The 43271-nt window shown below is 33.5% G+C and carries 65 protein-coding genes; 59 read left to right on the top strand and 6 right to left on the bottom strand.

Features of this window, described 5'->3' with window-relative positions; translation table 11 throughout:
• The first annotated feature begins 184 nt into the window (after nt 1-184).
• From OREMA_RS0116475 to OREMA_RS0116220, 50 genes are all read left to right on the top strand, one after another.
• Nucleotides 185-409, top strand: coding sequence for a hypothetical protein (locus tag OREMA_RS0116475; RefSeq protein ID WP_018250349.1), 225 nt, complete (start codon nt 185-187; stop codon nt 407-409).
• Nucleotides 399-536 carry a hypothetical protein gene (locus OREMA_RS18985; RefSeq protein WP_018250348.1) on the top strand — a complete coding sequence of 46 codons (138 nt, stop codon included), beginning with the start codon at nt 399-401 and terminating at the stop codon, nt 534-536. Before OREMA_RS0116475 ends, OREMA_RS18985 begins: the two co-directional genes overlap by 11 nt.
• A gap of 6 nt (nt 537-542) precedes the next feature.
• On the top strand, nt 543-683 hold the full coding sequence (locus OREMA_RS18980) for a hypothetical protein (RefSeq protein WP_018250347.1): 141 nt from the start codon (nt 543-545) through the stop codon (nt 681-683).
• A 3-nt stretch (nt 684-686) separates the two neighbouring features.
• The gene (locus OREMA_RS0116460; RefSeq protein ID WP_018250346.1) at nt 687-1211 is read left to right on the top strand and encodes a host-nuclease inhibitor Gam family protein; all 525 of its coding nucleotides are present in this window, start codon (nt 687-689) and stop codon (nt 1209-1211) included.
• A 209-nt stretch (nt 1212-1420) separates the two neighbouring features.
• Nucleotides 1421-1894 (top strand): nucleoside triphosphate pyrophosphohydrolase family protein, encoded by a 474-nt coding sequence (locus tag OREMA_RS0116455; protein WP_018250345.1) that lies wholly within the window; start codon nt 1421-1423, stop codon nt 1892-1894.
• The gene (locus OREMA_RS0116450; RefSeq protein ID WP_018250344.1) at nt 1878-2147 is read left to right on the top strand and encodes a hypothetical protein; all 270 of its coding nucleotides are present in this window, start codon (nt 1878-1880) and stop codon (nt 2145-2147) included. The genes OREMA_RS0116455 and OREMA_RS0116450 overlap by 17 nt, the downstream gene beginning before the upstream one ends.
• 110 nt (nt 2148-2257) lie before the next feature.
• Nucleotides 2258-2473 (top strand): hypothetical protein, encoded by a 216-nt coding sequence (locus OREMA_RS0116440; protein WP_018250342.1) that lies wholly within the window; start codon nt 2258-2260, stop codon nt 2471-2473.
• Nucleotide 2474: 1 nt separating this feature from the next.
• Entirely contained in the window at nt 2475-2723 is a 249-nt protein-coding gene (locus OREMA_RS0116435) for a hypothetical protein (protein WP_018250341.1), read from the top strand.
• Entirely contained in the window at nt 2720-3586 is an 867-nt protein-coding gene (locus tag OREMA_RS18560; RefSeq protein ID WP_018250340.1) for a putative HNHc nuclease, read from the top strand. The genes OREMA_RS0116435 and OREMA_RS18560 overlap by 4 nt, the downstream gene beginning before the upstream one ends.
• A 72-nt stretch (nt 3587-3658) precedes the next feature.
• A complete protein-coding gene (locus OREMA_RS0116420; protein ID WP_018250339.1) occupies nt 3659-3913 on the top strand; it encodes a hypothetical protein in 255 nt (84 codons plus the stop codon).
• The gene (locus tag OREMA_RS0116415) at nt 3910-4347 is read left to right on the top strand and encodes a hypothetical protein (protein ID WP_018250338.1); all 438 of its coding nucleotides are present in this window, start codon (nt 3910-3912) and stop codon (nt 4345-4347) included. Before OREMA_RS0116420 ends, OREMA_RS0116415 begins: the two co-directional genes overlap by 4 nt.
• A 419-nt stretch (nt 4348-4766) precedes the next feature.
• Complete coding sequence (locus tag OREMA_RS0116410; protein WP_018250337.1) at nt 4767-5345, top strand: putative metallopeptidase; 579 nt, start codon at nt 4767-4769, stop codon at nt 5343-5345.
• Nucleotides 5346-5759: a phBC6A51 family helix-turn-helix protein gene (locus OREMA_RS0116405; protein ID WP_018250336.1), complete on the top strand. Its 414-nt coding sequence runs from the start codon at nt 5346-5348 to the stop codon at nt 5757-5759.
• A complete protein-coding gene (gene terL, locus OREMA_RS0116400; protein WP_018250335.1) occupies nt 5740-7275 on the top strand; it encodes a phage terminase large subunit in 1536 nt (511 codons plus the stop codon). The genes OREMA_RS0116405 and terL overlap by 20 nt, the downstream gene beginning before the upstream one ends.
• Before the next feature lie 134 nt (nt 7276-7409).
• Nucleotides 7410-8060 carry a tyrosine-type recombinase/integrase gene (locus OREMA_RS0116395; protein WP_018250334.1) on the top strand — a complete coding sequence of 217 codons (651 nt, stop codon included), beginning with the start codon at nt 7410-7412 and terminating at the stop codon, nt 8058-8060.
• Nucleotides 8061-8109: 49 nt separating this feature from the next.
• Entirely contained in the window at nt 8110-8295 is a 186-nt protein-coding gene (locus OREMA_RS0116390; RefSeq protein ID WP_018250333.1) for a hypothetical protein, read from the top strand.
• Nucleotides 8276-8488 (top strand): hypothetical protein, encoded by a 213-nt coding sequence (locus OREMA_RS0116385; protein ID WP_157280105.1) that lies wholly within the window; start codon nt 8276-8278, stop codon nt 8486-8488. The genes OREMA_RS0116390 and OREMA_RS0116385 overlap by 20 nt, the downstream gene beginning before the upstream one ends.
• A 19-nt stretch (nt 8489-8507) precedes the next feature.
• Entirely contained in the window at nt 8508-9887 is a 1380-nt protein-coding gene (locus tag OREMA_RS18035; protein ID WP_018250331.1) for a phage portal protein, read from the top strand.
• Between the two features lie 4 nt (nt 9888-9891).
• Nucleotides 9892-10740: a phage head morphogenesis protein gene (locus OREMA_RS18555; RefSeq protein WP_018250330.1), complete on the top strand. Its 849-nt coding sequence runs from the start codon at nt 9892-9894 to the stop codon at nt 10738-10740.
• Nucleotides 10741-10751: 11 nt separating this feature from the next.
• Complete coding sequence (locus tag OREMA_RS18975; protein WP_018250329.1) at nt 10752-10889, top strand: hypothetical protein; 138 nt, start codon at nt 10752-10754, stop codon at nt 10887-10889.
• A 43-nt stretch (nt 10890-10932) separates the two neighbouring features.
• Nucleotides 10933-11199, top strand: coding sequence for a hypothetical protein (locus OREMA_RS0116365; RefSeq protein WP_018250328.1), 267 nt, complete (start codon nt 10933-10935; stop codon nt 11197-11199).
• Between the two features lie 33 nt (nt 11200-11232).
• Nucleotides 11233-12345: a DUF2213 domain-containing protein gene (locus OREMA_RS0116360; protein ID WP_018250327.1), complete on the top strand. Its 1113-nt coding sequence runs from the start codon at nt 11233-11235 to the stop codon at nt 12343-12345.
• Nucleotides 12346-12368: 23 nt separating this feature from the next.
• Entirely contained in the window at nt 12369-12845 is a 477-nt protein-coding gene (locus OREMA_RS0116355) for a structural cement protein Gp24 (RefSeq protein WP_018250326.1), read from the top strand.
• A 17-nt stretch (nt 12846-12862) separates the two neighbouring features.
• On the top strand, nt 12863-13783 hold the full coding sequence (locus tag OREMA_RS0116350; protein WP_018250325.1) for a DUF2184 domain-containing protein: 921 nt from the start codon (nt 12863-12865) through the stop codon (nt 13781-13783).
• Entirely contained in the window at nt 13783-14121 is a 339-nt protein-coding gene (locus OREMA_RS0116345; protein ID WP_018250324.1) for a hypothetical protein, read from the top strand. Before OREMA_RS0116350 ends, OREMA_RS0116345 begins: the two co-directional genes overlap by 1 nt.
• Before the next feature lie 2 nt (nt 14122-14123).
• Nucleotides 14124-14456, top strand: a complete 333-nt coding sequence (locus OREMA_RS18550) for a DUF4054 domain-containing protein (protein WP_018250323.1) — start codon at nt 14124-14126, stop codon at nt 14454-14456.
• A complete protein-coding gene (locus OREMA_RS0116335; RefSeq protein WP_018250322.1) occupies nt 14453-14974 on the top strand; it encodes a hypothetical protein in 522 nt (173 codons plus the stop codon). Before OREMA_RS18550 ends, OREMA_RS0116335 begins: the two co-directional genes overlap by 4 nt.
• A 2-nt stretch (nt 14975-14976) precedes the next feature.
• Nucleotides 14977-15357: a hypothetical protein gene (locus OREMA_RS0116330; RefSeq protein WP_018250321.1), complete on the top strand. Its 381-nt coding sequence runs from the start codon at nt 14977-14979 to the stop codon at nt 15355-15357.
• Nucleotides 15350-15898, top strand: coding sequence for a phage neck terminator protein (locus tag OREMA_RS0116325; RefSeq protein ID WP_018250320.1), 549 nt, complete (start codon nt 15350-15352; stop codon nt 15896-15898). The genes OREMA_RS0116330 and OREMA_RS0116325 overlap by 8 nt, the downstream gene beginning before the upstream one ends.
• Before the next feature lie 35 nt (nt 15899-15933).
• Nucleotides 15934-16962, top strand: a complete 1029-nt coding sequence (locus OREMA_RS0116320) for a DUF3383 family protein (protein ID WP_018250319.1) — start codon at nt 15934-15936, stop codon at nt 16960-16962.
• A gap of 13 nt (nt 16963-16975) precedes the next feature.
• Nucleotides 16976-17386, top strand: a complete 411-nt coding sequence (locus OREMA_RS0116315) for a phage structural protein (protein WP_018250318.1) — start codon at nt 16976-16978, stop codon at nt 17384-17386.
• 55 nt (nt 17387-17441) lie between these two features.
• Nucleotides 17442-17723 (top strand): hypothetical protein, encoded by a 282-nt coding sequence (locus OREMA_RS18545; protein WP_018250317.1) that lies wholly within the window; start codon nt 17442-17444, stop codon nt 17721-17723.
• A gap of 85 nt (nt 17724-17808) precedes the next feature.
• A complete protein-coding gene (locus OREMA_RS18970) occupies nt 17809-17949 on the top strand; it encodes a hypothetical protein (RefSeq protein WP_018250316.1) in 141 nt (46 codons plus the stop codon).
• Nucleotides 17950-20550: a phage tail tape measure protein gene (locus OREMA_RS18540; protein WP_018250315.1), complete on the top strand. Its 2601-nt coding sequence runs from the start codon at nt 17950-17952 to the stop codon at nt 20548-20550.
• 1 nt (nt 20551) lies between these two features.
• Complete coding sequence (locus OREMA_RS0116295; protein WP_018250314.1) at nt 20552-21070, top strand: phage baseplate protein; 519 nt, start codon at nt 20552-20554, stop codon at nt 21068-21070.
• Entirely contained in the window at nt 21060-21389 is a 330-nt protein-coding gene (locus OREMA_RS0116290) for a phage baseplate plug family protein (RefSeq protein WP_018250313.1), read from the top strand. The genes OREMA_RS0116295 and OREMA_RS0116290 overlap by 11 nt, the downstream gene beginning before the upstream one ends.
• Nucleotides 21382-22149 carry a phage protein gene (locus tag OREMA_RS0116285; protein WP_018250312.1) on the top strand — a complete coding sequence of 256 codons (768 nt, stop codon included), beginning with the start codon at nt 21382-21384 and terminating at the stop codon, nt 22147-22149. Before OREMA_RS0116290 ends, OREMA_RS0116285 begins: the two co-directional genes overlap by 8 nt.
• Nucleotides 22146-22826: a Gp138 family membrane-puncturing spike protein gene (locus OREMA_RS0116280; protein ID WP_018250311.1), complete on the top strand. Its 681-nt coding sequence runs from the start codon at nt 22146-22148 to the stop codon at nt 22824-22826. The genes OREMA_RS0116285 and OREMA_RS0116280 overlap by 4 nt, the downstream gene beginning before the upstream one ends.
• Nucleotides 22823-23179, top strand: coding sequence for a hypothetical protein (locus OREMA_RS0116275; protein ID WP_018250310.1), 357 nt, complete (start codon nt 22823-22825; stop codon nt 23177-23179). Before OREMA_RS0116280 ends, OREMA_RS0116275 begins: the two co-directional genes overlap by 4 nt.
• On the top strand, nt 23180-24376 hold the full coding sequence (locus OREMA_RS0116270) for a baseplate J/gp47 family protein (protein ID WP_018250309.1): 1197 nt from the start codon (nt 23180-23182) through the stop codon (nt 24374-24376).
• Nucleotides 24373-24999: a hypothetical protein gene (locus OREMA_RS0116265; protein ID WP_018250308.1), complete on the top strand. Its 627-nt coding sequence runs from the start codon at nt 24373-24375 to the stop codon at nt 24997-24999. The genes OREMA_RS0116270 and OREMA_RS0116265 overlap by 4 nt, the downstream gene beginning before the upstream one ends.
• Before the next feature lie 24 nt (nt 25000-25023).
• Nucleotides 25024-25269: a hypothetical protein gene (locus OREMA_RS0116260; RefSeq protein WP_018250307.1), complete on the top strand. Its 246-nt coding sequence runs from the start codon at nt 25024-25026 to the stop codon at nt 25267-25269.
• Between the two features lie 16 nt (nt 25270-25285).
• Nucleotides 25286-27460: a gp53-like domain-containing protein gene (locus OREMA_RS0116255; protein ID WP_018250306.1), complete on the top strand. Its 2175-nt coding sequence runs from the start codon at nt 25286-25288 to the stop codon at nt 27458-27460.
• An 11-nt stretch (nt 27461-27471) separates the two neighbouring features.
• The gene (locus OREMA_RS0116250; protein WP_018250305.1) at nt 27472-28002 is read left to right on the top strand and encodes a hypothetical protein; all 531 of its coding nucleotides are present in this window, start codon (nt 27472-27474) and stop codon (nt 28000-28002) included.
• 29 nt (nt 28003-28031) lie between these two features.
• Nucleotides 28032-28667 (top strand): hypothetical protein, encoded by a 636-nt coding sequence (locus tag OREMA_RS0116245; RefSeq protein WP_018250304.1) that lies wholly within the window; start codon nt 28032-28034, stop codon nt 28665-28667.
• Between the two features lie 12 nt (nt 28668-28679).
• A complete protein-coding gene (locus OREMA_RS0116240; RefSeq protein WP_018250303.1) occupies nt 28680-29198 on the top strand; it encodes an N-acetylmuramoyl-L-alanine amidase family protein in 519 nt (172 codons plus the stop codon).
• Nucleotide 29199: 1 nt separating this feature from the next.
• The gene (locus tag OREMA_RS0116235; protein WP_018250302.1) at nt 29200-29430 is read left to right on the top strand and encodes a hypothetical protein; all 231 of its coding nucleotides are present in this window, start codon (nt 29200-29202) and stop codon (nt 29428-29430) included.
• Nucleotides 29431-29661, top strand: coding sequence for a hypothetical protein (locus OREMA_RS0116230; protein ID WP_018250301.1), 231 nt, complete (start codon nt 29431-29433; stop codon nt 29659-29661).
• Nucleotides 29662-29666: 5 nt separating this feature from the next.
• Complete coding sequence (locus OREMA_RS0116225; RefSeq protein WP_026189046.1) at nt 29667-30032, top strand: hypothetical protein; 366 nt, start codon at nt 29667-29669, stop codon at nt 30030-30032.
• Entirely contained in the window at nt 29959-30336 is a 378-nt protein-coding gene (locus tag OREMA_RS0116220) for an alanine--tRNA ligase (RefSeq protein ID WP_169331541.1), read from the top strand. Before OREMA_RS0116225 ends, OREMA_RS0116220 begins: the two co-directional genes overlap by 74 nt.
• A 273-nt stretch (nt 30337-30609) precedes the next feature.
• On the opposite strand, the gene OREMA_RS0116210 is transcribed toward OREMA_RS0116220, so the two are convergent.
• Together OREMA_RS0116210 and OREMA_RS0116205 are read right to left on the bottom strand one after the other, a co-directional pair.
• Nucleotides 30610-31041: a hypothetical protein gene (locus OREMA_RS0116210; RefSeq protein ID WP_018250299.1), complete on the bottom strand. Its 432-nt coding sequence runs from the start codon at nt 31039-31041 to the stop codon at nt 30610-30612.
• Between the two features lie 12 nt (nt 31042-31053).
• Nucleotides 31054-32040, bottom strand: a complete 987-nt coding sequence (locus OREMA_RS0116205; RefSeq protein ID WP_018250298.1) for a ParM/StbA family protein — start codon at nt 32038-32040, stop codon at nt 31054-31056.
• 800 nt (nt 32041-32840) lie between these two features.
• Here OREMA_RS0116205 and OREMA_RS0116195 point away from each other — a divergent pair.
• The gene (locus OREMA_RS0116195) at nt 32841-33086 is read left to right on the top strand and encodes a helix-turn-helix domain-containing protein (protein WP_018250296.1); all 246 of its coding nucleotides are present in this window, start codon (nt 32841-32843) and stop codon (nt 33084-33086) included.
• A 532-nt stretch (nt 33087-33618) separates the two neighbouring features.
• A complete protein-coding gene (locus OREMA_RS0116185) occupies nt 33619-34683 on the top strand; it encodes a hypothetical protein (RefSeq protein ID WP_018250294.1) in 1065 nt (354 codons plus the stop codon).
• Nucleotides 34684-35648: 965 nt separating this feature from the next.
• Here OREMA_RS0116185 and OREMA_RS0116175 read toward each other — a convergent pair.
• From OREMA_RS0116175 to OREMA_RS18535, 4 genes are all read right to left on the bottom strand, one after another.
• Complete coding sequence (locus tag OREMA_RS0116175; RefSeq protein WP_018250292.1) at nt 35649-35939, bottom strand: hypothetical protein; 291 nt, start codon at nt 35937-35939, stop codon at nt 35649-35651.
• Nucleotides 35940-35987: 48 nt separating this feature from the next.
• Nucleotides 35988-37106, bottom strand: a complete 1119-nt coding sequence (locus OREMA_RS0116170; protein WP_018250291.1) for a zinc ribbon domain-containing protein — start codon at nt 37104-37106, stop codon at nt 35988-35990.
• Between the two features lies 1 nt (nt 37107).
• Nucleotides 37108-37431, bottom strand: a complete 324-nt coding sequence (locus OREMA_RS0116165; RefSeq protein WP_018250290.1) for a hypothetical protein — start codon at nt 37429-37431, stop codon at nt 37108-37110.
• A 215-nt stretch (nt 37432-37646) separates the two neighbouring features.
• On the bottom strand, nt 37647-38324 hold the full coding sequence (locus OREMA_RS18535; RefSeq protein ID WP_018250289.1) for a LexA family protein: 678 nt from the start codon (nt 38322-38324) through the stop codon (nt 37647-37649).
• A gap of 177 nt (nt 38325-38501) precedes the next feature.
• Here OREMA_RS18535 and OREMA_RS18005 point away from each other — a divergent pair, with 177 nt between their 5' ends.
• The 7 genes from OREMA_RS18005 to OREMA_RS18000 all read left to right on the top strand — a co-directional run bounded on the left by OREMA_RS18005 (nt 38502) and on the right by OREMA_RS18000 (nt 43143).
• Nucleotides 38502-38714 (top strand): helix-turn-helix domain-containing protein, encoded by a 213-nt coding sequence (locus OREMA_RS18005; RefSeq protein WP_018250288.1) that lies wholly within the window; start codon nt 38502-38504, stop codon nt 38712-38714.
• 109 nt (nt 38715-38823) lie between these two features.
• Entirely contained in the window at nt 38824-39420 is a 597-nt protein-coding gene (locus OREMA_RS0116150; protein WP_018250287.1) for a helix-turn-helix domain-containing protein, read from the top strand.
• A gap of 31 nt (nt 39421-39451) precedes the next feature.
• On the top strand, nt 39452-39607 hold the full coding sequence (locus tag OREMA_RS18965) for a hypothetical protein (RefSeq protein WP_018250286.1): 156 nt from the start codon (nt 39452-39454) through the stop codon (nt 39605-39607).
• Between the two features lie 18 nt (nt 39608-39625).
• Nucleotides 39626-40003, top strand: a complete 378-nt coding sequence (locus OREMA_RS0116140) for a hypothetical protein (RefSeq protein WP_018250285.1) — start codon at nt 39626-39628, stop codon at nt 40001-40003.
• Between the two features lie 132 nt (nt 40004-40135).
• Complete coding sequence (locus tag OREMA_RS0116130; protein ID WP_018250283.1) at nt 40136-41224, top strand: recombination directionality factor; 1089 nt, start codon at nt 40136-40138, stop codon at nt 41222-41224.
• Between the two features lie 166 nt (nt 41225-41390).
• A complete protein-coding gene (locus OREMA_RS0116120) occupies nt 41391-42404 on the top strand; it encodes a hypothetical protein (protein WP_018250281.1) in 1014 nt (337 codons plus the stop codon).
• Nucleotides 42322-43143 (top strand): ATP-binding protein, encoded by an 822-nt coding sequence (locus OREMA_RS18000; RefSeq protein WP_018250280.1) that lies wholly within the window; start codon nt 42322-42324, stop codon nt 43141-43143. Before OREMA_RS0116120 ends, OREMA_RS18000 begins: the two co-directional genes overlap by 83 nt.
• Nucleotides 43144-43271: the final 128 nt, after the last annotated feature.

Raw genomic sequence — 43271 nt, 5'->3', positions numbered from 1 at the left:
GGGGGGGGGTACAAGCTAGATTGTTCGAGTACAAGTCAGAAAGGGAGCAGAGAAGCTTTGAGGAATTAAAAAGATTGCTAGAAAAAAAGAAATATAACGAGCTAGATTATATAGATGTCATATTTTTAAAAAGACAGTTAATAAAAACTTAGTCTATTATGACTATAAAGAAAGGATGATATAAATGAGTGAAGAGAAACGATATGAAGCTACTTGTTGTGTATGTGGGAATGAGTTCTTTGCTAATAAATCTATAATGCAACATTCAGGAATAAATGAAGCTGGCCATGGAAGATGCCCAGAGTGTGAAACGTTTTTAAATTTAACTTTTGACCCAGAACAGGAAATAATGCTAACTAAGAAATGGGATGACTTTTTAGCAGAAAGGAGAGCCAATAGTGGAAGATAAGAAAGAGTGTGTAAATTGTGGTAGAGAGTATAAGTTAGGCTACCCAAGATATCAAGGAGGTAAATGGGCTTGTTGTTGTAGTTTAGATTGCTGGGTTCAATTTACCGAAGGAGACAAGGGGGAATAAGAAATAATGAGAGCATATTTGATTGAAAAGCATTTAAGTAATATTGATTCTAAAGAAATAATTGAGGTATTAAAGAATAGAGAAGATGTTGAAGTTATTGATTGTGGAGAAGAAATTATTATAAAACCTTTAGAGGAGGATGAGTAAATAATGAGTGAGATAAAAGAAGAAGTGAAAGAGAACCAAGAGGATAGATATGTAATTGATAATGATAGTAAAGCCAATTCAGCCTTAAGAAAGCTTAGAGAGTTAAAAGCTAAGAAGCAAGAGAAAGAAGAGCAAGCAGAAGAGTTTAAAAGAGAGATAGATTACTGGTTAGAAAAAGAAGTGTCCAGCATTGATAGTGATATTGAATTTTATGAGGGAATATTAACCGAATATGCTATGAATCTTAAAGAGAGCGATAAGGAACTAAAGACTCATAAGCTGCCATTTGGTTCATTGAAGTTTAGAGCTCAAAGTGACAAGTGGAATTATGAGGATGATAAGTTAGTAGAGTCAGTTGAAGGTGCAGGGCTTAATGATTTAATTAAGGTTAAGAAGTCAGTAGATAAAAGAGAGTTTAAGAAATTAGTTAAAGTTGTTGGAAGCAATGTTATTAACCCAGATACAGGAGAAGTAATTGAAGGTGTTACTATTGAGTCAAGAGAGGAAAAGTTTAGTATAGATATCTAGTAACTAATGTCTGCTATCGATATCCGACTTAGGACTTGATGGCAGAAAGTAACGAAGGACAGGCTCATATTTTCTCCAATGGTTGCAAGGGCATGGAATAACTCAGGTAACTAAAATATAAAAGGAGGATAGAGCCACCTTAATTATTATTCATCTTATGCAGCTGGTCTTAGCCTAGATCAGCTGCAACTAAAAAAGGAGATGGTAAAGTGAAGTATATAGAATTATACCCATGCTATCCAAAAGGTCAGACCATAGAAGAACAATTAGAAAAAATTAAAGAAGAGTACAATGAAGTTTTAGAAGCAGATAATTGGGAGGATAGAGCTAAAGAATTATTAGATCTTGCACAAACTATTATGAGTTATATGGATGTATTAGTTACCACTGGAGAATCAGAAAAATTTGTTTTTCATAGGAACTTAAAATTTTGTGAATATAATTTGAAAGAGAATTATCAATATTTTTTAACTAGGATCGAGAGGATTAAAGAAGAGTATATGCATATAGTAGTTTCTCTTCATGTAGTTGGCAACATACTAGATATGTTTTATGATTTGATTTGTGAACATGATCGAGGTTGCCAGAAGTACAGAAGTGAGTTATTAAATAGATTCCTCCAGGAGCATAATGATAAGTTGGAATCTAGGAAGAAAGAATGGGCCAATGCAGCCATTAAGTAAGAGTATTAATAAATTATGTTCTTGTGGGAGAAGAATCGAGGGAGATTATGAGTTATGTGCTAAATGCAAGTCAGATAGATTATACCCTGATTGTGATTTTTATGAAAATAAGATGATGCGAAGATATGAAGTTCCTTATTGTAAATTCCATGATAAGCAAGTATTAGCAATTCAACCAGGCACTTATCACTGTAAAGTATGTATTAAGAATAAGCACAATAGGAGGAGATCCAAAGACAATGCTGATCTATAGTCTAGTAAAAGCACTAGAGGAGGTGGATATAGTGAAACCTGCAGGAGAGGGTGGAGTTGTAACCCAAGAGGTAATCGATAGAATGATTGAAGAGAGGAGGGCAAAGGAGAATGAAGAGGATTGAGATAGAAGGTGAGATTTGTCTTATAGAGAGTGTCCAGGTAATAAAGGAGGTTATCTTTTATATAGGCAGAGTTTCAATAGTAGGATTAGCAACTATGTTATTAGGATCTCCTTTCTGGGTAGCTTTAGGTATATCGGGTTGGTCCTTATTAATGTTTGGCTGTATGGAATTATTAATTTCAGGAGCAGAGGAGGTTGAGTAGTATGGCCACTGTAGAAGAGATTATTCAAGATAAGCAACCAGCAGTATATAAAGAACTTTGTATCTTAAAAATGAGTTTAACTCTAAGGGGCAAGTTTAAAGAAGTTGGTAAATGCATTAATGAAGTAGTTAAGCAAGCAGCCAAAGCATTTAAAGAAATAAGTAAAAAGTTATCACCAGTATTTGAACAGATGGCCAGAGTAGAAACTAAAAGAGCTATGAAAGCAGGTAAAGAGGAGGCTAGGAAATGAAGTTTAATGCTAAACTAGGGAATTTCACAACTTTATCTAGTGGGATGAAGCTTCCAATTATAGTAGATCAAAAGGATAGAATGACAGTGCTAAAAGATGTGTATAAGTTTGATGGCAAACCTTTAATTATAGATTTATTGACCAGCAGTAAAGATAATTTAGAGTTTAAAGCAGATTTTACTAAGCTTCATAGGTTTGATAGTAACATTAAGATCATTATTAAATTAGATGAAGAGAACAAAGATAGACTACTGGAGAAGATTTATCTATTTGATAGACAAGCTTTAATAGTCAATATGCTTATAGATGGAGAAGAGTATCAAAAGATGTTAAGAAAGATTACAGATGGCCAGAGGAGAAAGTTATTTGCAATATTCAATGATATTTGTGAGTGGGAAGGAGAAGAAGTTAACGAGAAGAGAAAAGACTTAATGAGAAACTTTGCTAATGGTAATGGTTATGAAGAGTTTAGCCTTAGTGATGTAGATAAGTCAATAGCTGGAGAGTTTATAGAGCATTGTTTAATTTATGCTTTAAGTCGAGGTGTGCCACTTAATGAGAGTGAACATCCAGCCAAGTTAATGGATTCAGAGAAATATATGTATCTATGCTTGAAGCTTAGGAAATGTGCAGTTTGTGGGGCAGAGCATACATATGATCGAGAGACAGGCACAGGAATTGAGGTACAAGAACACCATGTCCAAACTATTGGTATGGGGAATAACAGACAGAAGTTAGATGATAGTAATCATAAAAAAGCTAGTTTATGCTCTATTTGTCATTCTAAAGCACATAATGATAATGGGGGTTGGGAGTCTTTCAGTAAAAAGTGGCATATAGTTGGAGTTATATATAATGACTAATATCTATCTGGTAGCCTTTTCTGGTTTATCTGCAGCACTAGGAAAGGTTATCAGACTACTGGAGGTAAAACAATGAGCAATCTAGGAGTAGCAAAGAAGATTTGTAGATTACAAGGAATAGGTGTAAAAGCTGAAATAGTAGTTATTTGTCCTTATTGTGATGAAAAACAAGCTAGAATTAGCATTAATACAGGTAAATGGTCTTGTAGTTGTGGTAAACATGGAAAAGTAGATGAGTTATATAGAGTAGTTGAATCAGATTATTTATTAAAAGATCATAAAGAAGCTTATTGGGATACCAGGAATAATAAGGGGGTTTGTAGATGATGGAAGCAATAGACAGGAAGGCTAGGAAAATGACAGGGGTTTTAATAAGATGGTATTTTACAGGTGAATTAGATTGTATCATCAAAGAATTAGAAGAAGATAGCAGAGGGAAGGCAAGAAGTAAAGATATAGTAATCACTCTTGGTAGAAAAGAAGGAGTAGTTAGTGATCTATTTACTAGCTCAGGCCTGTTTAATCCAGAAGCAGACCAGCTGGAGAAATTAAAGGAAGCTAAAAAGAGATTAGATAGATTCTTCAACAGACTTAACAATGTACCAGATGGAACTACATACAAGGAGATATTAAGGTTATTCTATGGCCAAGATAATTCCATCTTCCAAACCTCAGTAACTATAGGTCTTGCAGAGCCAACAATTAAGCTTAAAAAAAGAGAGGTTTTAGATGAATTAATATCATATTTAAGGGTTTCATAGTCAAAATATACTTTTTATATACTTTTGATATACTAATTTTATACTTTCATTATACTTTTAAAATACTTTTATATGTTATACTGTATAATAGAGCAGGAGTCTCCAAGAAGCACTGCTCTTGAACTTGAATTTAATTTAGTTAGCCATTTTATTTATATAGACAACCTTCTTATGTAAGGTAAAGGCACTCTTAACAGGGTGTCTTTGTTATATGTAGGAAGGAATAATAGTCAATTAAATATTGTTCATTTATGACCATAAGAAAAGAGGGAAATCAATGATAGCAAATGCAGTATTTATGGGATTGATCTGGACAGGAATTATATATGTATTAATAAATTATAGTTGAAAAAAGAATGAGATCAGAATCAGACACCTAGAGATAGGTGTTATTTTTATTAAGGGGGTGTTGCTAGTGAATGGGAGCTGAAACTAAGGTTATTAGGTGTTCTGGCCATAAGAACAATAATAGCAGATGTGGAAGAGAAAAAGAAGTATCAATGAATTTTAATGGTGAATGGTACTGCTGGCAGCACGAATACCAAAGATATGAACATGGATTTAGGTTGGCCCATAATGTTAATTATAAATTAGATGGCAGAATGAAGCATTTAGCAAAGCAGATATTAGAGAAGAAAAGAGATCTATGGCAGGTTAGAGATGCAATAGGAATAGAGAATATAGGTTTTGTTAGGTGTTTTCTCAAGAAGAAAAGCAGAGGTAAAGTTACTTATGCAGATTGTAGAAAGGTAACAGGGCCTTATGCAGCTATGATACCTTATAAGTTTATAATTACTTTTTATGATTATAATACTTCTTTATTATCAGTAAACCAGCAGAAGATCTTAATGTATCATGAGTTAAAACATATTGGTCCTAATGGCTATATAGTTCCTCATGATATAGAAGATTTCTCAGATATATTACAAAAATATGGAATTGATTGGGCTTCTGAAGGAGTAGAAGTTCCAGATATATTAAGTGAGGAGGTGGTGTAATTGGCTGAACATAACGAAACAGATTGGGTTCCAACAGCTAAACAACAGAAATTTGCTGAGCTACTACTAGATCCAGAAGATAGGAGAACTAGAAGGGCCAAAATTAATGAGGTTGGTGTTGCACCATCTACAGCTTATAGATGGCTTAAAGATCGTGATTTCTTAGATTACCTAAATACTCAAATTGATATAGTAACTGATGGCCATTTATCCACAGCTTGGAACTCATTAATTAACCAGGTAAAGCGTGGAGAAACTCAGGCCATTAAATTATTTTTTGAGCTAAAGGGTAAATATAAGCAACAGCACGAGCATAAGCACGAAGGAAATCTAACTCATACTTTGGATTTATCTTATTTATCAGATGAAGAATTAGAAGAAGAGTTGAAAAAGTATGAAGAAGAAGATGAGTAGAAAAGAAAAAGAGAAACTGTTGGCCCTGAAAAGAGAAAGGAAGTTAAGAGGATCCAAAGAAGAGTTTTGGACTTTTTGTAAGACTTTATCTCCAGATTTCTATAAAGAGGATAGATGGCACTTAAAATTATTAGCTTGGGTACTGCAGGCTTTATATGAGAGAAGATTGACTAAAGAAGATTTTTATAACTTTTGTGTAGAGCATGTGCCAGATGGATTTATGAAGATGTTTGATTTTGATAGATTAAAAGAAGATAAGATCTATACTAGGTTAATGATGAATGAGCCACCAAGACATGGTAAGTCTAGGACCTTAATTAATTTCTGTAAATGGGCTTTAGGTGATGAGCCAAGCAATAAGATAATTACCTGTAGTTATAATGATGATATGGCCACAGACTTCTCAAGATATACAAGAGATGGAATTAATGAAGATAAGACCTATCCTCATGAGATAGTTTATAATGATATATTTCCTGAAAGCAAGATTAAACAGGGAAACGCTTCTTATCACCAATGGGCTTTAGAAGGACAGTTTTTTAATTATAAGGGGGCAGGTGTTGGAGGATCCATCACAGGTAAAGGTTGTAATATCTCAATAGTTGATGATCCAGTAAAAGATGCAGAAGCTGCTCTTAATGAAAATGCTTTAGACAAGATCTGGACTTGGTATACTGGAACTTTTCTTTCTAGAAAAGAAGAGGGAGCAATCGATATAGTCAATATGACTAGGTGGGCCAAGAAAGATATTTGTGGTAGGTTATTGGATGGCCCTGAAGCAGATGAATGGTTTGTATTAAAATTAGAAGCTAAAGATGAAGATGGTAATATGTTATGTCCTGAATTATTATCTAATAAGAGTTATAAGAGTTTAAGAGCTAATATGGTCCCTGAAATATTCCAAGCTAACTATCACCAAAAGCCAATAGATCAGAAAGGTAAACTATATAAATCATTTAAGACTTATACAGATTTACCTAGAAGTAATCAAGGTAAGCCAATGATGGATAGAATTATAAGTTATACAGATACAGCTGATACTGGATCTGATTATTTATGTACTTTAGCAGCTGTAGAGTATGCTGGTGAAGCTTATGTTATTGATATTATGTACACTAAAGCAGGAATGGAAGTTACTGAGCCAGATACAGCTGATTTCTTAGTAGCTAATAAAGTTAATTTGGCCAAGATAGAGAGTAATAATGGTGGTAGAGGTTTTGCTAGAAATGTAAAAAGGTTAATTTGGGAAAGACATAGGACTAAGAAAGTTAATATAGATTGGTTTCATCAATCGCAGAATAAAAAAGCTAGAATAATTTCTAATAGTACCTTTGTAATGAATCATATTTATTTCCCTTACAATTGGAGAGAAAGATGGCCAAAATATTATGAAGCTATGAACAGTTATCAGAAAGAAGGTAAAAATAAAAATGATGATGGTCCAGATGCTACTACTGGATTAGCTGAGATGATTAACAATGGTCAAGGCTATAGTATTTCAAATTTATTTAATTAGTGTTAATACTCTAATTGTGAATAAAACCCTAATTTACTTGAACTATATATATTATTATGCTATACTAAATATATAAGTTAATAAAACCCTATTTCATATCGAATAGGGTCATTCAAGTATAGAGGGGTGTTAATATGGCTAGAAGGAGAAAATTACCTTATATTTTAAATGATGAAGAGCAAAAAGCTTTATTAGGTGTTTTTAATACCAGGTATCCTACTGGAGAAAGAAACAAGACAATAATTAGGTTTATATTGGATACTGGACTTAGATTATCAGAAATGATCAATTTAAAATGGAATCACATTGACGGAAATCTTGTTAAAGTGGTTGAAGGTAAAGGTAAGAAAGATAGATATGCAGGAGTTAGGCAGGAAAGTCTTAAAATGATTAGTCATTGGAAGAAAAGGCAACAAGAAGCATTAGAAAAGAAAAATTGTAGCAATGATGATAATTTAGTTTTTACTAGCCTTACAGGGAATAAGCTAGATTCTAGGAATGTAAGGAGAATGATTTATAAATATGCTGATAAAGCTGGTATTCAAGAAGAGGTAGAAAGACATTACACAGATGATGATGGTAATAAGCTTGAAGATACTTATAAAGAAAAGAAGGTAACTCCTCATAGTTTAAGACATACTTTTGCGACAGATCTTTATAGAAGAACTAAAGATTTGAGGTTAGTTCAAGAAGCTTTGGGTCATAGTGATATAGCCACTACAGAAATTTATACTCATGTAGCTCCAGTAGAAGTAGTTGAAGCTATGATGAACTTTAGAGATTAAGCATCCGAGAGGGTGCTTTTTTATTTGGGAAAGGAGGGAGTTAACAAAAATGAAAGCTAAAAAGAAGCTAGTGTTTAAAGTTAATAATAATTTAGGTCAATTAAGCATCTTGCTAGATCAAGCTAGTGATAAAGCGAGTGAATTAAAAGAGTTATTAGATCAGATAAATAATTTTGAAATAGAAGTAGAGGTTAAAGAGGATGGTTTAGAAATAGGTGAATCCAATGAAGGCTAGTGGAATGGATAAAGCTATATTGGTTTGGAGTGTATTATTATCTGTAAAATATTTTATTGAGCCATATTTAAATGGTGCTTATAGTTTATTTGAATTAGAATACTTAATACTTAATCTAAGAGATTCCTTTTTTATGTTTTTATTACTATTTACAATTACAAGATTTATTATATATGTATTAGGTTTTGATTAAAGCTTGAGGAGGTGATTAAGTGGGCCAACAAGGATATAGTATTGGGAATGTAATTAAAGATGAAATTAGACAGGACTTTATGCACTCTAGCAATCCCAATAGTAGTAAAGGTAAGTCTAGATTAGTTAATGGAAGAGGTGATCCATTAGTTAGCCAAAGACCTAATCAGGGAATTAAGCTTACAGATGAACAGGTAACTAATTTATATAAGACTAATCGTATCTTTCAAAATATAATCGATATTCCAGGTGAGGATATGACTAGAGAGTGGATTGATTTTCAAGATACAGATAAGAAGTTAAAGAAATCGATACTAGATAAGCTTAATGATCTTGATGCTCAACCTAAAATTAATGATATGTGTGAGTATGAGAGGTTGAGAGGTGATGGTTTCTGTAGTATTGGAGCAAGAGAGAAAGGGAGCTTGGATATAGGTAAAGAGATAAATAAGAAATCATTAATTGATATAGATTATATTCATGCTTTTTCTAAGATGAAGGTAAAAGATGCAGCTGTAAATGAAGATCCCTTTAGTAAGGAATATGGAGAGATAGAATATTATGAACTTAAAGGAGAAAATAATTCAGCTGATACTAGGTTAGTGCATAAGGATAGGATCCTACATCACCAAGTAAGGACAGTTGAAGATGAACTGTGGGGGATTCCTCTTATTCAGTCGCTTTATGATCCATTAGTTATATTTGATAATGTTGCTTGGTCAACTGGCCAGATAGCATACTCTTTAGCTTTCAAGGTCCTAAAGAGTGATAATATCGATATTTCTAATAGAAAAGATTATGCGAAAAGAAGAGCCTGGTATGAAGCAGAGTTTAATAGTAATAGTTTGGCCATCATTGGAAAGGAAGATGATTTAAGTTTTGTATCCCCTACAGGAAATATCAATGCATTAAAAGAGATTTATAATTTTACTTGGGAGTACTTAGCAGGAAGTGCCAGGATGCCTAAGTCTCATTTACTAGGTCAAGCTCAAGGTACTATTACTGGTGGCCAGTTTGACAGTCTTAATTATTATGCTAGGATTGCAGGTCTCCAGGAGAACTTTTTAAGACCTCATATAGAATATTTAATAGATCTTCTCTTTTGGGCTGAAAAGAGTGGAGTTGGTACAGGTAGTATAGATCCAGCAGGTTTATATAAGATGTTATTTAATCCATTATGGAAACTAGATAAAGAAACTGATGCCAAGATTCGTAAGATGGTAGCTGAAACTAATAAAATCTATATAGAAAGTAATGTAGTAACTCCAGATGAAGTAAGAAAAGGTGAATTTGGCAAGATAGGATTATTAGAAAAGCTAGATATGAGCGAAGAAGAGTTAGATGCTATAGCTGATACAGTAGAAGAAGCAAGAAAGCAATACCAAGAAGGAAGGTCGTGATAGTATGGCCAGACTTCCAAAGGTAAAGTTTCCTACTACTCAAGCAGTAGATTATTATGATAAGTTGGTTGGCTTAATAGATCAAATGCATAACTTAGCTGAAGGAGTATTTGAAAGAAAAGTTAGACCAGTATTAAGAAGAAATGATGATATAGATAGATCTTTTAACAGTCCTAAATATTGGACTGATAATCCTGATACTAATCCTAGTAAAGTTAGGTTAGATGATGAAATAGATGAAGTGAATAGAGCTTTAGAAAGAATAGAAGAAGAAGCTATTAATAATGTATTTGAACAGGTTGTAGATAAACTGGCCAATGACTTTATTGATTTAGTAAGAACTCACTCTATTGTCCAGGTAGGAAATCAAGTTAAAGCAGTTTTAGGATTTGATCCCTTAAAGAATGATCCAGCTTTGGCCCAAATAGCTAAGGCAGCAGTTAAAGAGAATGTTAGATTAATTAAATCGATACCTAGAAAATACTTTGATGATCTAAATAGGATAATCTTAAATGGAATTAGAGCAGGAAATAGTACAGAAGAAATAGCAGAAGAGATTCAGAAGTTATATGATGTTACTAAAAATAGAGCTAAGTTAATTGCTAGAGATCAGGCAGGTAGTTTACAGGGAGATTTAACTAAGGCTAGACATAAGAATCTAGGACTTAAAAAGTTTAGGTGGGTTGCTACTAATGATTCTAGAGTAAGAAAGAAGCATGATGACTTTGATGGCCATGTTTATACTTGGGAGGATGGAGCTGGTGCTGGAGTCTTTCCTGGTAAAGAGATTAATTGTAGATGTACTGCTTCATTAGTAAGAGAAGAGTTAGAAGAGATGTGGGAAGCTGCATAAGGAGGGGTTAGATGTTACCTAAGCATATTTGGAATACACCATACTATAAATTAAAATGGCGTTATAGATGGTTTGTGCAACCTTTAGTAATGTTGATAAAAGGCTTAAATTGGTTAGTAATTAAAATTGTAAAGATGGCTAGTAAATAACACCTGAAAGGGTGTTTTATTATTTTAAAAGGGGTGTTAATCTATGTTATCTAAAGAGAATCTGATTAATTGTTTTGAGATTGCTAAGAAAGAAAATGCTGAGATGATAGGTGTTTTAGTAGAAGTTAAAGAGAATGAGTTGCCAGAATTAATAGTAAATCCAAATACTAATTTTGATGGTAAACTGGAGTATTATAAAAAAACTTATGATGATAATTTAAACCATAAGTTTGCAGATGGAATCAAGATTGTAGGATTTACTCATGCTGATACTCTTCAAGAAGTAGGAAAGTTGCTATTAAAAGGATAGTTGCAACTATTTCAGTAAGGAGGTGATTGAGAATTGGCAGAGAGGTTTGATTCAGTTGAGGTAGAGAATGTTAAGAAGAATGATGCTGGATTCTTAACTTATGATTTACTAGCAGCTCAAACTGGAGTATTCCCTTATAGAGACTATGCTACTGGAGAGATAGTCTATGAATTAAAGCATCCAGATGATCTACTAACTGATGAAGTATTAGAGCAGTTGAATAATCTACCGATTTGTAATGAGCATCCTTTTGAGTTTGTTAATACAGAGAACTCAACCGAGCTAGTCAAAGGACTTACAGGTCAAAATGCTAAGGTAGATGATAATAAACTGGCCAATAATGCAACTGTTTTTGATGGCAATCTAATAGCTGCTATTGTTACTGGTGATAAAAGAGAGTGTAGTTTAGGTTTTACCTGTGAGATAGTAGATGAATCAGGAGAATTTGAGGGCCAACATTACGATAGAAGGCAGACTAATTTTAAGCTTAATCATTTGGCCATGGTCCCCAAAGGTCGCTGTGGATCAGATTGTTTTGCTAAGTTAGATAGTGAGGATGGAGAGGTTAGGCAAGATTCAGCATATCAAGTTAGAGAAGATAATTTAGACAATAACAAGAAAGGAAGTGGAAAGATGGCTGTAATTAAATTAGATAATAAGGAATTTGAAGTAGATGAAGCTGTAAAGGCTAGGTTAGACAGTCTAGAGTCAAACAATAAAGACTTAACTAAAGAGGTTGGCCAGTTAGAAGGTAAGGTAGATGCTCAAAATGATACCATTAAGCAACTTAAAGAAGATAAGGCAGAACTAGAAGGGAATCAGATTGATAGCGAGACTCTTCAAAAGAAGATTGATGAAAGGTTGGCCCTTCTTGAAGATGCTAAGTTATTCTTAGATTCTGAGTATGACTTTACTGACAAAGAAACTAAAGATATTAAAATTGATTGTATTAAGGCTGTAAATGATAGCTTTGATCCTGAAGGTCGCTCAGATGATTATATAGATGCTAGATTTGATGCTATGATTGAGATGGCCAGTGAAGGATCTACAGGAGATAATAATTTAAGATATCAGAAGAAGAAACAAGATGGTGATGATTCTAGTATTCAGAAGAAAAAGAATAAGAGACTTAACTTGAAAAAATAAATTAAATTAGGGAGTGATATAAGATGAGAAGTACTCTTAATCCTGGAGAATTAGCAGAAGGAAGAAGAATGAGTGCAGATTCTAAAGCTTCAGAGGGAACTATTCCTTTTGGTGCTGGAGCTAAGGCAGGAACTAATCCAGAAAAGCAAGTAGCTGCTTGGGATGGTGCTACTGGTAATGATAAGTTTAAAGGTATTGCTATGTTTTCAATTGAGGGAGATTTAGAGAATGGCCATTATCCAGATGGTGTCCCTACTACTGTATTAAGAAAAGGCGTTATCTGGGTTAAGTTAAGCGATAATGCATCAGCAGTTACAGCTGGAGATCAAGTAGCAATTCGTAATGATAGTCTATTTGATAAAGCTCCATTAACTACTGGTACTAGTGGAAGTTATGGAGTAGAGTTGACTAATGCAGAGTTTAAGACTGCTGGCCAACCTGGAGAAGTCGTTAAGGTTGAGATTGATATGCCAACTGCTACTAAGGTAGTTCAATTATAAGAGAGGAGATGATGTAGGTGAAAGGATTAACTGGAGTAAAAAGACAAGATTCTTTATTAACTAATGATGATTTAAAAGCTATTGATAATAAGTTGTATGAAGCGAAAGAGGATGAGTTAAAGGCTAGGACATTAGTGTCATTAAAGACTGATGATCCAGCTCATGTTAAGGTGATTTCCTATAAGAAGATTACTAAGAAAGGTGCTGCTAAGATATTCGCTTATGGTGCAGATGATGTACCTTTAGTTAGTGCTGATATTGAAGAGCATACTCAAAGAGTATTTGGTATTGTTGATGGTTTTGTAATTCCTTATGATGATTTAAGAGCTGCTAGAGCTAATGGAGTTTCTATTGATGCTACTTATGCTGTTGCTGCTAGAAGAGCTGCAGCAGAAAAGGAAAATGACTTCTTCTTTGTTGGTGATTCTGATTATAATGCTGAGGGATTAATTAACTTTACTGGTATTCAGACTTTTGCAGTAGATACTAATGATGCAGGATCTAGTACTGAGTGGGCTGATAAGACAGGGCCAGAAATCATTGAAGATATTAGACAGGGAAGAAAGAAAGTAAATATTAAGCCTGGATTACAGGCAGATACTTTAGGATTACCTCCTTCACACTATGAGGATTTAGATAGGGAATATAAGCCAGGAACTTCTAATGATAAGACTATTCGTGAAGTATTGGAAGCTAAGAATTGGTTTAGCAGAATTGAGCCTATTGCCGAGTTAGAAAAAGCAGGAGATGCTGATGAAGATAGCTTTATTGTTTTTGATAGCTCAGAAGATGTAGTTCAAATGTCTTTACCTATGGATCTATATAGACATGATCCTATCCAAAAGGATAATCTAGCAGAGCAAATTAACTTTGAGGAGCGTACTGGAGGGGCTGTTGTTAGATTCCCACTTGGTATAGTGAGAGGGGATGGTATTTAATGATGAGAATATTCAATAAGAGTAATGTAATTAAGCATGTTGGTGATGTGTCTTTAAATATTGGTGCTAATGTAGTTAAAGAAGAGCAATGGGCCAAAGTTAAAAGTCATCCAGTAGTAAAAGGGTGGTTAGATATGGGTACTGTTGAAGTTGAAGAAGGAGATCTATCTGATATCAATGAAATTAAGCCTATTTCTAAAGCTGTTGAGGTTATAGAATCTACTTTTGATGAGAAGCAGTTATTGGAGTGGAAAGAGCAGGCAGATAGAAAAGGTGTTAAGGAAGCTATTGATAAGCAGATAGAGTATTTGAATGAAGAAGGAGAAGGGGATGAATAAAGTTGGCCCTTACTACTGTAGCGAAAGTAAGAGGTATTGCTTCTAATTTATCTAGTTTGGAAGATTCAACTATTGAAATGTATATAGATGATGCAGTCTTGGAGCTGGAGGACTTTAGATATGATGAAAAGTACCAAGAAAAGCTAGAGAGATATATGGCTGCTCATCTTGGTACTTTAGATAAGCCTAAGCCAACTGATAAAATGTTAGGACCAATGAGAAATATGTATCCTAATAGAACTGGCCAAGAGGGACTGAAATTAACTGAGTATGGTAAAGAGGTCCTAAGGATATTGAGGAAATGTAATGGCCCAGCTATGGTGGTGTTTTCATGACAGTTAGAGTAGAAGATGATAACCAAGTCCCTCAAATTATAGAAGAGCTTTATAAGTTGCAGAATAAGAAGATAGAAATAGGAGTATTAGGAGATCAAGATTCTAAATTACTTATGATAGCAAGTGTGAATGAGTTTGGAGTTGAGATAGATGTTACTCCTAAGATGAGAGCTTATCTTCATAGTCAAGGTTTACACCTTAAAAAGAGTACGAAAAAGGTTAAGATACCTGAAAGAAGCTTTATTAGATCTACCTTTGATGAAGAGTATAAGGATATGATTAAGAAAGCAGAAGCAGGTATAGCCAAAGTAGTAGAAGGAAGGCAGAGTGCTGATACCTTCTTTGCTCTATATGGGGAGTATTTAGTGAGTCTTATCCAGGAGAAGATTGTATCTATTGAGAATCCTCCTAATCATCCTTTTACTGTACAGCAAAAGACTACCTCAGCTGGTGTTGGAGATAGTCCTTTGGAGAATACAGGAAGGCTAAAAGGAGCTATCAGCTATAGGGTGGTGTAATTATGGAATTTAGTGATTTGATTAAAGAGAATAGTGTCCCAATAGGGCTAATCAAAGAATCAGAAGGTTATCAAGATGGGCCAAGATGGGTATATGGCCAAACTACTCATTATTTATTAGAAGCTGCAGTATTTCATCTAACTACTGAAGATATTAAGCAGTATGATGGAGGATCCTACACAACTAAGGATATCAAGCTCTATATTATAGAGGATTTTACAGCTGTAAATAAAGAGACTGGCCAAGAAGAAGAGATTAGTATTGAAAAAGAAGAAGAAATTATATTCAGAGGGGATCATTATTCTCTTGAAGAGTTCCAGGACCAAACTATTAATTCAGATTTCTATGAGTTTGTAGCTAAGAGGGTGGTTATAGATGATTGATTTAGAGACTATAGCTAATGACATCTGGCAACCACTAAAAGATTATTCTGGATGTCCTCAAATATTATTGGCCAATCAGAAGATACCACCAAAGAAGCTTAAAGATCAGAGGGTTATATATAACTTTTCTAGACCTTATAATACTGGAAATATTAATTTTACTGAGGTTAAGGAGGTAGTAGAAAGCATTGAAGCAGAGTTTGATAAGGATTTAATGTATAACTATTATTATAATCCTCGTGTAACCTTATCTATTACTGGCTATGGGAGTAATAAGAATCCTATAGATCTTTATTTGAATAAGGTTAGAGAGTTTTTTATGATCCCTAAGTTAGCTGGTTATTTTTTTGAGGACTATAAAGGGGTAGTAGTCAATGTAGGAGATACTATTGATAAGACTACCTTTTTAGAGAATGATTATGAAATAAGAAAGGGATTTGATGTTATCCTGGAGTTTGAAGATGTGATTCAAGTGAGAGGGAAGACAATAGAAAAGATTCAGATTATTGGGCCAGATTCCAATATAGAAATAGACACCTAGAGATAGGTGTTATTTTAATTTAGAGAGGTGATAAGATGCCACAAGAAGTTAAAGTCAATATTTATGATAAGACAGGAGCGATAGCTCAAAATGGTTTTGGGTTACCTTTGATATTTGATCCAAATAACAATCTTGTATATCAAGAGGTTACAGATACTAGTCAGATTTCAGGGGTTGTAGCTGGTGATTTAGCTTATGATCAAGCTAATATTATTCTTAGTCAAGAGCCAAAGCCAGAGAAAGTAGCTATCTATGGCTTTGATATTAGTGCTGTTGATGCTACATTTACTACTATTGGAGAAGCTTTAGACGATTTGATTACTCGTAGGAATGATTGGTATTGGGGGGTGTTGGCCAGTAGGGTAGATGCAGATATAACTGCCTTTTCTGATTGGATAGCATCTAAAGCAAAGGTAGGAGCTGCTCAATTAGATATTGCTAAGACACCAACAGAGATTGAGACCTTTATGGCTGGAATGAGTAATCAAAGAATGGCCATATTTGCTCATGATGGAGGCATTGATACTGAGGATCAGTTCTTAGCAGCTGGAACTGTTGGTAGAATTGCTGCATTAGTTCCTGGAAGCTATACTGTTAAGTTTAAGACTATCAATACAGTAGCATCTACAACATACCAGGAAGCAGATATTATCCTTAATGCTGATTGTAATACTTATGTGAATAACATGGGTGAGGATTATATCAGTGAAGGCAAGTTAAGTAATGGTGATTTTATTGATACTCAAGTAGCAAAAGACTGGATTAGTGCTAGATATAGAGAAGGAATTTTTAAGTTATTGAAAGATAATGATAAAGTTGGTTTTGGAGACAATGGTATAACTCAAATAGTATCAGTTGTTAAATCTGTAAATAAGCAGGCTGCTAGTAACAAGATGGTAGCTCAAGATGATAGCGGGAACTATATTATGTCAGTTAAGTTCCCTCGTAGAGTTGATATTCCAGCTAATGATAGAGCTAATAGAATACTTAGTGGAATTAAGCCTTCTATTACATTCGGGGGTGCGATTCACGAGGTACAGGTTGATTTCTATTTAGAAATATAAGTGAGGTGATAAGATGAAGCAGTATGATCCTAATAAGGTAAGTGTAACAGTGGCAGGATTTGTTCTTACTGGTTTTGGTGAAGATACTTTTATTAAAGGAAGCAGAAACTCAGATAAAAGAAATACTCATGTTTCTGCTAAAGGAGAAGTTACTTTTAGTAAGTCAGCAGATGATACTGGAGAGGTTACTTTTATTTTGAAGCATAATAGTCCTGGTAATGCAATGTTGAAAAGACTTTATAACTCAGATGATGAGTTCCAGTTTGCTTGTGTAGATGCTAATATTGATGGTGATATTGGTATTGCAGGGTCTAGATGTGTGGTTAAGACCTTACCTGACTTTGAAAGAGGAGCAGAAGTAGGAGAAGTTGAGTGGAATTTGTTAGTTGCAGACTATGATCATGCATTTATTACAGACTTTTAGAGATTAAGCATCCGAAAGGGTGCTTTTTTATTTTAAATTAGAGGAGATGATTGAAATGGCAAAAGAAAGTTCAGTTAAACAAGCTACAGAGACTATTGATGGTGTAGATTTTAAGTTCCAACATCCAGGAGCTAGATGGTATTTAGAATTAACTGATAGATGTAAGAACAGATTTGGAGTAATGCAACAGGCAAAATACACTGATGAAGTTCTTAAGAATGTAGTTGTAGAGCCTGCTGATATTAATTCTATTGATGATTTTGGCCCAGGTGGAAATTATGGAATGAAAACTCTTAATCAGTTGGTTGAGAAGATAGAATCCTTTCTTAACTCCTAAACATGTTAAGTCTGGAATAGGTGTCTTTGCAGAGATTGATTACAACAGTTATAAGAAAGAGATCAAGAAAAATCCCAGAAAGAAAATGATTTATACTGTCTTTTATAATTCAGGAGAAAGCTTAGAAGATATAGATAGTTGGGATATGGATAGATTGATAGAAGCTTATAAGGCTTTAGAAGTAATCAATGAATCTGTAAAAGAGCAAGTAGGGAGTGGTGAATAGATGGCCACTGTTAGATCGTTAAATTTTAGTATTGGTTGGAATGTAGATAATAGAGGTTTAGATAGTGCTAACCAAGCTACCGATAGATTTAGAAATAGAACAGAACAGATTGACACTGCACTCCAGGAGAATAAACATAAGTTATTAGGATTTACTGCTGCTGCAGCTGGTGGATTAGGATTTGCAGTTAAACAGGCTGCTGACTTTGAGAGTCAGATGACTAGAGTTGGCCAAGTATCTGGTGCTAATGCTAAGCAATTAGAATTACTAGAGAAAAATGCTAAACAGTTAGGTATTGCTACTGCTTTTTCAGCTAAAGAAGCAGCAGAAGGTCAGGAATATCTGGCCATGGCTGGATTTAGTGTTAGAGAGAATATTACTGCCTTACCTGATGTGTTAAATCTAGCTTCTGCAGCACAGATGGATCTAGGAAGAACTTCTGATATAGCTAGTGATATATTAACTGGTTTTGGATTAAAGGCTGAGGATATGACAAGAGTTGTAGATACATTGCAGGCTACCTCTAGTGGAGCCAACACTAATGTATCTATGCTTGGGGAATCAATGAAATATCTTGGTCCTACTGCTCAAAACTTAGGTTATGATATAGAAACTATGTCTGCAGCTGTTGGAATGTTGGCCAATGTTGGTATTAAAGGTGGTCAAGCAGGTCAATATTTGCGAGGGGCATTGAATAAATTATCAGCACCAACTAAAGAAGGTGCTGAGGTTTTAGATGAATTAGGAATAAATCTTACAGATTCTCAAGGTAATATGCTTGGATTTGTAGATATAGTCTCTCAATTTCAAACTAGTATGAAAGGTATGGGAAATGCTAGTAAGCAGGCTGCTTTATCTAATATCTTTGGTCAAGAAGCTGCTAGTGCTATGGTGGCTATAATTAATCAGGGAACTGATGAATTACAAGGATTTAGAACAGAGTTATATAGTTCAGCTGGAATTACTGAAAAGATGGCCAAAGAGCAGATGAATACATTAACTGGAGCCTTTGATCAACTTAAAGGATCCCTTAATGTAGCTGCTATAGGTTTTGGTAGTGAATTGGCTCCAGCAATTAACTTTGTAGCTAAAGGAATTACTACTTTAGTAAATGGATTTAATAAGTTACCTGCACCAGTACAATCTACTATTGCTATTACAGCAGGAGCTACTACAGTATTATTAGGTCTAGCTACTACAGCAGGATTCTTAATAGGACCACTAACTACTGCAGCTACAGCATTAGGTATTTATACACCTGCAGCTATGGCAGCAGAAGGAGCCACAGTAGGATTTAATACAGCACTACTTACTAATCCAATTACAGGAATTGTAGTGGGAGTTGTTGCTTTGGGGGCTGCTCTTTATGGAATAGTTACTCATTGGGATACAGTGAAAGAAAAAACTTTAGGATTCTTTGGTTGGTTTAAAGGTAAATTAGAAGCTACTCCCGATTGGATACAGCTACTAATTGCACCAATAACCTTAATTCCTGAGTATTGGAATGAAATTAAAGTAGGAGCTGGCCAGTTCTTTGGTTGGTTTAAGACTACTTTAGATAAAACTCCTAGTTGGTTATTAGCTTTTACAGCTCCAATACTGCTGATTCCTAGGCATTGGGATACTATTAAATCATCAACTGTCAGTACCTTTAATGCTATAGGTAGTGGATTTAGTTGGTTAGGAGATAAAACTATAGCTTTTGGTAATTATCTATGGGGATTAGCTAATAAAGTTCCTGATCTTCCAGGTATATTTAATGCAATGAAGGATCCAATAGATAGTGTTGGAGTTAAAGTTCAGAATTTATTTGCTAATATACCTTCTTTTCCAGATCTAGTTGGTATGGCCAAAAGTAAATTTACTGAATTTATTGGATTTATCCAAGAGAATCCTTTGACTGTAGTTAAGTTTGTTATTCCTGGATTAAATTTAATAGAGCCAATTAATTGGGCTTATGCTAAAGCTAGGGATTGGTTAGCAGAAAAGACAGGATTAGAGTTACCAGAGTTTAAGATACCTTCAATTACTGATGTATTTAACTCTATAAAAGAAAAGATTAGATGGTTAGAAGATAAGTTATCAAACTTTGATATTGGTAGCTCGATTAGAAATGGGATAGATAAGACTAAGGATACAGCTATAGGAGCAGTAGCTGGATTGACTCAAAAGGTTAGAAACTATTTACCTTTCAGTCCAGCTAAGGAAGGGCCATTGTCAGATCTAGATAAAACTGGTCCTGGCTTTGTTAATACTATAGCTAGTGGAATAGATAAGACTAAGAATAGAATAAGTGATACCATTTCTAATATGTGGACTAATGTCAAAGATGTAAGTCCTGTTAGATTCTCACCTTTTGGATTAATACCAAACCATAATAGATCTTTACAGGAGAACCCATCTAATGATAATAGGGTTATTAATGAGACTAATCAGAGTATTAATGAAAGTAATACTCAAAAGAGAACAGTTATTCAGTTCAATGAAGGAGCTATTCAAATTGAGGTTAGTGGAGAGAATAGCCAAGATATAGTTAAGATATTAAGAGAAGAATTTAAGACTATAATCTTAGAAGCAGCAGCATCAGCGGGGGTGAATTAGTATGCAGTCAATAGGTGGAGTTTCAATATTCGTTAAAGAAGAGGATCCTCAGTTTAGTAATTCAGTCCCATCTAAACCTATTGAAGATGGAGCAGATATTACTGATCATATCTTTCAGGATCCAGTAGCTATAAATATAAAGTTTTTAGTAGAAAAGAATGGCCAAGAGATAGCTAGACAGTTAATTAAGTTAAGAGATGCTAGTAAAGTATTCACTTATGAGGGAATTGATTTCTCTTATGCTAATATGGCTATTAAATCCTTATCTATCCCTCGTACTGCTGCTATTAAAGATGGATTTAGTGGCTCTATGCAACTACAACAGATTCAGATGGTTAAAGAGAGATCACAAGTTACTAAATTAGGTAAAGAGCCTGCAACTGGCCAGCAAGTCCAAAAGAATAATGATAACACTCCTAAAAAAGAGCCTAAGACTACTGAAGTTCCTGCAACTGGTAGGACAGCAGAGTGGATAGCTTATGGAGAGAGATATTTGGAGGAGAAAAGCAATGGAGCTTAGTTATTTACCGATTGATAAAAGTGATATTGATAAGGAGCCAGATAGATTTGCTATTGATATTTTAAATGAGGAGTTTATCTTTGAAATCTTTTGGAATAATGAAGAGAGTTTTTATAGTTTGAACTTATATAAAGGTGAAGAGTTAATTTTAGCAGGTCGCAGGATTACCTATGGGATCGATATGATAGCTCCAGTAATCAGCTATGGACTTGATAAGGTTGCAATTATACCTTTTGATAAGACTGGCCAAGCTGAAAAGACAGGTATTACAAAGGAGAACTTTATGGAAAGTGTTCTTCCAGTGATATTAAGTGATTAACTTTGGTAGAGTTGCTGAATTTGTTGTAGATGATAGAGTTTTTAAGTTTCCTGAACTAGAGATAGATTTTAGAGTTAATTTTGATACTGAAAGTGATAGTAACTCAGGTAATATAAAGCTTTATAATCTTAATGATAAGTCGATAGAATTATTTAAGAAGGATAAAAAGGTAGTGCTAAAGGCTGGTTATGGTGATGATATAGGTGCAATTATGAAACCTATTATTAAATCAGCTACTTCTGAATTTAATGGTAATGATAAAATAACTAAGATAGTATTGAGTGAAGCAATAGAAGGTACTATTAATCTATCCTGGTCTAAGAATACAAGAGCCAGCACTATAATTAAAGATGTTATAGATAAGATACCTTTAGATTTAGGTGATTTAGATATAGCTACTGATAAGAAGTACAGAAAGGGCAAGACCTTCTCCTGTGAAGCTAAAGAAGCTCTAAAGGAGTTGGCCAAAGATACAGAGTCTAAATTCCATGTATCTAGAGGTAAAATCTACTTTAGACCATTAGATAAGGCAACCTATAGGGTAATTAAGCTTAATAAGGATAATGGTCTAATTGCTAGTCCTCAATTAATCGATAGTGGAGAGGAAGAGCGTTGGAAGGTACAAGCACTTTTAAGGTATGAGATTGAGCCTGATATTGTGTTAGATATAGAGAGTCTTACTCTTAATGGCCAGTATAGAGTGGTTAGTGGTAGTTTTACCAGTGATTTTATTACAGAATGTGAGGTGGTCAAACTATGAATCTAAATAAGTTAATAAAAGGTATGTTGGATAAGGAGTTGGAGGATATTCACATAGCCTTACCAGCTAAGATACAGAACTATGATCCTGAGAAGATGATAGCTGACATAGTGGTTTTAGCTAAGAAAGAATTAGGAGAGGAAGAGGTGGAGATTCCTCCAGTGCTTGAAGTTCCAGTATCTCATTTTAAGGCTGGTCCTTTTATTATTAGACCACCTTATAATCGTGGTGATGTGGTCCAGGTACTTTTCAATGAGAGAGCTATTGATAATTTATTGGCCAGTAATAGAGCTGAAAGTCCTGAATTTAATAGAAAGCATAGTTTAGATGATGCAATAGTTATAGCTGGACTTAAAACTGAAAGAGAAAGCAGTTATCCTTCTGATCACCAGGAGGATTTTTTAATCTACAATAGAGATACTCAAGAAAAAGCAGTTTTAAAGAAAGCTGGAGGAGCAATTTTAGAGGTTAATGATTTAGTAGTAGAGTCAAGTGATATTAAATTAGGCTCTAAAGATGCTTCTGAAGCTCTGGCATTATTATCTGAACTTGAAGATGTAATTAACACTTTTAACAAACATACCCATACTGCTCCTAGTGGTACAACAGGTACTCCACTTAAACCTATTAGTGAATTAGAGATGCCTAGTGGTACATCTAAGGTGGTGGCTGAATGAAGAGTTTATTACTTAATTCAAGTGGAGGTTTAGGGTTAGATCAGTTTAAAAGTTTAGAGATGGTGGAAGGACCAGCAGAAATTAAACAGCAGATTAGATTAACCTTATTGACTAATCGTGGTGAATGGTTTCTTAATCTTAATTTTGGTACTCCCTGGTTAGAGTTATTTAGAAGAGAGATTAGTGAAGAAGAGTTTAAGCAAGAGACTGTTACTATGTTAAATGATATTGTAGGTGTAGATCAGGTAGAGAAGTTTGATATCAGTTTAGATAGACAGACTAGAAAAGCTAAGGTTACTCTTGTTATTTTAATTGAAAGTGGAGAAGAAATCATATTAGAGGAGGTGGTATAGGTGGCTGATGAAGAGTATGGAGTGGTCCAAGAGGGATTTAAAAGAAAGACCAGGGAAGATATAGAGAATGATATGAAAAATACAGCTCGTAATCTTTTTGGTGATGATATTAACTTAAAGGAAAACTCACCATTAGGATTATTGATTACCCTTATTTCTTATGCTTTAGCTTTAGTATGGAAGGCATTAGCAGGAGTTTATAATTCAGCTTTTTTAGATACTGCAGTAGGTAAGAGTCTTGATTATGTTGGCCAGTATATTGGGGTTAAAAGAAAACCTGCAGCTAAAGCAGTAGGAGAAGCTCTTTTTACTGGTCAAGCTGATGAAGTTATACCTAATGGATTTAGAATCTCAACTGATACAGATCCTAAAATTATCTATGAGACTACCAGGAGTGGAATCATAGAGCAGGATGGGACTATTACTCTTCCAATTAAAGCTGTAGAAGCTGGAGAAGATTATGAGGTTGTTCAGAATCAATTAACTGAATTTATAAATCCATCTCCTTTTGTATATGAGGTAACTAATAATGAGCCTACTTATGGTGGCCAAGATAGAGAGAGTGATTATGAGTTTAGGCAGAGATATAAAGAATCTATTACTTTAAGTGGTGCATCTACTATAGATGCTATTCGCTCAGCTATATATGAGGTGGCAGGAGTTAGATCTGTTTATATTCGTGAAAATCATACTATGGATATAATGGATGGATTACCTCCAAAATCGATAGAAGCAGTTGTTTTGGGTGGAGCTGAAGCAAGTATTGGTAAAGCAATTTTAGATTCTAAAGCAGCTGGAATAGAGACTGCTGGAGCATATACTGTAGATGTTCAAGACAATGCAGGTAATAATAGATCTATTTCCTTTAGCAGACCAACATCAGTTCCTATCTATGTTGATGTAAGCTTAAATATTAGTCCAGTTTATCCAGTAGATGGTGATATTCAAGTTGAGAGAGCTATTATTAAATATATTGGTGGTACTGATAGAGATGGCAATACTCATCCTGGTACTAATGTAGGGGAGAAGGTTATTCATTCTCGTATAATTGGTGAAATCTATAAGATAGCTGGTATTGATGATGCTACTGTTACTATTGGAACTAGTGATAATCCTATAGGCATAGCTAATATTGATATAGCTGGTAATAGTGTAGCTGAGACTGATACTGCTAAAGTGGATGTGATTCATCAATGAATCTAAAAGAGAGGTTATTAGAAGCTTTAACTAGTGTCTATACCAAGACCCAAGATAGTAAGATAGCTAAGTTTATAACTTTAGTTACTGAGCAGATTGATGAGATTTATGTTGTTAAAGATAAGATTAAAGATAGTAGAAATATAGAGACTGCTTTTGGTGAAACCTTAGATAAAATTGGAGAAGCAGTCCAACAGGAAAGAGGATCCTTAGGTGATCCTACTTATCGATTACTAATTAAGTCTAAAGTAGCTCGTAACAGGTCAACAGGCGATATTAATACTATTCTAACTGTAATGGAATCTATGTTAGATATTAGGCAAGAATATATACTTCTGGAGGAGAATCCAGGTAATGAGCCTGCCAGTGTTTATATTGAGATTCCTTTGGTAGCTGTTGGCCAGTATAACATTACTAGAGAACATTTTATAACGATACTAAATCGAATTACTGCAGCTGGAGTTAGACCATATACCAGGTTAAATGGTACTTTTGAGTTTAGTGATGGAAGTCCAGAGGTTGATAATAATGCTGGATTTGGTGATTTGAATAATGAATCTACTGGAGGATTCTTTGGAAGTTGGCATGAGCCTGAAAATCCAGTAGAACTACCAGATTGGTAAATTAAAAATAAAAAGGAGATAGAGATGAATATTAATAAAGAATTAGAAAAAGCACAGAAAGAATTAGCAGGAGCTAAGGAAGAGTATCAAGCAACAGCAGAAAAAAGAGAAACTTTAATTCAACAAGCTAATCAAGCAGTAAGTGCAGCTAGAGATAATGTTTTATCTAAGCAATCAGTAGTTACTTATTTAGAAGGACTAGCTAATGCTGATGAGGGTAAAAAAGAGCCTGAGGAAGAAGTTAAAAAGGTTGAAGAGGATAAGCAATAATAAGTGAGGTGATTAGATGTCTTATCAAGGTAATTATGTTAGTGCAGTTCCTGTATGGAATCCAGATCCTCTTAATACTGTAGAGCCAAGTGAGACTAAAAGGAATAGTGGATGGGATCCAGGAGAAAAACCACCCGCTCAGTGGTTTAACTATCTACATCAAAGGTATTATGAAAGTTTGAAAGAATTAGATAATGCTTTGAAAATAGTTGATGATGCTCAAGATAATCATTTGGCAGACATGGCGAATCCACACAAAACCACCAGTGCTAAAGTTGACTACAGTAATATTGATTCCAGTTTGGTAGCAACCACAGTTAAAGGTGCTATTGATGAATTAGACAGCAAGAAGCTAAATATTGCCGGTGGCACAATGGCAGGGGATTTAGTATTTGAAAATGATCAAGGTATTGTGGGTAAAGATACTTATGATAATAATAGAAATTTGCTCAAATTAAGAAGTGATAATATTGTATCGGTAGGAAATCAAAGTTCGGGATTGGTGTTGGAAGGTGCTAATACACCGACCTACTATGATGGCAATAATACTTATAATTTGTGGCATAAAGGTAATGATGATTTATTTTTTTATCGTGATGGCAGTAAGGCAATAACAGGTCATATTGATTTCGCTAACAGAAATATACAGAATTTAGGAAGATTAAATTTTAGAGATATCGGCGAAGACAATAAATATTTTCAAATATATGAGCATCCCGATAGTGCTAGTTTGCTATTCACGCAAAGAGAAGTTGGCACGGGAAATTGGATTAGAACACCCCTGCAAATCAAGCCTAATGGAACAGTCGAAGTTAATCAGAGTAGAGTATTAACTACAAACGATGAAGGAAAACTTGATGCAGGCACTTTAGATGGTGTTGATAGTAGTCAATTTTTAAGAAGTGATACTGGGGGTACTATAACAGGTACTACTTCTATTATAGATGCAGGTAACCCTGCATTAGAAATAAAATCTACCAATGGAGGACAACCATTTATTGATTTTGCATCTCAATCTGATGTGGATTTTGGTGCAAGAATAATGCTAACAACGCCCGATACTTTAAATATAAATGGTGCAGAATTGATGAATGAGGGAAAAAGAGTGTTAACTACTGCTGATGAAGGAAGCGGAAATGGGCTTAATGCTGACCTATTAGATGGACAACATTTGTCAGATTTAGATAGCAGATATTTAAATGTTGATGGTGATACAATTACAGGTGATTTAATACACAGTCCTAAAAGCTATGTTAAATTCAGAGAAAGGGTAAGTCGGTATGCAACAGGAATTAGATTTCTTGATGGAAACGATCAAGAGGTTACAGGTATTACTAAAAACTCTAATGATGAAATTATAATAGGTGAAGGAGTTGTTACAAACAATCATTCGCAAGAAATGCAAATTGCTAAAGATGGAAGTTATATTAAATTTAATAATGGTGCTGATAGATACCTTACGACACAAGATGAAGGTACACTCAATGCAGGTAAGTTAGATGGACACGATAGCAATTATTTTGCTACTTCCTCTAATTTGTCTAATCATGAAAATGCTGACAATCCTCATGGAATTGATGCAAGTCATATTAATGGAAATGGTTCTATTGATGGGCAATTACTATTTGATGGTGGCAATAGCAGAATTACATGTCATGATGGATCTGGTAATTTCAACATCAAAAGTGGCGTGGATAATAACAATAGAATTGTTGAAGTTGGTGGAGGTAGTCATATCAAGATGGACGAGAATGGTGGCATATCTCTATTAGTTTCCACCCAACCTGTAGGTAATTTATTTACATCCGATACCGAATTAATAATAGGGCAGACAGGTATTCGTTGGAATGGGAATTTATTAGCTACCATACAGGATTTGAACAATATTGATGCAGTAAAAACAAGTGATTATTCAAACAACTTTAATGGAACTGGTCATGTCAAATTGCCTAATGGACTATATTTAATGTGGGGTAGAACAAAAACTTTTTTTGGAGATACTACTGGAAATACTATTGTTTTCCCTACGAGTTTCCCTACACAATGTTTGCAAGTAGTTACAGGTAATTCTTCTACTAATGCACCAGCAGATACATTTGCAGGAATTTATAATATAACAAATAGCTCATTTCAATTAGCAATTAATAATGGTAGTGGTGCAGCATTTAATTGGATGGCTATAGGCTATTAAGGAGGGATAAAATGAAAGTATTTGTACATTATGATGATGTCACAGGAGAGTTAAAAGGATTTTACACAAATGATATTCATAAAGAGGAAGATGTACCAAGCCCTTATATTGAAATATCAGAAGAAGAATGGCAAACCTGCTTAGAAAATCAAGGAAAATATAAAATTGATACAGATACATTAGAATTACAATATAATCCTTATGTTCCTACCTTGTTAGAAATAAAAGAGACCAAACTAAAAGAAATAAGAACCATAACAGGAGATTTAATTGATAGTAGATATAAACCTTTTGACAGAGAAAACCTATTTGTACTTGAAAATAAGCCTGATATTAATGACTATTTAAATGATCAACGAGTAGGTAAACAGATTGTAAAAGATAATATTCTATCAATTAGAACTGCTTGTAATGATTTGGAAAGTCAAATAGAAGCAGCTACAACCAAAGAGGAACTAGAGTTAATAAATATAAGTCAAGATAATCTTAAAGCTTTAGCAGCCTGGCCATCACAAGAGAATACAACTACCGAGACTCCTTAACAGGTGTCTTTTTTATTGGGGGGTGTGATATGAGCGATAAAATAATAGTAGTATCTATATCAGCAGTATTAGGACCAGCTTTTTTAAGTTGGTTAAATTGGTATCTAAAACAGAAAAACAATAAGGATCCTGCTCCAAAGGTGGCCAAATTAGAAGATCATAGAATCTTTTCTCAAATAGATACCTTATTGTCTGAGGTAAAGTTCAATATAGCAATTAAGAATCGAGGTAGGCAAGAGTTAGCTAAGACTATCCTCTATAAGAAGTTTGAGATATGGCAAGAAGAGTTATTAGAATTGGCTAAGAAGATAGATAGTAATGATTATAAGAACTTATATAAGCTTCAAATGTGTCATTTCAATAAGGCTCACAGTAGATTTAACAGTTTTTATAGATTAGATGATTACCAGGTAGAAGATCAGGAGTGTTTAGAGATAGCTATTAGAAAGTTTAATTGCTTCAACAAGGTCAGAATTGAGTATATGGGTCAAACTATAGATTCTTTATCTACTTCTGAATTTCTTACAGAGGATAAAGCTAGATCTGCAGCTATCTTTGTTGTGTATGCTGCTCTTTTTGTAGATATAATTAATGATGCTGAAAAGACCTTTAGTGTACTTAATGGAGAGCTTAGTGGAAAGAAGTTTAAGGGACATATATTATAGGAGGTGTGCTTGATGAAAATTATCATTGATCCAGGACATGGAGGAAAGGATCCAGGAGCTAGTGGCCAGTTTAGCAATGAAAAGGATGTAGCTTTACAGATTAGTAGAATGTTATATACCATTTTAAAAGATAATGGCCATAACACCAGGTTAACTAGAGAAGATGATAGCTATCCTAAATGGGAAGATAGAGTTAAATCTACAGTTGAGGATCTATTTGTATCAATCCATTGTAATGCTTGTGGCAACTATGAAGTAGAAGGAATTGAGACTCTACATTATAGTGAAGCTGGTAAGAGGTTAGCAGAGTTAATACAGAAGAACTTGAAGTATCAGACTGGAAGAATAGATAGAGGAGTAAAAGAAAGAAAGGATTTATATGTCTTGAAAAAGACTAAGTGTCCTGCTGTATTGGTGGAGACAGGATTTATATCTAATCCAAAGGAAGAGATCTCTCTTAATAATGCTGAATATCAGTACATATTAGCTTCAGCTATTTTTGAGGGAATTAAAGATTACCTGGAGGGATAAGATGCAAAAAGATAAAGTATTACATTTTATAGTAGGAACAGTAATTGTTTTATTGTGCTTGTTGGTCCAACTGCCTATTATTGTTACTTTAGTTCTGTTAGTTGCTGCAGCGGCTGGTAAAGAAGTGTATGACTATCATCATCCACAGTCGCACCAAGTGGAGACATATGACATACTGGCCACCATAGCAGGTGGTTTATTTATTTTATTATTATATTATGGGGTGGTATAAATGAAGGAGAAGGTCAAAGAAGGCATTAAAAATGCTTTAAATACTGATAGTGTAAGAAATGATGTTATCCTTTCTATTGTGGCTATAGCTTTGTTTCTAGTCTTTATTTATGGCCCACTTAAAGGAGATAACTTTGCTGATATCTTAAAATTTGACTTGTTAATGATTGCTGGGGCAGGGGTAGCCAATAATGGCATGAAAAAGATAGATAAGTATATTGATAGGAAGTGATTATATTGCTAGTAAAGGTCAAGGATTGGCTAATATTAATCTTATCTGCTGTTGGAGTTGTTTTATTCTACTTATTTAGTCAGGAAAAGAAAGAGAACTTTAAAAAGAAGGTCCAGGAGAAGAAAGAGAAGATTAAAGATAGGTATAAGCAGATTGAAAAAGAGAAAGATAAGTTATACCAAAGTCAAAATGAGCTAAAAGAGATACAACAAAATCATGATCAGGAGATTAAGGATCTAGAAAAAGAAAAGGAAGAGGTGGAGAATAGTGAAGTTGAGATGTCGCCAGAGGAAGCTCGTGATACTCTTGATAGTATGCTTGGTCGTAATGGCAACAACTCCAGCTCTAGCAGAGACAAAGGAGAAGGATAAAGGCTATTACTTGACTGAGAAAGAAATGGTTGAGTTGGCCCAGAAGATTAAAAAGCTTCAGGAGAAGAATAAACTCCTAGAGAAAGAGAATATTAAGTTAAAGCAGATATTAGAAAAAGAGCGACAGAGCTATGATAATGTCATAGATCAAGCTAACAAGACTATAGATATACAGAGTAATCAGATTAAGGACCTAAAAGATTTGAATAAGGATTATGAGAAAGAGATAAGTGATCCAGATATAATTCAAAAGTTATTATATATCCTGGCTGGTATTGGAGCTGGAAACCTCTTGGGGGGATGATCCCTGGGAGGTCTTTTTTTATTTTTTTGAAAAAAAGTTGTATTTATTTTTTGGAATCTATAGATTAGTGAAATAGAATATATTAAATAAAAGAAAGCGAGGTGATTTTAATGAAAAAGTTAAACCTGCTTGTAGGTTTAGCCCTTTTAATAATAGGCGTAATCCTTGCATGGGATTCACCTATTATAGATATATTTATGGAGCTACTAGATGTTATTTTGTAGTTGTATAAAGAAAACCCTCCTAAGGAACAGTTCCTTAGGAGGGTTTTCTTTATTTAGGTGCCGATTTAATAAAATTATTAACAGAGTTTTTGCTTTTTTTCTCTCCCTTATCTTCTTCAACTTCTAACTTTATATCAAGGTCAACCTCTGTTTTATTACTCTTTTCTGTAATCTTCTTTTTGTCTTCTTGCTTAGGTGGTTCAGATTCGTTTTTGGTTGGCTTCTCAACTATGGGCATATCTTTATATTCTTTAATCATTATACTTTTGAATATTTCTTTCCTGGCATGATGAGGCAGGCTTTTTAAATTATCTAACATCTCTTTGTCTTCCTGAGACAAATTAAAATATTCAAGACCAATTCCACTTTCATAGATCCCATACAATGTAAAGATCCTGGATAATTCTGCTGAATTATCTACTTTTTCAAACCATTTCAGAAGTGTTCCTTTTAAATATATTGATTTAGTTTTTGATTTCATCCTATACCTCCTTTAATCGTTAAATATTTGTTCAGCCAATTTATTGGCAGCTCTAACATTAACGAAACGTGGATCTTCAAGAAAAGTAAAACTGTGGAATGGCTCTTTTAAATAATCTTTTAATACAGTAGTTCCCCCACCGCCAAATATGAATTGATCAGCTTCATGGAACTTGTCCTGTAATAAATTTTTGATTTGGTCAGCGATAGTATCTGCAAGAAATTTATATAATTTCTTTGTAGCTTCTTCTAAGTTGATTTTTTGTCCTCTATGCTTAATATATCCTTGCTCGATATAATACTCCATTTCATATACTTGCTTCTCTATTCCTGTTTGCACTTTGATGATATCGCACAGTTTTTCATGAACTAAATGTAATCCTGGGATTGTTTTGGTTGGTACGTAATCTTGATATTCTCCGTCAATCGACACATAAAGATCAGTTGAATAATATCCAATATCAACACCAACTAAAAATCCATCTGCCCCCTCTGCTCTATCAGAGATATAATCAGCAGTAGTATAATATCCTTGAGGTTTTATATCCAAAGCATTAACAACTATGTTTTTATGTACTATTTCTTTTTTATCGTAATCGTATAATCCGATTTTTACATTATCCTCTTCAAACTTACTCACTAACTCTTTTTTATTTCTAAAGTGAGTAGCCGGAAGGTTAAGCATTAAATTAATTTCATCATTGTCTTTACAGAGATAAGCCAAGGCAGACACAATTAATCTTTCTGCATACTTACTTGTGGAAGCGTCATCGCTTATTTTGTGATTTCCACCTTTGTCTATAGCAAGATTACCTACAGCGTATTCTACTCCTTCATATTCTACAACTAAATTATTCAACTCATCGAAATTATCAAAGAAACTTTTATCTCTTTTCATAAAAATATCATTAGAGATCACTGAAGGGATAAATATTTCTTGTTCTCCATCTCCAGCTTTTAGCCCGCTATGTCCAAAATCGACCATAATATGTTTACTCATTTATAATTCCTCCTTTTATATTACATTTACACCATCTATTATAATGGCAATTTAATAAAAGGTCAATAGTTAAACCATTAAAAAATCTATTAAAATTATGTTATATAGTGTATTTCTAATATAAAGTTAATATTAATCTTAACTGTAATAACATTAAATATAAATTATAATTGCAATGAAAGATATATTAATTTAATAGTTTTGTATTAAGGTTATATTAAAAAACTATTATTATAAATGTTAAATTTATATTAAACTATTTTAAATAAAAAAGCCAGGGCATAAGCCCCAGCAGTCTATATTAAATGTTAAACCAAGTTAATATTAAATTATACCCAATATTTATAGTAATATTCAAAATAATTTTGATATTTACTTGACATAACACAAATTGTGTTGTATAATATATATAGAACATGAGGAAAGGGGGTGAGTACATATGAGTTTTTCAGAGCTGGTAGATGTGGTTTCTAAGTTAGTGACGATTGCAGTCGGTTTGCTAACAATTAAGATTTACTTTGATAATAAAAAGTAAATCTAAAGAGGGGAGGTTTTCCTCCTCTCAATCTACCAACTCTTAATCTCATTATATGCCATGAACAAGAAAACTTCAACATTAACAAAGTTATTTTTTGTTGTTGCTGGTATCTCATTTTTAATAGGCAAGGAGTGGACACTTGGGGGATTGCTGTTAGCTGTTGGTGTCCTTATGATTGTTGTAAACTTAAAGAAATAATATAGACCCTCTGGGGTCATCCTCAGAGGGCTAAAATTTAAAGGAAAGGAGATGAATAATATATATGAGTAAAACAGAAAAAGCAATACAGTTATTCTTAGAAAATCCATTTAGAGAGCTATCTGATATAGCAGAAGAGGCAGGAGTGGCAGAGTCAACTTTTAGATCTGCACTAAGTAGAAATGATTATCCACCCAAGAAAATGCGAGCGGAAGCATTGAAGCAAGTTAATTCTGCTCTTAGACAACATAAAGCAGACTTTAAATTTGATTGGAGCAAGTTTGGATTAAAAACTAAAGAGGTGAAATAATGATAACGGATGATTTATTTTTTATAATTGAACATTTAACTATATTAGGATTAATATCAATTTTTATAAAATTTATTTCTGGAGCTGAAGGGAATGAATTAAAAAGGAAATCAATAATAGGAGGATCTATTTTGTTGATTTCAATACTTGCTGTTATATATTTATTTTGAATCCACTCTTACAGGGTGGGTTTTTCTCGTGGTCATAAAAGACTATGTATTGTTGTGAATAATGTTTATAATAGTAAGTTGACTAATTCAAATTTTTGCTATATAATTATTTATAAGTTTACATAATTTTTGATTAAAAACATACAAAAAAAGAAAAAACCCTTTGTGCTGGAACACAAGGGTTATGAAGTAGGTTCCCAAAAAAAATGGCTACCAACCAATCGAAACCTTAAATATCAATTTGTATCTATATATTATCAGATACAAGACAAACTTGTCAAGATATAATTAACTAGAAATATCTTACAAGATAATATTTAAGCTCGGGAACCTGCTCAGAAAATCTGGGGAGGTTATTTTTTATGTCAACAAAAATCGAACAGGCTAAAAAGAAACTAGGTAATTTATGGGTCAATAAGCAAATTACAGACCAAGAATATAGACAAGCTATCGATCAATTAGAAAATAGAGCTAAAAAATATACTAGCACTAAGAGCATTCAAAAGGAGGAGATTGTCAAGGCTCCAAAAGTTCCAGAAGTGAATATAGAGAATACAAAAGATATAGATCATTTTAAAAATGGAGTATTGATTCCTCGCAACTTATATGATTTAAACAAGCTCAAATTCAGCTCTAAATCAATGTATTCAGCTTTCTACATATTGTGTAAGCACAGCAATAAAAATGGTCGCATAATTGGATTAACTACTTCTGATATGGCGCATTATTATGGTTATAGCGATAGCAGAAATGTTAGAAATGGATTAGACAAGCTAGAAGGTTTAGGATTAATTACAATCAATCGTAATGTTAAGCCGTATATTTATACTATTAATAACTATAATTTCAAATCCGGGGGATTTGTAGTTCCTGAGGAAGTAATGAAAGATGTTAGTCATATGAAATTGAAACAACTGAGAATACAATGGCTATACATGTGTAGAAATTTACATAGTCCAAAAAATAAATCGAAATCAGACTTAAGTCTGGGACATATCAGAAAAATGGTTAATGCTGATTGCTATAAAGAAGTTATTGAACTAGCGAGATCATTAACAGATAAATTCTTTACAGCTATAAAAGAAGTTAAGAAAGGGTTCTGGAGAAGTTGGAATAGTCTTAAAGTATCTTTCAATAATGCAACTCTAGGTATAATTGAAAACGTTCAAAATAAACTAGAAAGCTATAAATCACACCACCTATATAATCATATCAAAAATATATTTGAACGCTTAGATATCAAACTCTGTGCGTTAAACTTTAAATCTGCTATAGATTTGATGGATGAATATACCGAGAGAGAACTGTTGATCGTTAAGCAGAACATTGATAATGATAATTTGGACAAGTCTTATTCTGGATCGGCTGGATACTTGAGACACCTGCTACAAAGAGCCAGAAATGGAGCGTTAGTAGCCCAATACTAATCGACAATTAAAAATTAATTCAATAAATCCCAGGGGTAACTATGTCTAATTTTAGATATAGTATTTTTATTATGCTTATATTAGTTTGTAATCTTGATTTCATAGTCTAATAAATCACATTTAATATAATTTAGCTTGCAGATCAGTGAAGCTGGTCTTATTTTTATATCAACTTTAGGATGAATTTCAAATATTAGAGGATAAATCCCCATTTGGTCTGGCTGAATTTCGAGATATAATAAATAATTATAAATAGGATATAAATATTAAGCCTTACGGGTATTATTTCCAATCTTTTGGGAAGAATACACCCCAGAGGTGAATAAGTAAATGCTATCAATATTAGGATTAATTGTTATGATAATAGGGTTATTGGGTATAGTAATTATGGGAGGGTTAATGATTTTGATATATAATGAAATAACTCCAAATATAATTGAATAATAGAAGACGTCTTGACGTTTTACAACATAGAGTGTTATAATATGCTTACAAGGAGCAAGCATTGAAATTCAATGTTTGATGCATAAATCTAGGTAACAAATAAATAATATAAAAAGACTGATTAAGTGCGCTACCACTTAACCAGTCTGATGACCGTACTATCTCCTGAAGGCAATAATTGAAGACTATTTTATATTACAATAGCTTGTCCATTATTTCCAGAATTAACTGGAGAAATGCTAATATCAGCATGATGATTTTATACAAATCCATTAGCATTCACCTCCTTTCGTTAGTTCTAGGAGGTTTTCCGGTCTGCCAGCAGTCGCAACCTGCTGGCTTAATTATTATTATAGCATATAACATATATCGCTTCAAAATATGTTATAATAAGATCAAGATGTTGTCTAGCACTTGGAATCGAGGGACTTCTGGGGGCGAGCTGTCAGTATGAAAATACTGATGGCTTATTTATTTTTTGATATAAAAAAAGACTCCCGTGATCCGGAAATCTTTGCTGGTTAATTTTTAGTGTGGATCTCATATATTGTTTCCACTGTTTTATGGTTAACGGCCTTAAAACCTATAAGTGTACTTGTTATTGATAAAACTGCGCCTATTATGATTCCCCAAAAAGGAATTTGGCCACAAATAATACCTAAAACATTAATTATCAAAACAATTGCAATTAATTTATAATTGCGCGGCCAAGATTCTTCGAAAGCTTTTTTACGGCCTATAGTTTTGACTGAATATTTAATATTTGGAACCTCAAATTCTGCTATTCTTTCTTCTTTTTTTGGAATTGCCACCACCTCCTATACAAGTGGTTTTTTATTCTAAATCAAAGAATCAATTCATCATCTCAAAGCTCTATGAGCCCAATAATTATCAACAATTCTAGGAATATTGCTAGTTGAAATGTTACCCCAATTAATACTATTGTAGTTTGCTCTAGTGATATCTATACTCATTACTTTAGAGTCAGATACATTTCCTTTGATATCAACTAAAGGTAAATGCCATATTATCGATAAGCTATTTATATTTTCTCTTGAAGTGAAAATTTCTTGAAAAACCTTTTTACTTTCTAATAACAATCCTTCTCGAGTCATGTTTTTGGTTAAATTCTCGCTGCCATTAAGCCATAAAGTTAAATGCCTGTTTATATCGGAGTAAGTATGTTTGATGTAAACTTGTTTATCCTCATTGGTCTCTCCTAAATATTCAGTTAAATCCTCTGATATATATTTATTTGTTTCATATTCACGTATTTTATCAGCAGGTAAATCTAACTTAATATCAATTTTTTTAGATACTTCCATTATGGAAGGAGAGAAAATTTCAGTTTTCACATTATCTCCTTTTAAATTAGTCCCTCTTTTGCCAACCAGTTTTAAAACTTTTCTTTCTTGATCTTGTGGATTAAAGGAAGCTTTAATCTTGTAAGGACCTTTTATAAATTTTTTATCAGCAGGAATATTTAATATGCCCTTGAATACTTTGTTGCCAACTATTGATTTTATAGTTTCCCCTTTTGAGTCTGAATCAATAGCATTAAAGGATATTAATATTTTAGATCCGTTTGGTAGATCTGTCTTACCCTTAATAAACACCTTATTTTTTTCAGAATACAAATTAGTTATTTCTATGTTTTTATAAACCTTACCATTTTCTGAACCAGCTTGAGTAGTTACTTTGGTGCTACTGTTATCTGTAGGTACTAAAAGCATCAAAATAAATAAACCTATGTATATTCCAGATATTATTTTACCTGGCTTTCCAAATTTGTTTGATTTAAATACAAAAAAGATACCTACTGGTGGAATTATTAATGTTAAAAGCACAATTCCAAATTTAATTAAGTAATGCTTTACTCCTTTCTTAGTTTCAGGTTCTCTATTGATAGAAGTTCCACAATTTTGACAAAAATTTGATTCATTATTATTCTTTTCTCCGCACTTTGGGCAAATTGACACACTAATCACTCCTTAAATTATGTAAGTTATCTTTTTTCTCATTTTTCATTTCTTTTATCTTCGCAAAGCATAAAGCTAAATCATTGATAGATATTTCGCCATTTATATGTATCTGATTTTTGCCTTCGTCATTAGCTTTTATAAATTCAAAGATGTTAATTATATCTTGGTTAGTTAGATCATTTGATTCTTTAAACTTTTTTAGGAAAGGCTTACATTCATCTCTATATAGCAAGCTATTATAAAAGTTTAATAGACCAGGTTTGTTACTTAATGCTTCTTTTATTTTAGAGTGAGGACTTTCAAATTTTATCACTTTGCTCATAACGGCACCTCTTATACAAATTATATAATAAACACAATTCGACAATTACCGACAATATGAAGATATACTAAATATATCTAATCTATATAAAAATAAAAAGGACTACTTGTCCTCTTTATTGACTTATTTACCAGACTTTAAATGGATATGTTATAGATTATTTTTATTTAAATAACTGCTATTTTTCTTAGATTAGACAAAAATAAAAAACATCCCTATAGATCAGTCTGAACTCCAACTACTTTGCCTATAACTTCCACTTTTCCACTATCGATAATTTCCACTTTGTGAACAGGGTTTGGGCTTTCTGGCTGCAAGACTAATTTCCCGTCAGTTTTGTGTATTCGCTTGACAGTTGCTTCTGCTTCACACCCATTCATAAAAGCAACTACTGCAATCTCTCCATTTTCTACCTCTTCTTGTTTTCTTACTAAAATATAACTTCCTGGTATAATCCCAGCATTGATCATGCTGTCTCCTTCAGCTTGAAGAAAGAAATAAGCCCCCCCGTTAATACTTTTCTTCAAGACTAAACGATAACCTATAATATTCTCTTCAGCTAATAGGGGTTGCCCGCAAGCTACAGTCCCAAGAACAGGAATTAAAGTTGTTGTATCTTCGTTTACTGGTATAGAGTTAGGGGGTAATTTATTTTCAAAAATAACATCTTTAAGATAACCGGCAGCAGACATTAAATCTTTATATTCAACTCCATTCTTAGCTTTATTAGCAAGCCTTCTTAAGATATCAGGGTTGGGAGGGCTATCTAAAGTTTTGTTTATTGATTGTGAAATATAAGTACGACTAACATCAGATTCTCTGGAATATTGCGATATAGATCTATCTCCTTTTGCTTTTTCTATTAAGTTTTTAAATTTGTCTTTGTTAAACATTTTGACACCTCCCTAATAAAATTATATCAAAATTGTTTAAAATATCAACAACCAAACAATAAAACATCCGTTTAAAAAATAGTCAAAAAAAGTGTTTAAAAAATTGACAACAGTAATTTTGTATGTTATACTATTGGTACAAAGTGATAAAAAAATAAACAACAAGGCGGTGAGATAATGGAAGCTAATATTGTAGCTATAAAAAAATTGATAAAAAATAGGTTCGACAATAATATTACTTCATTTTCAGATAGCATAGGAGTAAGTAGGTCGCTAGTTTCTCAGATTATAAATGGTTCTACAGAACCTAAAGATAAATTTTTTTGTAGTATAATTAAATATTGTGATAAAAATGAATTAGATTTTAAAAAGTATATTTTTTTAAATTAATCCGACATTTTTTTAAACAACAATCACCTTACTAGTTACATTATAACCTTTTATTAATTAACGAATCTAGAGTTTGTTGTGGTAATTATTAGAAAGGAGGCGAAAGACTGTGAAGATATTAAATAAAAAGATATCTAAGTTACTTTTTGAAGCTAGAGACAACCTTATGTCTCAGAGCGAATTAGGATTAGCTGTTGGAGTGGATAGGAGCATGATCAGCAATTATGAGAATAGCAAAAGTTCCATACCTCTGGATTTATTACTTGAAATGTCTAAAGTTTTAGATAGTACAGAGTTGAAGTGGGAAGCAATCGGAACTCCAGTTCGAATAGCTTATCTTGATATTGTTAACCAGAGCTTAGATACTACTAGATGGATAATGACTAATGGGCAAAAAGGTGGCGAAGCTCAAGAAATGATAGATGCTTTGCATCAATTAGATGAGATAGGAGTTTTTAATAAGCTAGACCCAGAGCAGTATAGCGATAGAGAAAGGGATATAGCTTATTATGTAGCTGATCAAATAATGGATGTGTTGACTTGTGGTGCAATGTGTTTGAAAGCTCTAAAAGAAAGGGTCGGGATAAATCTTAGTAAAGTGGAAGATGATAGCGAAAGAAAAATGGTAGCAAAGGGATACAGAAGTGGCAATAGAAACGAAAAAGGCACCAACCGCCAAGTAAGTGCCTTAGTAAATTCTTATTAAATTTGATTACACCTCGAAAGGAGGTGATTTCATGAAAAAGATTATTGCTGTAACAATAATCTCGGTCGCATTATTAATAACACTTTCTTTAATTATACCATCTAATGCGACTGAAATCAAGAAATATGATGACAATGGAGAATGGATTGAACTGACTGATGGACGTATTGTGAGGGTGCAAAAATAATTAAGGAGAGTGGAAAAGATGAAATACAAAAATAATAGATATCAAGTAGAGTTGGAGAATGGCCAAGGGGTTACAATTTCTATTCAAGAGATGAAAGCTTGGGCTAACTTAACTTATTTAGTCCCAGCTTCAAGAGCTAGAGTCAAGAGAGTTAAGCAAGATGTTTTTGACCTGTATGATGGTACAAGCTATCTGGGATCTGTTCAAGTTGTATCAGATCCAGCTGATACAAAAGTTCCGTACACATTCAAAGAGGCAGAGAAGGTCAGTGTTGAACAACAACTAAAAGACATATTAGATGCTTTAGCGAAAGCTCAAGCGTCTATTGAATCTGGAATGACTGACCATGAAGCTCAAGCTTATTATTTAGAGCCACTAAAGGATGTGGTGGCGTGAATGATGCTGTAGTAATTGAGGATTATGGTCGGGTGATAATCACTATGAGTAAGACAGTATTGGTGGAGAAGCAGGAGGACGGAGCCGGGGTAAAACCTAGCTCCTCCAGCAATGGAAAGGTGGCGATGCAGGGTGTTTAGAGAAATTAGTGAGTTCAAAGATAACGTTCAAATTCCAGAGGTATTTAAGATAAAAGACGGAGAAAGAAGAGAAGATAGTGGATTGCCCAACCAATTGAGCTACTTAAAAATTACTGATACAAATAAAGCCAATGGCAATTTTAAACAGAATAAACGAGCTATTGAATTATACAAAGAAAAACCAACTGAAATAGATATCATATTAATGCATGATGATATAGGTAAGGTGTTTCCTCACTGGTTCTCTGCATATAAGGGTAATGTTAAAGTTTGTGAAGGCGATGGAAATCAATCTATCTTTTATGGGATGACAGGAGATAAAGATCCAGTTACAGGGATATGTCAAGGTAGTGATTGTCCTTGTGCAGAGAAAAGAGGATGTAAGCCTTATGGAGTGTTCAATTGCCAAATTAAAGGCATGGAAGAAGTTGGAGGGTGTGCGAAATATCGCCCCAAAGGTTTTAAAAAGGTAAAGGCTATATTAGATAGTCTAAAGATGATCAAAAGCAAAACTGGTGGTATTTTAGAAGGTATACCGTTGAAGTTAGCTATTCAACCTTATGCAGATGATTATGAGAAGAAAGGTGGAGGTAAAGGAGCTACAACCAACTATTTTACTCATGTTAAATTTAGTGGGTCAAATACTCAATTGATTAGAGAGGTTGTAAGAGTAAAAAAAGAACGTTTAGAGATTAAGTCTCAGTTAGAACGGTTGGAAAACATAAATTTATTTGAAGAAGAAATTGATTTTTTAGAAAGTAGCAATATTGAAAGTGATGAGACGGAGTTCCAAAATCCAGCATTGAATGAGCAGTTAAGAAAAGAATCAGAGAGCTTGGAGAAAGAGCTTAACCAAAGATATCCTAAGGGTGAAAAGGAAGAGATCACTGATCAGGAAGCAGAAGAGCAAAAAGAACTAACTCCAGAACAAAAAGAGATACTTGAAATCAAAGAATCATCAAAGCTAGCTAAAGAAATTATAACGGAGTTTTTAAGTCATATTAAATTTAATTATGTTGAAGATCTACCAGAAGGCTACGCCAAAGGTTTACTTAAGAAATTGAAGAGTAAGGCTAGTTAATTCTAGCCTTCTTAATTATATTCAGGGGGAAACAAATGGCTAGATACAGATTACCTGGAGAAGAGTCTGAAACTAAATCTAAGAAAAGAGATAAGCGAGAAAAGAGCTTATGTTGGGTGAGAATTCTAAAAGAGAAAATGAGTAACTGATATAAGGGGGCATAGTAATGGATATATTAGATTTATTAAGAAGTGATGGATCATTAACTATAAATAAGTCTTTAATACAGAAGTTAAAGAAAACCAAAGTCGCAGATGATAGGGAGAACACCAAGAGAGAATTTAGACCAGCAGGAGGATTGATGACAGCTGCTGTTTTGTCGGAATTGATTTCTAGATATAAGTACCATAAAAAAGAAGGACAATTAGTAAATATCAAGGGCAATACAAAGAAAGAGGATGGTAAAAGAGAGTGGTTTTTTATTACCCACAATAAGTTAGAACAGTTAATTGGTGTGTCCAGTTCTCAACAAGATTTAGCTATTGATGCTTTAGAAAAATTAGGTCTTATAACTAAGAAATTAATAGGAATTCCAGCTAAAAGACACTTTAAAATTAATGAAGATGCAATAATTAATTTTTTGTTCGGTAAAGATGATTTTTCAAAGAAAAACAAGCAGAAAATAGCTACAAACCCCCAGGATGATCAGGTTCCTTCTAAGATGGAACCAAGCAACAAGCTAAAAAGGAAACAAGTTTCCGGCTCAGAGGGAACACAGCTTCCAGCTAAGAGGGAACTATATAATACTAATAATAATACTAAAGATATAAATACTATACTACCTAGCACGCGTGAAGGAGAAAATACTGGCCAGCAAAATAATAACACTGATTTTCAAGAAATATTGAAATATATAACTAAAAAACTACATCTTACCCAACTGTCAAAAGGATATTTGCTTAAAGATGATCTAGAGGAATATGGACCAGAAATTATAAAAAAAGCTTGCGATATTGCCATATACACTCAAACAGAGAGAGGGAATTACAGGCATGGGGATCCAGAGGCTGGTGTTAGCATCAATAGTTATAAGTTTATTCGTTGCTTTATAGCCGAAGCCAAGGAAACATTACAAAATTTAAGTGGAGGTGCTAAAAATGGAACAGATAAACAAAATGTTAACTCAACAGGTGACAAAGACTATTCCGAAGGAGCAAGTCCGGGGTTCTTTATCAACTAAAAAACCAGAAGCTAAAAAGTGTAAAGAGTGCGGAAAATTAGTTGAACCAGAAGTTAATTTTTTACTTAAAAAGTGGTTATCGCCAGATGTTTGCGACAAATGTGATCGAGAAAAACTTACTAGAGAAAAAGAAGCAATAATCAAAAAAGCTTTAGACATCAAGAAGGCTAGAATAGAGAAACATTTTAGTCAAAGTAGATTAAGCAAAAGATTCATGAGAAGAACTTTTGATAATTTTAAACTTGATAATAAAAATAAAAAAGCTTATGAGACTTGTGTGAGTTACGCCAATGACTTTAGCGATAAAATGAAGAACGGTGAAGGGTTGTTACTAGTTGGGGATTTTGGTACAGGAAAAACACATTTGGCAGCTGCTATATTGCAAGAAGTAATAAGCCAGGATCATACAGGCGTCTTTATATCTATTCCTGATTTAATCACAAAAATAAGAAACACCTGGGACACAGAAGAGAATGAGTGGGATTTAATTACTGCATTAACTGAAGCAGATCTAGTAGTATTGGATGATATCGGAGCAGAAAATACAAAAGATTGGGTCAGAGAAAGATTATTTGTGATTATTAATTCCAGGTACGAGAAAATGTTACCTACTATATTCACGACTAATTGCAGTGTTAAAGATCTTAAGAATAAGTTAGGTGGAAGAATAGAAAGCAGGATAAATGAGATGTGCAAAGGTGTTATGTTGGTTGGAGAAGATTATAGAAAGAATAATTAAATAATCAAGGAGTGATATGCAATGAAATCGGGGGGGGGGTACAAGCTAGATTGTTCGAGTACAAGTCAGAAAGGGAGCAGAGAAGCTTTGAGGAATTAAAAAGATTGCTAGAAAAAAAGAAATATAAC

Origin of the sequence: Orenia marismortui DSM 5156 (assembly GCF_000379025.1) — a bacterium.
GTDB lineage: Bacteria > Bacillota > Halanaerobiia > Halobacteroidales > Halobacteroidaceae > Orenia > Orenia marismortui.
This window is presented reverse-complemented; position numbering and strand designations above follow the sequence as displayed.

What these genes read in the sequence shown, in the direction of transcription:
- OREMA_RS0116475 (WP_018250349.1), top strand. Translation starts at nt 185, where the DNA reads ATGAGTGAAGAGAAACGATATGAAGCTACTTGTTGTGTATGTGGGAAT.
- OREMA_RS18980 (WP_018250347.1), top strand. Translation starts at nt 543, where the DNA reads ATGAGAGCATATTTGATTGAAAAGCATTTAAGTAATATTGATTCTAAA.
- OREMA_RS0116460 (WP_018250346.1), top strand. Translation starts at nt 687, where the DNA reads ATGAGTGAGATAAAAGAAGAAGTGAAAGAGAACCAAGAGGATAGATAT.
- OREMA_RS0116450 (WP_018250344.1), top strand. Translation starts at nt 1,878, where the DNA reads ATGCAGCCATTAAGTAAGAGTATTAATAAATTATGTTCTTGTGGGAGA.
- OREMA_RS0116440 (WP_018250342.1), top strand. Translation starts at nt 2,258, where the DNA reads ATGAAGAGGATTGAGATAGAAGGTGAGATTTGTCTTATAGAGAGTGTC.
- OREMA_RS0116435 (WP_018250341.1), top strand. Translation starts at nt 2,475, where the DNA reads ATGGCCACTGTAGAAGAGATTATTCAAGATAAGCAACCAGCAGTATAT.
- OREMA_RS18560 (WP_018250340.1), top strand. Translation starts at nt 2,720, where the DNA reads ATGAAGTTTAATGCTAAACTAGGGAATTTCACAACTTTATCTAGTGGG.
- OREMA_RS0116420 (WP_018250339.1), top strand. Translation starts at nt 3,659, where the DNA reads ATGAGCAATCTAGGAGTAGCAAAGAAGATTTGTAGATTACAAGGAATA.
- OREMA_RS0116415 (WP_018250338.1), top strand. Translation starts at nt 3,910, where the DNA reads ATGATGGAAGCAATAGACAGGAAGGCTAGGAAAATGACAGGGGTTTTA.
- OREMA_RS0116410 (WP_018250337.1), top strand. Translation starts at nt 4,767, where the DNA reads ATGGGAGCTGAAACTAAGGTTATTAGGTGTTCTGGCCATAAGAACAAT.
- terL (WP_018250335.1), top strand. Translation starts at nt 5,740, where the DNA reads ATGAAGAAGAAGATGAGTAGAAAAGAAAAAGAGAAACTGTTGGCCCTG.
- OREMA_RS0116395 (WP_018250334.1), top strand. Translation starts at nt 7,410, where the DNA reads ATGGCTAGAAGGAGAAAATTACCTTATATTTTAAATGATGAAGAGCAA.
- OREMA_RS0116390 (WP_018250333.1), top strand. Translation starts at nt 8,110, where the DNA reads ATGAAAGCTAAAAAGAAGCTAGTGTTTAAAGTTAATAATAATTTAGGT.
- OREMA_RS18555 (WP_018250330.1), top strand. Translation starts at nt 9,892, where the DNA reads ATGGCCAGACTTCCAAAGGTAAAGTTTCCTACTACTCAAGCAGTAGAT.
- OREMA_RS18975 (WP_018250329.1), top strand. Translation starts at nt 10,752, where the DNA reads ATGTTACCTAAGCATATTTGGAATACACCATACTATAAATTAAAATGG.
- OREMA_RS0116365 (WP_018250328.1), top strand. Translation starts at nt 10,933, where the DNA reads ATGTTATCTAAAGAGAATCTGATTAATTGTTTTGAGATTGCTAAGAAA.
- OREMA_RS0116355 (WP_018250326.1), top strand. Translation starts at nt 12,369, where the DNA reads ATGAGAAGTACTCTTAATCCTGGAGAATTAGCAGAAGGAAGAAGAATG.
- OREMA_RS0116345 (WP_018250324.1), top strand. Translation starts at nt 13,783, where the DNA reads ATGATGAGAATATTCAATAAGAGTAATGTAATTAAGCATGTTGGTGAT.
- OREMA_RS0116335 (WP_018250322.1), top strand. Translation starts at nt 14,453, where the DNA reads ATGACAGTTAGAGTAGAAGATGATAACCAAGTCCCTCAAATTATAGAA.
- OREMA_RS0116330 (WP_018250321.1), top strand. Translation starts at nt 14,977, where the DNA reads ATGGAATTTAGTGATTTGATTAAAGAGAATAGTGTCCCAATAGGGCTA.
- OREMA_RS0116325 (WP_018250320.1), top strand. Translation starts at nt 15,350, where the DNA reads ATGATTGATTTAGAGACTATAGCTAATGACATCTGGCAACCACTAAAA.
- OREMA_RS0116320 (WP_018250319.1), top strand. Translation starts at nt 15,934, where the DNA reads ATGCCACAAGAAGTTAAAGTCAATATTTATGATAAGACAGGAGCGATA.
- OREMA_RS0116315 (WP_018250318.1), top strand. Translation starts at nt 16,976, where the DNA reads ATGAAGCAGTATGATCCTAATAAGGTAAGTGTAACAGTGGCAGGATTT.
- OREMA_RS18545 (WP_018250317.1), top strand. Translation starts at nt 17,442, where the DNA reads ATGGCAAAAGAAAGTTCAGTTAAACAAGCTACAGAGACTATTGATGGT.
- OREMA_RS18970 (WP_018250316.1), top strand. Translation starts at nt 17,809, where the DNA reads ATGATTTATACTGTCTTTTATAATTCAGGAGAAAGCTTAGAAGATATA.
- OREMA_RS18540 (WP_018250315.1), top strand. Translation starts at nt 17,950, where the DNA reads ATGGCCACTGTTAGATCGTTAAATTTTAGTATTGGTTGGAATGTAGAT.
- OREMA_RS0116295 (WP_018250314.1), top strand. Translation starts at nt 20,552, where the DNA reads ATGCAGTCAATAGGTGGAGTTTCAATATTCGTTAAAGAAGAGGATCCT.
- OREMA_RS0116290 (WP_018250313.1), top strand. Translation starts at nt 21,060, where the DNA reads ATGGAGCTTAGTTATTTACCGATTGATAAAAGTGATATTGATAAGGAG.
- OREMA_RS0116280 (WP_018250311.1), top strand. Translation starts at nt 22,146, where the DNA reads ATGAATCTAAATAAGTTAATAAAAGGTATGTTGGATAAGGAGTTGGAG.
- OREMA_RS0116275 (WP_018250310.1), top strand. Translation starts at nt 22,823, where the DNA reads ATGAAGAGTTTATTACTTAATTCAAGTGGAGGTTTAGGGTTAGATCAG.
- OREMA_RS0116265 (WP_018250308.1), top strand. Translation starts at nt 24,373, where the DNA reads ATGAATCTAAAAGAGAGGTTATTAGAAGCTTTAACTAGTGTCTATACC.
- OREMA_RS0116260 (WP_018250307.1), top strand. Translation starts at nt 25,024, where the DNA reads ATGAATATTAATAAAGAATTAGAAAAAGCACAGAAAGAATTAGCAGGA.
- OREMA_RS0116255 (WP_018250306.1), top strand. Translation starts at nt 25,286, where the DNA reads ATGTCTTATCAAGGTAATTATGTTAGTGCAGTTCCTGTATGGAATCCA.
- OREMA_RS0116250 (WP_018250305.1), top strand. Translation starts at nt 27,472, where the DNA reads ATGAAAGTATTTGTACATTATGATGATGTCACAGGAGAGTTAAAAGGA.
- OREMA_RS0116245 (WP_018250304.1), top strand. Translation starts at nt 28,032, where the DNA reads ATGAGCGATAAAATAATAGTAGTATCTATATCAGCAGTATTAGGACCA.
- OREMA_RS0116240 (WP_018250303.1), top strand. Translation starts at nt 28,680, where the DNA reads ATGAAAATTATCATTGATCCAGGACATGGAGGAAAGGATCCAGGAGCT.
- OREMA_RS0116235 (WP_018250302.1), top strand. Translation starts at nt 29,200, where the DNA reads ATGCAAAAAGATAAAGTATTACATTTTATAGTAGGAACAGTAATTGTT.
- OREMA_RS0116230 (WP_018250301.1), top strand. Translation starts at nt 29,431, where the DNA reads ATGAAGGAGAAGGTCAAAGAAGGCATTAAAAATGCTTTAAATACTGAT.
- OREMA_RS0116210 (WP_018250299.1), bottom strand. Translation starts at nt 31,041, where the DNA reads ATGAAATCAAAAACTAAATCAATATATTTAAAAGGAACACTTCTGAAA.
- OREMA_RS0116205 (WP_018250298.1), bottom strand. Translation starts at nt 32,040, where the DNA reads ATGAGTAAACATATTATGGTCGATTTTGGACATAGCGGGCTAAAAGCT.
- OREMA_RS0116195 (WP_018250296.1), top strand. Translation starts at nt 32,841, where the DNA reads ATGAGTAAAACAGAAAAAGCAATACAGTTATTCTTAGAAAATCCATTT.
- OREMA_RS0116185 (WP_018250294.1), top strand. Translation starts at nt 33,619, where the DNA reads ATGTCAACAAAAATCGAACAGGCTAAAAAGAAACTAGGTAATTTATGG.
- OREMA_RS0116165 (WP_018250290.1), bottom strand. Translation starts at nt 37,431, where the DNA reads ATGAGCAAAGTGATAAAATTTGAAAGTCCTCACTCTAAAATAAAAGAA.
- OREMA_RS18535 (WP_018250289.1), bottom strand. Translation starts at nt 38,324, where the DNA reads ATGTTTAACAAAGACAAATTTAAAAACTTAATAGAAAAAGCAAAAGGA.
- OREMA_RS18005 (WP_018250288.1), top strand. Translation starts at nt 38,502, where the DNA reads ATGGAAGCTAATATTGTAGCTATAAAAAAATTGATAAAAAATAGGTTC.
- OREMA_RS18965 (WP_018250286.1), top strand. Translation starts at nt 39,452, where the DNA reads ATGAAAAAGATTATTGCTGTAACAATAATCTCGGTCGCATTATTAATA.
- OREMA_RS0116140 (WP_018250285.1), top strand. Translation starts at nt 39,626, where the DNA reads ATGAAATACAAAAATAATAGATATCAAGTAGAGTTGGAGAATGGCCAA.
- OREMA_RS0116120 (WP_018250281.1), top strand. Translation starts at nt 41,391, where the DNA reads ATGGATATATTAGATTTATTAAGAAGTGATGGATCATTAACTATAAAT.
- OREMA_RS18000 (WP_018250280.1), top strand. Translation starts at nt 42,322, where the DNA reads ATGGAACAGATAAACAAAATGTTAACTCAACAGGTGACAAAGACTATT.